Source organism: Stutzerimonas stutzeri (assembly GCF_000952685.1).
GTDB classification, from domain to species: Bacteria; Pseudomonadota; Gammaproteobacteria; order Pseudomonadales; family Pseudomonadaceae; genus Stutzerimonas; species Stutzerimonas stutzeri_E.
The window spans coordinates 56,320-111,098 of record NZ_JYHV01000004.1; the positions used below are offsets into that span (position 1 = coordinate 56,320).

61 protein-coding genes and 2 pseudogenes (2 of these 63 only partly in view) are annotated in these 54,779 nt (G+C 62.5%); 17 read left to right on the forward strand and 46 right to left on the reverse strand.

Annotated features, from left to right (window positions below):
* Positions 1-303, forward strand: the 3' portion of a protein-coding gene (locus UF78_RS01085; protein ID WP_045160173.1) for a putative bifunctional diguanylate cyclase/phosphodiesterase. Its footprint begins 2,538 nt before the window's first position; 303 of the gene's 2,841 nt are visible here — the last part of the coding sequence; the start codon falls outside the window, past its left edge; it ends in the stop codon at positions 301-303.
* A 152-nt stretch (positions 304-455) separates the two neighbouring features.
* Here the strand turns inward: UF78_RS01085 and yegQ are convergent, their stop codons facing one another.
* The gene (gene yegQ, locus UF78_RS01090; RefSeq protein WP_045160174.1) at positions 456-1,820 is read right to left on the reverse strand and encodes a tRNA 5-hydroxyuridine modification protein YegQ; all 1,365 of its coding nucleotides are present in this window, start codon (positions 1,818-1,820) and stop codon (positions 456-458) included.
* Positions 1,821-2,003: 183 nt separating this feature from the next.
* On the opposite strand from yegQ, the gene UF78_RS01095 reads away from it, so the two are divergent.
* On the forward strand, positions 2,004-2,471 hold the full coding sequence (locus UF78_RS01095) for a DUF2243 domain-containing protein (protein ID WP_045160337.1): 468 nt from the start codon (positions 2,004-2,006) through the stop codon (positions 2,469-2,471).
* 3 nt (positions 2,472-2,474) lie between these two features.
* Positions 2,475-3,281 (forward strand): cytochrome c oxidase assembly protein, encoded by an 807-nt coding sequence (locus tag UF78_RS01100; RefSeq protein WP_052679262.1) that lies wholly within the window; start codon positions 2,475-2,477, stop codon positions 3,279-3,281.
* A 42-nt stretch (positions 3,282-3,323) separates the two neighbouring features.
* Here the strand turns inward: UF78_RS01100 and UF78_RS01105 are convergent, their stop codons facing one another.
* From UF78_RS01105 to zwf, 7 genes and pseudogenes are all read right to left on the reverse strand, one after another.
* A complete protein-coding gene (locus tag UF78_RS01105) occupies positions 3,324-4,754 on the reverse strand; it encodes an aspartate kinase (RefSeq protein ID WP_045160175.1) in 1,431 nt (476 codons plus the stop codon).
* A gap of 264 nt (positions 4,755-5,018) precedes the next feature.
* Positions 5,019-5,936, reverse strand: a complete 918-nt coding sequence (gene thpD, locus UF78_RS01110; RefSeq protein WP_045160176.1) for an ectoine hydroxylase — start codon at positions 5,934-5,936, stop codon at positions 5,019-5,021.
* A gap of 64 nt (positions 5,937-6,000) precedes the next feature.
* Entirely contained in the window at positions 6,001-6,396 is a 396-nt protein-coding gene (locus tag UF78_RS01115) for an ectoine synthase (protein WP_045160177.1), read from the reverse strand.
* Positions 6,397-6,408: 12 nt separating this feature from the next.
* Positions 6,409-7,686, reverse strand: coding sequence for a diaminobutyrate--2-oxoglutarate transaminase (gene ectB, locus UF78_RS01120; protein WP_045160339.1), 1,278 nt, complete (start codon positions 7,684-7,686; stop codon positions 6,409-6,411).
* A gap of 99 nt (positions 7,687-7,785) precedes the next feature.
* Positions 7,786-8,265, reverse strand: a pseudogene (gene ectA, locus UF78_RS23070) (diaminobutyrate acetyltransferase); the annotation flags it as partial.
* A gap of 254 nt (positions 8,266-8,519) precedes the next feature.
* Positions 8,520-8,810: a hypothetical protein gene (locus UF78_RS22810; protein WP_155397581.1), complete on the reverse strand. Its 291-nt coding sequence runs from the start codon at positions 8,808-8,810 to the stop codon at positions 8,520-8,522.
* 64 nt (positions 8,811-8,874) lie between these two features.
* Positions 8,875-10,317: a glucose-6-phosphate dehydrogenase gene (gene zwf / locus UF78_RS01125; RefSeq protein ID WP_045160178.1), complete on the reverse strand. Its 1,443-nt coding sequence runs from the start codon at positions 10,315-10,317 to the stop codon at positions 8,875-8,877.
* A 160-nt stretch (positions 10,318-10,477) separates the two neighbouring features.
* Here zwf and hexR point away from each other — a divergent pair, with 160 nt between their 5' ends.
* Complete coding sequence (hexR, locus tag UF78_RS01130) at positions 10,478-11,344, forward strand: transcriptional regulator HexR (RefSeq protein ID WP_045160179.1); 867 nt, start codon at positions 10,478-10,480, stop codon at positions 11,342-11,344.
* 107 nt (positions 11,345-11,451) lie between these two features.
* On the forward strand, positions 11,452-11,646 hold the full coding sequence (locus UF78_RS01135; protein WP_045160180.1) for a PA3496 family putative envelope integrity protein: 195 nt from the start codon (positions 11,452-11,454) through the stop codon (positions 11,644-11,646).
* Positions 11,647-11,689: 43 nt separating this feature from the next.
* Here UF78_RS01135 and UF78_RS01140 read toward each other — a convergent pair whose 3' ends face one another.
* The 18 genes and pseudogenes from UF78_RS01140 to UF78_RS01225 all read right to left on the reverse strand — a co-directional run bounded on the left by UF78_RS01140 (position 11,690) and on the right by UF78_RS01225 (position 29,040).
* Complete coding sequence (locus UF78_RS01140) at positions 11,690-12,703, reverse strand: Ldh family oxidoreductase (RefSeq protein ID WP_045160182.1); 1,014 nt, start codon at positions 12,701-12,703, stop codon at positions 11,690-11,692.
* Between the two features lie 37 nt (positions 12,704-12,740).
* Positions 12,741-14,051, reverse strand: a complete 1,311-nt coding sequence (locus UF78_RS01145) for a TRAP transporter large permease (protein ID WP_045160183.1) — start codon at positions 14,049-14,051, stop codon at positions 12,741-12,743.
* Complete coding sequence (locus UF78_RS01150; protein WP_045160184.1) at positions 14,048-14,557, reverse strand: TRAP transporter small permease subunit; 510 nt, start codon at positions 14,555-14,557, stop codon at positions 14,048-14,050. The genes UF78_RS01145 and UF78_RS01150 overlap by 4 nt, the downstream gene beginning before the upstream one ends.
* Before the next feature lie 43 nt (positions 14,558-14,600).
* Positions 14,601-15,650, reverse strand: coding sequence for a TRAP transporter substrate-binding protein DctP (gene dctP / locus UF78_RS01155; protein WP_045160185.1), 1,050 nt, complete (start codon positions 15,648-15,650; stop codon positions 14,601-14,603).
* A 76-nt stretch (positions 15,651-15,726) separates the two neighbouring features.
* Positions 15,727-16,644, reverse strand: coding sequence for a dihydrodipicolinate synthase family protein (locus UF78_RS01160; protein ID WP_045160186.1), 918 nt, complete (start codon positions 16,642-16,644; stop codon positions 15,727-15,729).
* A gap of 93 nt (positions 16,645-16,737) precedes the next feature.
* Positions 16,738-17,775, reverse strand: a complete 1,038-nt coding sequence (locus UF78_RS01165; protein WP_045160187.1) for a trans-3-hydroxy-L-proline dehydratase — start codon at positions 17,773-17,775, stop codon at positions 16,738-16,740.
* Positions 17,776-17,785: 10 nt separating this feature from the next.
* Positions 17,786-18,508 carry an amino acid ABC transporter ATP-binding protein gene (locus UF78_RS01170; protein WP_045160188.1) on the reverse strand — a complete coding sequence of 241 codons (723 nt, stop codon included), beginning with the start codon at positions 18,506-18,508 and terminating at the stop codon, positions 17,786-17,788.
* A complete protein-coding gene (locus UF78_RS01175) occupies positions 18,505-19,149 on the reverse strand; it encodes an amino acid ABC transporter permease (protein WP_045160189.1) in 645 nt (214 codons plus the stop codon). The genes UF78_RS01170 and UF78_RS01175 overlap by 4 nt, the downstream gene beginning before the upstream one ends.
* 10 nt (positions 19,150-19,159) lie before the next feature.
* Entirely contained in the window at positions 19,160-19,825 is a 666-nt protein-coding gene (locus UF78_RS01180) for an amino acid ABC transporter permease (RefSeq protein WP_045160190.1), read from the reverse strand.
* A 3-nt stretch (positions 19,826-19,828) separates the two neighbouring features.
* Complete coding sequence (locus UF78_RS01185; protein ID WP_045160191.1) at positions 19,829-21,616, reverse strand: aconitase X; 1,788 nt, start codon at positions 21,614-21,616, stop codon at positions 19,829-19,831.
* A gap of 13 nt (positions 21,617-21,629) precedes the next feature.
* The gene (locus UF78_RS01190; protein ID WP_045160192.1) at positions 21,630-22,439 is read right to left on the reverse strand and encodes a transporter substrate-binding domain-containing protein; all 810 of its coding nucleotides are present in this window, start codon (positions 22,437-22,439) and stop codon (positions 21,630-21,632) included.
* A gap of 268 nt (positions 22,440-22,707) precedes the next feature.
* Entirely contained in the window at positions 22,708-23,475 is a 768-nt protein-coding gene (locus UF78_RS01195; protein WP_045160193.1) for an AraC family transcriptional regulator, read from the reverse strand.
* Between the two features lie 65 nt (positions 23,476-23,540).
* Complete coding sequence (locus tag UF78_RS01200; RefSeq protein WP_045160194.1) at positions 23,541-24,818, reverse strand: NAD(P)/FAD-dependent oxidoreductase; 1,278 nt, start codon at positions 24,816-24,818, stop codon at positions 23,541-23,543.
* Positions 24,815-25,051: a (2Fe-2S)-binding protein gene (locus UF78_RS01205; RefSeq protein WP_045160195.1), complete on the reverse strand. Its 237-nt coding sequence runs from the start codon at positions 25,049-25,051 to the stop codon at positions 24,815-24,817. Before UF78_RS01205 ends, UF78_RS01200 begins: the two co-directional genes overlap by 4 nt.
* Positions 25,048-26,193 (reverse strand): NAD(P)/FAD-dependent oxidoreductase, encoded by a 1,146-nt coding sequence (locus tag UF78_RS01210; RefSeq protein WP_045160196.1) that lies wholly within the window; start codon positions 26,191-26,193, stop codon positions 25,048-25,050. The genes UF78_RS01205 and UF78_RS01210 overlap by 4 nt, the downstream gene beginning before the upstream one ends.
* Positions 26,190-27,188 (reverse strand): proline racemase family protein, encoded by a 999-nt coding sequence (locus tag UF78_RS01215; RefSeq protein ID WP_045160197.1) that lies wholly within the window; start codon positions 27,186-27,188, stop codon positions 26,190-26,192. Before UF78_RS01215 ends, UF78_RS01210 begins: the two co-directional genes overlap by 4 nt.
* Before the next feature lie 136 nt (positions 27,189-27,324).
* Positions 27,325-27,987 (reverse strand): annotated as a pseudogene (locus tag UF78_RS01220) (GntR family transcriptional regulator); the annotation flags it as partial.
* A 108-nt stretch (positions 27,988-28,095) separates the two neighbouring features.
* Positions 28,096-29,040: a LysR family transcriptional regulator gene (locus UF78_RS01225; protein WP_045160198.1), complete on the reverse strand. Its 945-nt coding sequence runs from the start codon at positions 29,038-29,040 to the stop codon at positions 28,096-28,098.
* Positions 29,041-29,248: 208 nt separating this feature from the next.
* On the opposite strand from UF78_RS01225, the gene UF78_RS01230 reads away from it, so the two are divergent.
* A complete protein-coding gene (locus tag UF78_RS01230) occupies positions 29,249-30,664 on the forward strand; it encodes an acetyl-CoA carboxylase biotin carboxylase subunit (RefSeq protein ID WP_045160200.1) in 1,416 nt (471 codons plus the stop codon).
* Between the two features lie 10 nt (positions 30,665-30,674).
* Positions 30,675-32,489, forward strand: coding sequence for a sodium-extruding oxaloacetate decarboxylase subunit alpha (gene oadA, locus UF78_RS01235; protein ID WP_045160201.1), 1,815 nt, complete (start codon positions 30,675-30,677; stop codon positions 32,487-32,489).
* A 136-nt stretch (positions 32,490-32,625) separates the two neighbouring features.
* Here oadA and UF78_RS01240 read toward each other — a convergent pair whose 3' ends face one another.
* Together UF78_RS01240 and UF78_RS01245 are read right to left on the reverse strand one after the other, a co-directional pair.
* On the reverse strand, positions 32,626-33,021 hold the full coding sequence (locus UF78_RS01240) for a hypothetical protein (RefSeq protein ID WP_045160202.1): 396 nt from the start codon (positions 33,019-33,021) through the stop codon (positions 32,626-32,628).
* Between the two features lie 235 nt (positions 33,022-33,256).
* The gene (locus tag UF78_RS01245; RefSeq protein ID WP_045160203.1) at positions 33,257-33,703 is read right to left on the reverse strand and encodes a GNAT family N-acetyltransferase; all 447 of its coding nucleotides are present in this window, start codon (positions 33,701-33,703) and stop codon (positions 33,257-33,259) included.
* Between UF78_RS01245 and UF78_RS22955 the strand changes: the two genes are divergently transcribed.
* The 3 genes from UF78_RS22955 (at position 33,702) to UF78_RS01255 (ending at position 35,603) form a co-directional block, all read left to right on the forward strand.
* On the forward strand, positions 33,702-33,860 hold the full coding sequence (locus UF78_RS22955) for a hypothetical protein (protein ID WP_196298625.1): 159 nt from the start codon (positions 33,702-33,704) through the stop codon (positions 33,858-33,860). The two genes, UF78_RS01245 and UF78_RS22955, sit on opposite strands and share 2 nt — an antisense overlap.
* 7 nt (positions 33,861-33,867) lie before the next feature.
* Positions 33,868-34,776 carry a glutaminase B gene (gene glsB, locus UF78_RS01250; protein ID WP_045160205.1) on the forward strand — a complete coding sequence of 303 codons (909 nt, stop codon included), beginning with the start codon at positions 33,868-33,870 and terminating at the stop codon, positions 34,774-34,776.
* A gap of 131 nt (positions 34,777-34,907) precedes the next feature.
* Positions 34,908-35,603, forward strand: a complete 696-nt coding sequence (locus UF78_RS01255) for a carbonic anhydrase (protein WP_045160206.1) — start codon at positions 34,908-34,910, stop codon at positions 35,601-35,603.
* A gap of 21 nt (positions 35,604-35,624) precedes the next feature.
* Here UF78_RS01255 and UF78_RS01260 read toward each other — a convergent pair whose 3' ends face one another.
* The 3 genes from UF78_RS01260 to UF78_RS01270 form a co-directional block, all read right to left on the reverse strand.
* The gene (locus UF78_RS01260; RefSeq protein ID WP_045160207.1) at positions 35,625-36,413 is read right to left on the reverse strand and encodes a substrate-binding periplasmic protein; all 789 of its coding nucleotides are present in this window, start codon (positions 36,411-36,413) and stop codon (positions 35,625-35,627) included.
* 276 nt (positions 36,414-36,689) lie between these two features.
* Positions 36,690-37,142, reverse strand: coding sequence for a thioesterase domain-containing protein (locus tag UF78_RS01265; protein WP_045160208.1), 453 nt, complete (start codon positions 37,140-37,142; stop codon positions 36,690-36,692).
* A 145-nt stretch (positions 37,143-37,287) separates the two neighbouring features.
* Complete coding sequence (locus tag UF78_RS01270; protein WP_045160211.1) at positions 37,288-37,692, reverse strand: YkgJ family cysteine cluster protein; 405 nt, start codon at positions 37,690-37,692, stop codon at positions 37,288-37,290.
* Between the two features lie 201 nt (positions 37,693-37,893).
* Here UF78_RS01270 and UF78_RS01275 point away from each other — a divergent pair, with 201 nt between their 5' ends.
* The 5 genes from UF78_RS01275 (at position 37,894) to UF78_RS01295 (ending at position 43,089) form a co-directional block, all read left to right on the forward strand.
* Positions 37,894-40,353 carry a glycogen/starch/alpha-glucan phosphorylase gene (locus UF78_RS01275; protein WP_045160212.1) on the forward strand — a complete coding sequence of 820 codons (2,460 nt, stop codon included), beginning with the start codon at positions 37,894-37,896 and terminating at the stop codon, positions 40,351-40,353.
* A 217-nt stretch (positions 40,354-40,570) separates the two neighbouring features.
* A complete protein-coding gene (locus tag UF78_RS01280; RefSeq protein WP_045160213.1) occupies positions 40,571-41,581 on the forward strand; it encodes a class 1 fructose-bisphosphatase in 1,011 nt (336 codons plus the stop codon).
* Between the two features lie 12 nt (positions 41,582-41,593).
* Positions 41,594-42,190, forward strand: a complete 597-nt coding sequence (locus UF78_RS01285) for a DUF924 family protein (protein ID WP_080890531.1) — start codon at positions 41,594-41,596, stop codon at positions 42,188-42,190.
* Between the two features lie 96 nt (positions 42,191-42,286).
* A complete protein-coding gene (locus UF78_RS01290) occupies positions 42,287-42,541 on the forward strand; it encodes a lipoprotein (protein ID WP_045160215.1) in 255 nt (84 codons plus the stop codon).
* Positions 42,542-42,549: 8 nt separating this feature from the next.
* Positions 42,550-43,089 carry a lipocalin family protein gene (locus UF78_RS01295; RefSeq protein WP_045160216.1) on the forward strand — a complete coding sequence of 180 codons (540 nt, stop codon included), beginning with the start codon at positions 42,550-42,552 and terminating at the stop codon, positions 43,087-43,089.
* Positions 43,090-43,148: 59 nt separating this feature from the next.
* Here UF78_RS01295 and UF78_RS01300 read toward each other — a convergent pair whose 3' ends face one another.
* The gene (locus UF78_RS01300) at positions 43,149-43,577 is read right to left on the reverse strand and encodes a hypothetical protein (protein WP_045160217.1); all 429 of its coding nucleotides are present in this window, start codon (positions 43,575-43,577) and stop codon (positions 43,149-43,151) included.
* Positions 43,578-43,657: 80 nt separating this feature from the next.
* On the opposite strand from UF78_RS01300, the gene pip reads away from it, so the two are divergent.
* Both pip and dtd read left to right on the forward strand, forming a co-directional pair.
* Complete coding sequence (pip, locus tag UF78_RS01305; RefSeq protein ID WP_045160218.1) at positions 43,658-44,629, forward strand: prolyl aminopeptidase; 972 nt, start codon at positions 43,658-43,660, stop codon at positions 44,627-44,629.
* Positions 44,629-45,066 (forward strand): D-aminoacyl-tRNA deacylase, encoded by a 438-nt coding sequence (gene dtd / locus UF78_RS01310; RefSeq protein WP_045160219.1) that lies wholly within the window; start codon positions 44,629-44,631, stop codon positions 45,064-45,066. The genes pip and dtd overlap by 1 nt, the downstream gene beginning before the upstream one ends.
* Before the next feature lie 19 nt (positions 45,067-45,085).
* Here dtd and UF78_RS01315 read toward each other — a convergent pair whose 3' ends face one another.
* From UF78_RS01315 to hslV, 14 genes are all read right to left on the reverse strand, one after another.
* Positions 45,086-45,505 (reverse strand): UPF0158 family protein, encoded by a 420-nt coding sequence (locus tag UF78_RS01315; RefSeq protein ID WP_045160220.1) that lies wholly within the window; start codon positions 45,503-45,505, stop codon positions 45,086-45,088.
* A 110-nt stretch (positions 45,506-45,615) separates the two neighbouring features.
* Positions 45,616-46,323: a 16S rRNA (uracil(1498)-N(3))-methyltransferase gene (locus UF78_RS01320; RefSeq protein ID WP_045160221.1), complete on the reverse strand. Its 708-nt coding sequence runs from the start codon at positions 46,321-46,323 to the stop codon at positions 45,616-45,618.
* A complete protein-coding gene (tatC, locus tag UF78_RS01325; protein ID WP_045160222.1) occupies positions 46,320-47,123 on the reverse strand; it encodes a twin-arginine translocase subunit TatC in 804 nt (267 codons plus the stop codon). The genes UF78_RS01320 and tatC overlap by 4 nt, the downstream gene beginning before the upstream one ends.
* Positions 47,120-47,509, reverse strand: coding sequence for a Sec-independent protein translocase protein TatB (gene tatB, locus UF78_RS01330; RefSeq protein WP_045160223.1), 390 nt, complete (start codon positions 47,507-47,509; stop codon positions 47,120-47,122). The genes tatC and tatB overlap by 4 nt, the downstream gene beginning before the upstream one ends.
* A 6-nt stretch (positions 47,510-47,515) precedes the next feature.
* Positions 47,516-47,746, reverse strand: a complete 231-nt coding sequence (gene tatA / locus UF78_RS01335; protein WP_045160224.1) for a twin-arginine translocase TatA/TatE family subunit — start codon at positions 47,744-47,746, stop codon at positions 47,516-47,518.
* A 22-nt stretch (positions 47,747-47,768) separates the two neighbouring features.
* Positions 47,769-48,101, reverse strand: a complete 333-nt coding sequence (locus UF78_RS01340; protein WP_045160225.1) for a phosphoribosyl-ATP diphosphatase — start codon at positions 48,099-48,101, stop codon at positions 47,769-47,771.
* The gene (gene hisI, locus UF78_RS01345; protein WP_045160226.1) at positions 48,094-48,489 is read right to left on the reverse strand and encodes a phosphoribosyl-AMP cyclohydrolase; all 396 of its coding nucleotides are present in this window, start codon (positions 48,487-48,489) and stop codon (positions 48,094-48,096) included. Before hisI ends, UF78_RS01340 begins: the two co-directional genes overlap by 8 nt.
* Before the next feature lie 49 nt (positions 48,490-48,538).
* Positions 48,539-50,149: a ubiquinone biosynthesis regulatory protein kinase UbiB gene (gene ubiB / locus UF78_RS01350; protein WP_045160227.1), complete on the reverse strand. Its 1,611-nt coding sequence runs from the start codon at positions 50,147-50,149 to the stop codon at positions 48,539-48,541.
* The gene (locus UF78_RS01355) at positions 50,146-50,769 is read right to left on the reverse strand and encodes a ubiquinone biosynthesis accessory factor UbiJ (protein WP_045160228.1); all 624 of its coding nucleotides are present in this window, start codon (positions 50,767-50,769) and stop codon (positions 50,146-50,148) included. Before UF78_RS01355 ends, ubiB begins: the two co-directional genes overlap by 4 nt.
* Positions 50,769-51,539, reverse strand: coding sequence for a bifunctional demethylmenaquinone methyltransferase/2-methoxy-6-polyprenyl-1,4-benzoquinol methylase UbiE (ubiE, locus tag UF78_RS01360; protein ID WP_045160229.1), 771 nt, complete (start codon positions 51,537-51,539; stop codon positions 50,769-50,771). The genes UF78_RS01355 and ubiE overlap by 1 nt, the downstream gene beginning before the upstream one ends.
* Before the next feature lie 244 nt (positions 51,540-51,783).
* Positions 51,784-52,659: an alpha/beta fold hydrolase gene (locus UF78_RS01365; RefSeq protein ID WP_045160341.1), complete on the reverse strand. Its 876-nt coding sequence runs from the start codon at positions 52,657-52,659 to the stop codon at positions 51,784-51,786.
* A 149-nt stretch (positions 52,660-52,808) separates the two neighbouring features.
* The gene (locus UF78_RS01370) at positions 52,809-53,183 is read right to left on the reverse strand and encodes a gamma-butyrobetaine hydroxylase-like domain-containing protein (protein ID WP_045160230.1); all 375 of its coding nucleotides are present in this window, start codon (positions 53,181-53,183) and stop codon (positions 52,809-52,811) included.
* A gap of 62 nt (positions 53,184-53,245) precedes the next feature.
* Positions 53,246-54,589 (reverse strand): ATP-dependent protease ATPase subunit HslU, encoded by a 1,344-nt coding sequence (gene hslU, locus UF78_RS01375; protein WP_045160231.1) that lies wholly within the window; start codon positions 54,587-54,589, stop codon positions 53,246-53,248.
* A gap of 175 nt (positions 54,590-54,764) precedes the next feature.
* Positions 54,765-54,779, reverse strand: partial view of an ATP-dependent protease subunit HslV gene (hslV, locus tag UF78_RS01380; protein ID WP_045160342.1) — the final stretch only. The gene runs 522 nt beyond the window's last position; the window shows 15 of its 537 coding nt (coding positions 523-537); its start codon lies beyond the right edge, outside the window; the stop codon is at positions 54,765-54,767.

Genomic DNA, 54,779 nt, shown 5'->3' on the forward strand with positions numbered 1-54,779 from the left:
AAACTGGCGATCGACGATTTCGGTACTGGCTACTCCTCGCTCAGCTACCTGAAGCGCTTCCCGGTGGACTTCGTCAAGATCGACCGGTCGTTCATCTCGGAGCTCGATCAGTTTGGCGAAGACTCCGCTATCGTCCGCGCCATCATCGCCATGGTTCATAGCCTGGAACTGAAGGTGGTGGCCGAGGGTGTGGAAACCCAGGAGCAGATGGACTTTCTCAAGGCGCATCAGTGCGACGAAGTCCAGGGCTACCTGATCAGTCGGCCGGTTCCGGCTGGCGAGTTCGTCAAACTGCTGGCTTGAAAAAAAAAGCTGGAAGCGAGACCGCTCTCAGTCTGGTCGGGCGGCCGGGCGGCGTTCCGCTTCGATCTCACAGCGATTGGGCTACTCAACGAAAAGCGTGGGTGAACGCCCATCCTGCGGCAGCCAACGGTCCATAAACCGCGTCTTCCCGATTAGCCGCGAGTCGTGTCGCCGTCCAGCTCACGCATCAGCAGCGCATGCTGCAGGTCGACGCTTTCCGGTACGGGTAGATAGAGCACATGGCCGTCTCCAGGTGCCACCTCGGCGCGCTCACCCCGCTTGTTTTCCAGCGCTTCCAGGCGGAGGTTCAGATTGCCCTGCGGAGTCATCAACTCCAGGCGGTCGCCGACGGCGAAGCGGTTCTTGACGATGACCTCGGCGAGCCCGTTGCGCCGTTCGCCGGTCAACTCGCCAACGAACTGCTGGCGATCGGAAAGCGAGAAGCCACGTTCGTAGTTCTGGTATTCATCATGCACGTGACGGCGCAGAAAGCCCTCGGTGTAGCCGCGGTGGGCCAGGGACTCCAGGGTGTCCATCAGCGACTTGTCGAATGGCCGTCCGGCCACCGCGTCGTCGATGGCCTTGCGGTAGACCTGCGCGGTGCGCGCGACGTAGTAGTGGGACTTGGTGCGACCTTCGATCTTCAGCGAATGCACGCCCATCTGCACCAGTCGCTCGACGTGCTGCACGGCGCGCAGATCCTTGGAGTTCATGATGTAGGTGCCGTGCTCGTCTTCGAAGGCCTCCATCAACTCGCCGGGGCGGCTGCTGTCTTCGAGCAGGAACACCTGATCGGTCGGCGCGCCAGCGCCCAAGGTCGGCTGGATGCCGCCTGCGCCGAGCTGCTGCACCGGGATCGGCTGGTACTGCTGGACGATGTTGCCCAGCTCGTCTTCCTTGCCCTCGTGTGCCTTGTACTGCCAGCGGCAGGCGTTGGTGCAGGAGCCTTGGTTGGGATCGCGTTTGTTGATGTAGCCCGAGAGGAGGCAGCGTCCAGAATAGGCCATGCACAGCGCGCCGTGGACGAAGACCTCCAGCTCCATGCCCGGCACCTTTTCGCGAATCTTGCCGATCTCTTCCAGCGACAACTCGCGCGAGAGGATGGCGCGGGTCAGGCCCTGCTGGCGCCAGAACTCGACGCTCGCCCAGTTCACCGCGTTAGCCTGCACCGAGAGGTGAATGGTCATCTCCGGAAAGTTCTGGCGGACCAGCATGATCAGGCCGGGGTCGGACATGATCAGCGCATCCGGGCCCATGGCGATCACCGGCTCCAAATCCTTGATGAACGTTTTCAGCTTGGCGTTGTGCGGAGCGATGTTGACCACCACGTAGAACTGCTTGCCTTGGGAATGGGCCTCCTCGATGCCCAGGCGCAGATTGGCGTGGTCGAACTCGTTGTTGCGCACGCGCAGGCTGTAGCGCGGTTGGCCGGCATAGACGGCATCGGCACCGTAGGCGAAGGCGTAACGCATGGATTTGAGGGTGCCGGCAGGCGACAGCAGTTCGGGCTGGGTCATGGTGCGGTGGCTCGGTATATCAACAAGAAAAGTAGGTGGATTCTACTGAACCGGCAGCTGCGTTTCGCCCGGTTGGATCAAGTGAGTGGCGAACTCCTGTAGCCGCCCCCAGTCACTCACTAAAGGGCTTGATCGAGCGTACCGAGTTGCATGCAAACCAACCGTCAACTCCCGGAGGCCATCGTGAGCGACACCCCCGTCGATGCCAGAGGTAGCCTGATCTCGACGATCTTCTGCGGGATCGGTTTGATGGCGGCGGTCGACGAGATCGTCTTTCATCAACTTCTTGCCTGGCACCATTTCTTCGACCGATCCACGCTCGCCATCGCGCTGCTATCCGATGGGCTGCTTCACGCCGCCGAGTTGCTCATGCTGGCGGCAGGCGCCTATCTGTTCATGCGCCTGAGCCGTCAGCGATCCGTGTCGCAGCGGGCCGCATGGGCCGGGCTGTTGTTCGGTGCCGGCGGGTTTCAGCTGTTCGACGGCATCGTCAACCACAAGCTGTTGCGCCTGCATCAGGTGCGTTATGTCGATGAGCTCTGGCTCTATGACCTGGCCTGGAACGGCTTCGGTGTCGTGCTTCTGGTGATTGGCTTCATCATCTCGCGACAGCTCGGGCCCGGCCGAGCCGTGCCACTGCGGGGCGGATAGGCGATGTCTCACCAGGCCCATCTGCTGACGCTGGCCGGAACCTTCCTGCTGGTCTTACTCACCCTGAGCCTGTGGTTCGCCTATGTGCTCGGTGTGCGTGCGCAGCGCAGACGTCGCAAGGCCTGGCACTGCTGGCGGCTGGTAAGTTTTTCGTTTGGCTGTGGTTTGCTGGTGCTGGCATTGTCGCCACCCATGGTCGAATGGGGCCATGCCGACCTACGCGGGCACATGGCTCAACACCTGTTGCTGGGCATGTTCGCACCCCTCGCGTTGATGCTCGGTGCGCCCGGTACGCTATTGTTGCGTAGCGTGCCGGTGGTCACCGCACGGCGCCTCACCGATATCGCGGGTAGCCCGTTGGTGCGCTGCATGAGCCATCCGGTTACGGCGCTGCTATTGGATATCGGCGGGCTCTATGTGCTGTATCTGACGCCGCTGTATCAGCTGAGCTTCAATCAGCCACTGCTGCATGTCTGGCTGCAGCTGCATTTCGTCCTGGCCGGCTACCTGTTCAGCTGGTCGATTGCCGGGCCGGATCCCGCGCCCCATCGGCCTGGTATGTGGCTGCGGTTAGGGGTGCTGTTCGTTGCCATCGCCGCTCATGCCGTGCTCGGCAAGTTGATGTACGCCTACGGCTTTCCACGTGACTCGGCACACGATCTGGCGCAGATCGAGGCCGCTGCCCAGCTGATGTATTACGGCGGCGACCTGGCCGAGTTGCTGTTGGCACTGGTGTTCTTCGCCGCTTGGTATCGGCGCCGCGCAATGTCCGACGCGCTCGACTGGCAGACAGCAAACCGCCGGACCTAGCAGAGCCGGGTCCGGCGGTTCGTGGCGTGCTGTCGCGGTGCGCTATGCAGCGGCGATCACGTCGCCGTGGTTTTCCGGCTCGATCAGTGCGCGGTGCAGCGCAGCGACCGCGTCGTCGTAGTCTTCCTCGTTGACCACGCACTGCATCTCCACCTGACGAATCGACTGGTGCACCGCCTGGATGCTGATGCCGGCACCGGCCAGGGCCGCGACGGTTTTGGCGAGGATGCCCTTGACCTTGAGGTCGGAACCGATCGCCGAGACGATGGCAACGTTGTGTACCGTAACCTCAGCAGCCGGGTACTTTTCCTCGATCAGCCGTGCGGCGCGGTTGATCAGCTTGCGCGAGCCCGATGCGTAGTAGGTGATGCTGTTGGCATCCGAGTCCTTGTTGACCACGTAGAGACGCAGCTGCTTGAGCAGCTTGCTGATCTCGATGTCGTAGCCGATGTCACCGAGCATGTCCTGGTCGAACACCTCGATGCCGAAGACATCCTTGCGCCCGGCGATGATCTCGACGCAGGGCCGCTCGCTCTTGTAGTCCTGGCTGATGAGGGTGCCGGCGTGTTCCGGCTCGAAGGCATTCTTGATGCGCAGTTCGATCCCAGCACGGCGCAGCGTCTTGGCCGCACGCGGATGGATCGCCTCCATGCCCAGGTTCGACAACTGGTCGGCCACGTCGTAGTTGGTGCGGCCGATGGTGACCACCTTGTCGGCACCGACCAGATTCGGGTCAGCACTGGAGAGGTGGAATTCCTTGTGGATGATCGCCTCGCGGGCTCCGGTAGCGGCGGCTATCTGCGCAAAGGTGATCTCGCTGTAGCCGCGATCGAAGGTGTTCATCAGCCCTTCGCTGCAGTGCGTATAGCCGGTGGCGACTACCAGTTCGCGAGACAGGTCCACCTCGGCGAAGCTGTGGCGCACCATCTCTTCGAACGGCAGCGGTGCATCGCGATGCCAGCCGGTCAGATCGACCATCTTGGCGTTGACGCCGCGGTGCTTGAGCGCCAATACAGAATTGAAGGCTGAGTGCGCTTCGCCGAGGGAGGCGAGCATCTCGCGGACCTTCATCAGATGCTCGTCGAGCTGGAAATGACCATAGGCGCACAGGCGCTGCAGGCTGCTCATGCATTCGCGGGCATCGTCGATGCGCGAGTTGATGAACTGGTTGGCGGCACGCAGCTCGAATTCGCTGGCGAACAGTTCGGCGTTCTTGCCGACCATGCGCTCGCGGATGGTTTCCAGCGCGTCGAGCCAGGCCCCTTCGCTGCGAGCATCGGCGAAGCGTTGGTAGACACCCGGCTCGCCGGTTTTCTTGTGTTCCAGCAGCAGATTGGTCATGCCGCTGTAGGCCGAGACGACGAAGACGCGCTGATAGAGCGCATCGCCTTCGCGCCCGCCGATGAAGATATTGTTCAGCAGCTCGTCGAAGCGGCTCATGGATGTGCCGCCGATTTTTTCTACGGTATGCATCGATTCAACTTCCCGTCTTGGGGGTGAATTTTCATCCCTGGGCCGCCATCTGGCCGCCAACAAAGATCAGACCCATAGTCGGGCCTGATGAGATCCAGCCGTTAAAAACTACCTGCGTTGCCTAGCCGGCCGCGCCAATACGGCGTTAGGAATCGCTTCGAAATGTCCATTTACAGCTCTAAACCCGAGCGCGAGCCCGGTCCTTTTCTCAGCGATTCCTGCCTTGTCTTGGCTGCCTCGCTGACGTTTCTAACCGCCTGGATGTCAGAGATACTTCTGTTTCTGGATGTGCAACGGCTCGAAACGCTCGCGTTCGGCGACAAACTCCGGACGGGGCGAAAGCCCACAGAACGGGGCCTGCGCGGCATTATCCACGTGGTTGTAGACGTAGAACAGATTGCTGCGCGCACTGGGTGTGATGTTGCTGTTCGAGCCGTGCATGGTGTTGCAGTCGAAGAACACTACGCTGCCTGCCGGGCCGGTGGCGGTGTCGATGCCATAACGGTCCGCGAGACGGGTCAGGCTGTCGTGGTCCGGTACACCGAACTCCTGCTTGCGCAGCGACTTCTCGTAGTGGTTCTCCGGCGTCGCGCCAACACAGCGGATGTAGTGCTTGTGCGATCCCGGTACCAGCATCAGCGGACCGTTGTGCGGCTCGTTGTCGGTCAGCAGGATCGAGCAGCTCAGCGTGCGCATGCGCGGCAGGCCGTCTTCGATGTGCCAGGTCTCGAAATCCGAATGCCAGTAGAACTCCTTACCGGTGAAGCCCGGCTTGAAGTTCATCCGCGACTGGTGGACATAAAGGTCACCGCCAAGAATGAAACTGGCGATGCCGGCCGTGCGCTCGTCTGCGGCGATCCGGGCGAACAGCGGGTTGTCCTTGTGGATGGCGAACACCGAGCGAATCGCGCCGCTGTCGGGTTCCTTGATGGTCTTGCCGGACTCGGCGACCGCCGGGTCCAGACGCATGCGTTCGAGTTCTTCGCGAAAGACTGCGACTTCTTCAGCGCTGAACAGATTGGGGACGACCAGATAGCCGTCACGCTCGTAGCGCTCGATCTGCTCCGGCGAGAGGGGCGCATTGGCCAGGTCGTTGCGGTAGACAACCGGATCCAGACGCTCCTGCCAGCTGGGCTCGTCTTGCTGGCGTGAAGGGTACAGGTCGGCTTGTGCGGGGTTCACGTTAGCTCTCCTTTCGATGCCTTCGGGAGGCAGCGGGGCGGGCTCAGCCCGCCCCGCTGCCCGCTCAAACGGTTTCGGCCTCAAGCGGATAGACACCGCTCTCGTCGTGTACTTCCTTGCCATTGAGTGGCGGGTTGAACACGCAGGCCATCTTCATGTCCTCGCTGCCGCCGCGCAGTAGGTGCTCGTCGTGCTTGTCGAGGATGTACAGGGTGCCGGGCTCGATCTTGTAGATCTTGCCGTCGGCGATGGTTTCGACCTCACCGTTACCGCTGATGCAATACACCGACTCCAGATGGTTCTGGTAGTGGATATGCGTTTCGGTGTTGGCATAGATGGTGGTGATGTGGAACGAGAAGCCCATCTTGTCATCCTTGAGCAACATGCGGGTGCTGTCCCAAGTCTCGGTCTTGATCTTGCGGTTGGACTGCTCGCAGTCAGCCAGGGTACGTACGATCATATTTTCGATTCCTTAAGAGGCAGCCTGATTGTTGTCCTGTTCGGACATCACGGCGGCAAACGCCTTGTCCAGAATGCTCATGGCCTTGTCGATCTGCTCTTCGCTGATGATCAGCGGGCAGAGGCACTTGACCACTTCGCTGTGGGCGCCGCTGGTTTCGATCACCAGGCCGTTTTCGAAAGCGTGGCGGCAGATGGCGGCGGCGGTTTCGCCGTCCGGGCAGCTGATGCCGATCATCATGCCGCGGCCTTTGACGAACAGCGAATCAGGGCCGTAACGGCGGACGATCTTGTGCATGCCATCGGCGATGCGCTTGCCCTTGGCCTGAACGCTCTTGGCGAACTGGTCATCGCTCCAGAAGTGCTCGATGGCCGCAGCAGCGGTAACGAAGGCGTGGTTGTTGCCGCGGAAGGTGCCGTTGTGCTCGCCCGGCTTCCACTGGTCCAGCTCCTTGCGCAGCAGCACCATGGCGAACGGCAGACCGAAGCCCGAAAGGGACTTGGACAGCGTGATCATGTCCGGCTTGATGCCCATCTCTTCGAAGCTGAAGAAGCTACCGGTACGCCCGCAGCCGGCCTGGATGTCGTCGATGATCAGCAGCATCTCGTGCTTGCGGCAGAGTTTTTCCAGCTTGCGGATCCACTCGGCCGACGCGGCGTTGAGGCCGCCTTCGCCCTGGACCACTTCGACGATCACCGCGGCGGGTTTGTCGATGCCGCTGGAAGGGTCTGTAAGCAGCTTGTCCATCATGCCGATGGTGTTGACCTTCTCGCCGAAGTAATTGGCGTACGGCATGCGGCTGACGTCGGTCAGCGGAACGCCGGCAGCGCCACGGTGATGCTTGTTGCCGGTCGCCGCGAGGGCGCCGATGCTGCAACCGTGGAAGCCGTTGGTGAAGCTGATCACGTTGTTGCGGCCGGTCACCTTGCGCGCCAGCTTCAGCGCGGCCTCGACCGCGTTGGTGCCGGTCGGGCCGGTGAACTGCATGACGTAGTCCATGTTGCGCGGCTTGAGGATCAGCCGATCGAAGGTCGACAGGAAGCGCTCCTTCGCATCGGAATACATGTCCAGGCCGTGGGTGATGCCATCGGCGGCGATGTAATCGAGCAGCGCCTGCTTCAGTACCGGATGGTTATGGCCGTAGTTGAGCGTGCCGGCTCCGGCGAGGAAGTCGATGTAGTGCTTGCCTTCACGGGTGATCAGTTCTGCGCCGCGGGCCTGCTTGAAGACCACGGGGAAGGAGCGGCAATAACTACGGACACCGGATTCGTGCAGTTCGAACGTTTGCATAGGGTTTCCTTTGATTCGTTGTCTGGAGTCGGTGGCGTCGAACGGACCCGCCCGATAAAGCTCTTCGTCTTCGTGTTGCCCGGCGAAGTGCTTGGCCCGAGAGAACAGCGTGCGAGTGCTGTAGTCGGTCTCCAGTTGAGCGAAAGCCTTCTTGAACAACGCCTGCGAGGCGCCGTTGTCAGGCGAGATGGTCGTTTCCAGGTGACGGACGCCCTGTTCTCTGGCGACCCGAGTGACCAGGGCCATCAGCATGCGCAGTGCCAGACCCTGGCCCCGCATCGAAGCGTCTACCGCGACTTGCCAGACGAACAGCGTGTCGGGGCGAGCGGGAGGGCGATAACCGGAAATGAAACCTACCAACTGGCCGTTTGCGTTTTCGGCCGCGATGGAGGTGTCGGCGAAGTCGGAACACTGCAGCAGGTTGCAGTACACCGAGTTGGTATCCAGAGGCTGGCAGCGTGCTACCAGATCATGGAGGGCAGAACCGTCGCCGTCGGTTGGGCGACGGAGCGTTACGGTAGGAACACTCAAAACAAATCCTTTGGGGTTGTTGATTGAATCCTTTATTAGAATAAACACATCAAAAATTTAATCTCAACCCGAGCTGCCTTTCATTGGCCTGGATTCGTCGTTGATATGGCGGAAGTTCGCCGCTTATCGAGCAATCTGAACTTTTTGACGAGGCCGAGGAGTGCGAGCCGAATTCGGCTAAATATCACGGCAGATATCTTCTGTGAGTTGAGCTGAAGAATCAACGTGCATTTCGGGCCCCGCTGGCCTGCTTTCAGTGGGTATCCTGCGGCCGCCGAGAGTTTCCGTGTAAGCCAGCGAAATCAAGGGCTGTAGCGAAAATCCATGCCGCCGCTGGTGCCGCCGTCTGGCACCGATGCAGGCCGGAAGAGATGTAACGGAAGTTGCGCTGCGAAACGCTCGAGATTCGGCCGCTGCACTATCGTGTTCGCCCAGAGATATTCAGCGCGAATATCGGCGATATGTTCCGGGAAGATTGACGACTTCGTCGCGTTCAATGAAATTTTTGTGGCGAATTGAATTGAGCGGGTTCGATCAAGTTGTTCTGGTAGTTGATGGGCGGCGGCTGAGTTAGTTATCTCGATAAGCCGCAAGCCGCTCTGTGCCGCGTGCTGCAACTGTTCCGGGCGCCGCTGATGGCGCGCCCGGAAAGGTGCCTCAACGCCACCACTGCCGGCCTTGGTGCTCGATCAACTGGTGCGCCTGGTCCGGGCCGTCGGTGCCGGCCGGATAGGGCCTCGGTTTGCGGTAGTGGCTGTGCCAGCCACGCAGGATCGGATCGACCCAATTCCAGGCGGCTTCCACTTCGTCGCGGCGCATGAACAGCGTCGAGTCGCCTTCGATGACATCCAGCAGCAGCCGCTCGTAAGCCTCCCAGCGGCGGGTCTTGCTGAAGGCATTGGCGAGGTTGAGGTCCAGCTCGACGGGCTCCAGTTGCATGCCCTTGCCTGGTGCCTTGGCCATCACCTGCAGGCTGATGCTTTCTTCGGGTTGCAGGCTGATCACCAGGCGGTTCACCTCGCCCTTGGTAAAGAGCATGTGCGGAACCTGCTTGAAGGTGATGATGATCTCCGAGCGCTTGCGCGCCATGCGTTTGCCGGTGCGTAGATAGAAGGGCACGCCGGCCCAGCGCCAGTTGTCGATCTCGGCCTTCACCGCGACGAAGGTCTCGGTGTCGCTGTCGTTGTCGACATCGTTTTCGAAGTAATAGGCCTGCACATCGTGGCCGCCGATGCGTCCGGCGCCGTATTGCCCGCGCACGGTCTTGTCCTGCACGTCGTCGCTGGTGATCGGCTTGAGGGCTTCGAGAATCTTTACCTTCTCGCCACGTATCGACTTGGCATCGAACCGCACCGGCGCCTCCATCGCAACCAGGCAGAGCAGCTGTAGCAGATGATTCTGCAGCATGTCGCGCATGGCGCCGGCGTGGTCGTAGTAGCTGCCGCGGTTCTCGACGCCGAGAGTTTCGGCCACGGTGATCTGCACATGGTCGATATGGCCGCTGCGCCAGATCGGCTCGAACAACGCGTTGGCGAAGCGCAGCGCCATAAGGTTCTGTACGGTTTCCTTGCCCAGATAATGATCGATCCGGTAGATCCGCGATTCGGGAAACACCGCGCCGATCGCCTCGTTGATTTCCAGCGCGGAATCCAGCGAATGACCGATTGGCTTTTCCAACACGATGCGCGCGTCTTCCCCGGCAAGACCTGCGCTTTCCAGATTGGAGGCAATGGGCTCGAACAGCCTTGGTGCGGTGGCCAGGTAATGCACCCGCACGCGTCCCTCGGCTTGACCGAGGTGATGCGCGAGGCCGATGAATTCGCCTCGCTGGGACGCGTCCATGGCGAAGTAGTCGAGCCGTCGGCTGAACGCTTGCCAGACGTCGGCCTCGAAATCGGTGCGTGCGATTTCCGCGCGGCAATGACGCTCGGCCAGGCTCAGATAGGTGTTGCGGTCGATGTCCTGACGGGAGATCGCGAGGATGCGCACGTCGTCGTGCAATCGCTTTTCACGGTGCAGGTGGTAGAGCGCAGGGATGAGTTTGTGTAGCGCCAGATCGCCGGTACCGCCAAATACCAGCATGTCGCAGGAAATAGACACAGCGTCACTCCTAGAAGGTGGACAGACTCAAAGGTGGGCGATGCTGCAAGGCTTGTAGTATAACTACAAGCCCACTACACCCAGCCGGCAAGAATGGATGCGAGCGCACCCGCAGCGTTCGGCCCCTCTTGCCAGGTATTGATCATAGCGAGTCCGGAACGTGAACCTGCTGCAACACATCGCTCAATCGAGAAGTTCGCTACGCAAGTCGGAGCTGAAGGTGGCCGACCATGTGCTCCTCGATCCAGCCGCCGTGATGCACAGCTCGATGGCCGACCTGGCCCATGTGGTGGGGGTCAGCGAGCCGACCATTGTGCGTTTCTGCCGCGCCATTGGTTGCCTGGGTTTCCAGGATCTGAAGCTGAAACTGGCGCAGAGCCTCGCTGCCGGCGCCAGCTTCGGCCAGTTCGCCATCAGTGAGAATGATTCGGTCACTGACTTCGCGCTGAAAATCTTCGACACCACCTTGCATACGCTGATGGAAGTGCGCGAAAAGCTCGACTCCGATGCGTTGGAGCGTGCGGTCGCCGCCATGGCCAAAGCGGAGCGGGTGGAGTTCTACGGTTTCGGCGCGTCCGGCGCGGTGGCCACCGATGCCCAGCACAAGTTCTTTCGCCTGCTGCTCAGCGCGGCGGCCTATTCCGATCCGCACATGCAGGCGATGTCGGCTGTCACCTTGAAGCCCACCGACGTGGCGATCTGCATTTCCCAGTCGGGGCGCTCCAAGGACCTGCTAATCACCGCCAATGTGGTGCGCGAGTCCGGCGCCACGCTGATCACGCTCTGTCCGAGCCAGACACCGCTGGCCGAACTCGCCACCATCAACCTGGCCATCGACGTCCAGGAAGACACCGAAATCTACACGCCGCTGACCTCACGCATCGCCCATCTGGTAGTCATCGACGTGCTGGCGATGGGCGTCGCCATGGCCCGTGGGCCGAGCTTGGTGAACCACCTGAAGAGCGTCAAGCGCAGCCTGCGCAGCCTGCGTCTGTCGCCCAAGTCGGTGAAACCTCACGAAGATTGAGTGGCTGGCGCCGCACCGGTCGTCATCGCAGTGTCATCAGCCTGACCTTATAGCGTCACCCATGGCGCCGATGCTGAGCCTCCCAGCACCTTTCTCGGGAGACCCGCATGGCCCAGCACCGCGAAACCTACGTCAACCTCGACGCCCGTGCCCGCCGCAAGCAGCAAGACGAGCGTCGCATGCATTTTCGCCGCGCCATCGAAAGCTATGACGAGCAACGCCAGCTGCAGGCGCAACTGATGGAGTTTCCCGACCTGATGATTGCCGGTCCGCAGCTGTCGTCCTCGGCAGAGTGCCGCTAGTGAGCGCCACACCGGCCTGAGCGCCGGTGTGGCCCGCGCCGGCTTATGCGGGTTGTTCCAGTAACGCCATGAGGTCGGCGTGCAGCGCGTCGGGTATGTCCACGCCATCGCGCAGCGTCCGCTCGCGGGCCTCATAGCGCCGCTGTGACGGCAGTCGGGCGCCCTGGCCTTGAATGGACTCGAACATCGTCTCGGCACGCGCCAGGTGCTCATCAGCGGCATCGCCGAGGATTCGCTTGGGGTCGATGACGATGATCAGCTCACCGCCATAGGGCGCCGATTTGGTGCCGGCATCGTAGGTCAGCGATTCCTGGCTGGTCATGTCGCCGATCAGCGGACCGGCGAGCAGCTCGACCATAGCCGCCAGGGCCGAGCCCTTGTGGCCACCGAAGGTCAGCATGGCGCCGTTGAGTGCCTGTGCGGCGTCGGTGGTGGGGTTGCCTTGGGCGTCTATTCCCCAACCCTCGGGGATCGGATTGTCAGCGCGGCGATGCAGCTCGATCTCGCCGCGCGCCACGGCGCTGGTGGCGAAGTCGAAGATGAACGGTAGCTTTCCGGCGCGTGGCCAACCGAAAGCGATCGGATTGGTGCCGAATACCGGTCGGCTGCCACCGGCAGGCGCGACCCAGGCGTGGCTCGGTGTACAGGCCAGGGCCACCAGCCCGGCTGCGGTCAGCGTCTCCATTTCCGACCAGAGCGCCGAGAAATGCACGCAGTGGTTGATGGCCAGCAAAGCGATGCCCTGTTGCCGCGCCTTGTCGAGCAGCAGGGGCAAGCCGGCTTGGAACGGCACCTGGGCGAAGCCGCCCCTGGCGTCCACACGCACCACGGACGGCGCGTGATCGACGACCTCGGGTACCGCATCGGGAACTACCTTGCCGGCTTTCAGCGTCGCGATGCAGCCCAGCAGGCGATAGATGCCATGGGATTTGCACTCGTCGCGTTCCGCCGCGACCATGCTTTCGGCGATGGCCTCGACATAGGCTTCGGCGAACCCGTGCTGGCGCAGGATGCGCTGCGCCAGATCGCGTACTTCATCCAGGGTTAAGCGGGCCATGCATTTCTCCTCTAAATGAATCCCAAGGGGTAGCGGTTCAGAACAGTTGCCTCGGCAGCCAGGTGGCGATGCCCGGTACGGCGAGGATGATCAGGAACAGCAGCAGCTGAATGGCGATGAACGGCAGAACGCCCTTGTACATGTGACCGTAGCTCATATCCGGCGGCGCGATCGAACGCAGGTAGAAGATCGACGGAGCCAGCGGCGGCGTCAGGTAGGCCGTTTGCACCACTACCATGAACATCACCGCGAACCAGATCGGATCGATCCCTGCCAGCTTCACCAACGGCATGAAGATCGGTACGAAAATCAGCACGATCGAAATCCAGTCCAGCACCATGCCGGCGATCAGCACGATGGCCATCAGCGCCAGGATCAGCCAATAAGGGCTCAGGTCCATCGCGCCCATGAAATCGGCGAGCATCCAGCCACCGCCGCTGGCGGCGAAGATCGCGGTGAACATGGTGCCGCCGGTAACGATCAGCATGATCATGGCTGTGATGGTGATGGTTGAGACCAACGCCTCGATCAGCCGGGCCACGCTCAATTCGCGAAAGCACAGCGCCAGCAAGGCCGCACCGAACGCACCGACCGCGGCGGATTCGGTGGGCGAGGCGATCCCGGCAAGCATCGAGCCGAGCACGGCGAAGATCAGCAGGAACGGCGGAATCAGCGCCTTGAGCGTGATCGCCAGCTTTTCCATCAGCGGCGTGGCCTGCATCGCCGGCACGGCGGGGGCCAGCGAAGGTGTGATCCAGCAGCGCACGCCGATGTAGAGCAGGAACAACGCCAGCATCAGCACACCAGGAATCAGTGTCGCGGCGAACAGCTGGCCGATCGATAGCTGCGCCATCGAGGCGTACACCACGACGATCACCGATGGCGGGATAATGGTGCCAAGCGAGCCGCCTGCGCAGATGGTGCCGGCGATCAGCGAGCGGTCGTAGTGGTATTTGCTCATGGCCGGGATGGCCATCATGCCGACGACGATTTCAACTGCGCCGACGATCCCCGAGCTGGCGGCGAAGATGCCGCACATCAACATGGTCGACATCGCCAGGCCACCGGAAAAGCCGCCGAGCCAGAGCTGCAGCGCCTCGTACAGCCGCCGGGCCAGGCCGCTGCGCTCGAGGATTGCACCCATCAGCACGAACAACGGGATCGCGGAGAGCGAAAAGTTGGTCGAGGCCTGCAGCAGCGAGCCGAACATCTGCTGGAAGATGTTTTCGCCGAACAGCAGCATGCCGAACAGAGCTGACACGGTGATCAGCGAAAACGAAACCGGAATGCCGAGAAAGATGAAGACGAACAGCATCGCGAACATCAACAGCGGGATGAAATCCATCATTCGGGCATTCCCCCGCTGGGCTGCTTCTGGTCGGTGAAGTAGCGGTAGGCGTCGACCAGCACCTGCAGGGTCAGTGCAGCCAGGCCGATGGCCAGAGCGCTGTAGAACGGCCAGATCAGCGGTGCCCAGGGGCTGACGTGTTCGACCTCGCCGGTGACGAAGGCGTGCCAGGTGCGTTTGCCGGCCGTCCAGGTCAGGGCGCCAAGAATGGGGGCGAACAACAGCAGGTAGAACAGGCCGTTGATCCAGCGCTGCACGGCCGGCTTGAGCCGCGAGGCGAGAAAGTCGATGCGCACGTGGGCGTCGATCTTCAGCGCATAGGCGCAGCCGAGAATGAACATGGCGCCATTGAGCATGTAGGAGATGTCGAAGGCCCAGAGCGTCGGCGCGTTCAGCACGTAACGCGAGAACACTTCGAAGATCATCGCCAGCACCAGTAACAGCGCCATGGCCGCCGCGACCCAGAGCAGGGCGGTGCCCGGCCAGTCGAAACAATTGCGCTTCATTGAACCTCCAGGCCGGCCGCCACTGGGCGGCCGGCGGCGTTGCTCAGTGACGGTACAGGTAGGACGAGTTGTCCGACCAGCGCTTCATGTAGTCCTGGTAGTCCTTGAGGATCGCCTTGGCGTCAGTCTTCCCTGCGGCGCGTGCCTCGATCTGTGAGGTGACCAGGTCATTGCCGCGCTTGGCCAGATCCTCAATCGCTGCCGGATCCAGCCGGAGGATCTCGATGCCGGCGTCCTTGTAGGTCTGCATGGCTTTCATGTCGGCGTCGAGGAAGTGAAAGTAGCTCTGCATCGTGGTCAGCTTGGCCGCCGCTTCGAGCTTGGCCTGGGTGTCCTTGTCCAGCGAGTCCCAGCTCTTGGTGGTCATGAAAAATTCCCAGACGAACGACGGCTGGTGCACGCCCGGCGTGAGAATGTAGGGCGCGACCTCGTGAAAGCCCTCGGTGAGGTTGGCGCCCGGCGTTGCCCACTCAATGGCGTCCACGCCCTTGCGTTGCAGCAGCGTGTAGATCTCGCCTGGCGGCACCACCGTTGGCGAGGCGCCGACCTGCTTGACCACTTCGGCCCAGGCGCCGGCAGTGCGGTACTTCACGCCCTTGAAATCTTCCAGGCTTTGAATCTTCTTGTTCGAGTGGGCAAGGATCTCGGTGCTGCCGACGCCGACCACCATCGAGTGCAGGCCCATCTCCTTCTCACGGTATTCCTGCAGGTATTTCAAGCCATTGCCCTCGTACAGCCAGGACAGCGTCTCTTCGCCGGACATGCCGCCCGGGTAGCTGGCGAACACGTTGTTCAACGGGTCCTGATTGACCAGGTAAGTGGAGGTGGAGTGCCCAGCCTTGAGTACGCCGTTCTGTACCGATTCGAAGACCTGCAGCGCCGGGACGATCACCCCGGCGCCGACCGGGCGGATCTTCACCTCGCCATCGGTCAGCAGGTCAGCGTTCTTGGCGAAGCGCACCAGGAAATTCTCGAAGAAGAAACTGCCTTCCGGCACCGAAGTTGGCACCGTGTAAGTCTCGGCGGCCTGGGTGCCGGCGCACGCCAGGGCCAGGCCGAAGACGGCGAACAGATGGGCTTTTTTCAGTTGCATGGCGAAACCTCTCATGGCGAGTCAGGGGCCTGGCCGCAGGCGCGGCACAGGCAGGTTGCGGCAGGGGCGGAACGGCTCACAGGCCTACGTCGGGCAGCGTCGGACGATTGGCCATGGCTTTGGCCATGATCTGTTCGACGTACTGACGGTCAGCATCGGGTAGGGCCAGGCGTGGTGGGCGAGTCAGGGCACTGCCGCGGCCGGCGATGGCTTCGCAGAGCTTGATGCATTGCACCAGGTCGGCACGGGCGTCGAGATGGAGGATCGGCATCAGCCATTCGTAGATCGGCATGGCCTCGGCGAAACGGCCGGCTTTGGCCAGTCGGAAAATGGTTTCGCCTTCCTTGGGGAACACGTTCGACATGCCCGACACCCAGCCCTCGGCGCCCACGGCGATGCTTTCCAGCACCACGTCATCGAGGCCGGCGAACAGCACGAAGCGGTCGCCGACTTCGTTGCGCACATCGATGAAGCGGCGGGTGTCGCCCGAGGAGTCCTTGAAGCAGACCACGTTGTCGCAGTCGGACAGCGAGATGAGGATGTCCGGCGTGACGTCGTTTTTGTAGATCGGCGGGTTGTTGTAGACCATCAGCGGCACATCGGCATTCTTCGCCACGTAGCGGTAGTGCTCGGCGGTCTCGAACGGCTTGGAGCCGTAGACCAGCGCCGGCATCAGCATCACGCCGTCGACGCCGACCCGCTTCACCGCATTGGCGACCTTCGCCGCTTGCACGCTGGTGAATTCGGCCACGCCGCAAATTACCGGCACGCGGCCTTTGGAGGCGTCCACGGCGACCTCGGTGACGGCGATCTTTTCTTCTGTGCTCAGCGAGGTGTTCTCGCCTACCGAGCCGCAGACCACCAGCCCTGACACGCCGTCACGGATGACGTTGGAGATGACCTTGTGGGTTTGTTCAAGGTTGATGGAAAAGTCATCGTTAAATTGCGTGGTAACGGCGGGGAAGACCCCGCTCCAGTTGACTCGTTTGCTCATGTTTGTCTCCCGTCTTATGGTATTTCGTATACGTTGTGCTTCGTGTAAAGAAGGCATCCCTGCTCCGTCGCGCCCGAAGGACGGGCGTCTGTTCTACTGCTGTTTGGCTCCCGGCCAGGTGTCGGAGAGCCGATAGCCTTCCGGCCAAGGGTCGTCCGGGTCGAGCATGTGTTGGTGCGTGCCGGTGATCCAGGCACGTCCCGAGATGCACGGATAGATCGCTGGCTGGCCGGCCAGCTCGGTCAGCGAATCGATGCGGCAATGGAACTCCGAACCGAGGATCGAGCGTCCGATGAAGGGCTCGCCCACGGCCAGCTGTTCCTTGGCATGCAGCACCGCCATGCGCGCCGAACAACCGGTGCCGGTCGGCGAGCGGTCGATCTTGCCCGGCTGGATGACCACGGCGTTTGCACCGGTGGCCACGCCTTGCTCGCGGACCACCGGGGCGGCCAGCTGGCAGAAAGAGATATGCGCCCAATCCGGGTTGCTCGGGTGGACGAAACCGAGCTGCTCGTTGGCCGCGCGGGTGATCTTCAACCCCGTGGCGACCAGATCGGCCGCCTCGTCGGGACGGATGCTGAAGCCCAGCGCCTGAGCGTCGGCGATCACGAAACTGTCACCGCCATAGGCTGTGTCGACCTTGAGCGTGCCGAGGCCTTCGACTTCGAGCATGGCGTCGAGCTTGTCGGCGAAGGAAGGCACGTTCCGCACCTCGACCCGCTCGACCTTGCCGTTACGGCACTGGGCGACCACGTCGATCAGCCCGCCCGGCGCTTCGAGCGTCAGCCGTGTTTCCGGCTCGGTCATCGGCAGGATGCCGCTGTCCAGCAGTACCGTGGCGACACACAGTGAGTTGGAGCCGGACATCGGAGGTGTGTCGGCCGGCTCCATGATGATCCAGCCCATCTGCGCGCGCGGGTTCTTTGGCGGGACCAGCAGATTGACGTGACGGAACACCCCGCCGCGCGGCTCGTTGAGCATGAAGTTGCGCAGGGTTTCGTCACGAGCGATCCAGCGGGACTGCTCCCACAGCGTGTCGCCCGGTGGCGGGGCGACGCCGCCGATGATGACGTCACCGACTTCACCCTCGGCGTGGCAACTGACGACGTGTATGACCTTGCTCGAACGCATGCGATCTCCCCTAAATCACCGACTTCAGGAAAGCCGCGGTTTCCGGCTTCTGCGGGTTGCTGATGACCTGATCGGGCGGGCCGATCTCGTGCACCAGGCCATCACGGAAGAACGCGACCCGATCGGACACCTCGCGAGCAAAGCCCATCTCATGGGTTACCAGCACCATGGTCATGCCGTCTTCAGCGAGCAGGCGCATAGTGTCGAGCACCTCGCCAACAAGCTGTGGATCCAGGGCCGAAGTGGCCTCGTCGAACAGCATGTAATCAGGCGACATGGCCAGTGCGCGGGCGATGGCCATGCGTTGCTGTTGGCCGCCGGACAGCTTGCTGGGGAATACCTTCAGCTTGTCCGCCAAGCCGACATGGGTGAGTTGCTTGACCGCCAGTTCTTCGGCTTCGGCGCGGCTTTTGCCGAGTACCTTGCGTGGCGCCAGCATCACGTTTTCCAGCACCGTCAGATGCGGGAAGGCGTTCCATTGCTGGAAAACGATGCCGATCTTCTGCCGCAGCTTGTTGATGTCGGTGCCCTTGGCGTGCACTTCGGTGCCATCGACACGGATCGAACCGCTCTTGATCGATTCCAGCCCGTTGATGCACATCAGCAGGGTCGACTTGCCCGAGCCCGAGCCACCAATGATCGAGACCACCTCACCCTTGTTGACGGTCAGGTCGACGCCCTTGATCACTTCGAGCTCGCCGAAGGACTTGTGCACCTTTTCGATCTCAATCATTGCTGCCACCTTTTTTCCAGCCGGGCGCCCAGGCGAGCGACCACCAGGCTCATGACGTAGTAGATGAGTCCCGCGATGCAGAGCACCAGCAGCGGCTCCTGAATGCGCGTGACAATGGTCTGCGAGGCGCGTAGCAGCTCGATGATGCCGATCCACATCACCAGCGCGGTGTCCTTCATTACCGACAGCACCAGATTGACCCAGCCTGGAAAGGCGACGCGGGTCGCGACCGGCAAGACGATATAGCGCAGGTCCTGCCAATAGGTCAGGCCCAGCGAGCGACTGGCCAGACGCAAGCTGCCCGGCACCGCCAGCACGCCGCCGCGCACCACTTCGGTGAAAAAAGCCGCGGCGTAGATTCCCAGCACCACGCAGCCGACGGTGAAGGCGCTCCAGTCCAGCCCGACGATGCTTTTCAGGGCGTTGAACAGGACGAACTGGATCAGAAGCGGCACGCTGCGAAAGATGTCCAGGAACCAGGCCAGCGGCAGACTTGCCCGGGGAAACAGCGCGCGAATCACGCCGAAGACGATGCCGGCAATGGTGCCCAGCAGCATCGCCCAGAAGGTCAGCATCAAGGTCACACCGGCGCCCTTGAGCAGGAACAGCAGATCGGTTGAGGTCAGGCTGGTATCAAACATGCTCGGATCCTCAGTAGCGGAACAGCCGCCAGGCCATCAGCCGGGCCACCCCTACGATCAGCTTGGCGATCAGGTAATAGATCACGGCGGCCAGGGCGAAATATTCGAAGGTGCGGAAGGTCTTGACGTTGTAGTCCTGGGTCACGCCGGTGAGGTCGTTGTTCAAGCCGACGATCACGCCCAGCGAGGTCATCAGCACGGCCCAGACCATCTGGTTGGAGAGCGGGTGGAAGACGATGCGCAGCAATTGAGGAATGACGATCAGCCGGTACGCCTGGAACGCACTCATGCCCAGCGATCGCGCGGCGCGCATCTGCGTATCCGGCACTGCTTTCAGGCCGCCGCGGAAGTTTTCCGCCAGGTAACCGGCGTTGTTGAAGGTGATGCCGGCAAGCAGCGCCGCCCAGGAGCTGATGTGCCAACCGAAGGCGCCGAGGCCGAAATACAGCGCGTAGATCTGGAACAGCGATGGCGTGTTGCGTGCCACCGAGACCCAGGCGCTGCCAACGCCTTTGAGCAGCGGGTTGCGGGTCTCGCGCATGGCGGTCAGCACCAGTGCGATGAGCACGCCGAAGATCATCGACAGCGCGGCGGTCTCGAAGGTGACCACCGCGCCGGCGAGCATATCCGGCAGGGCGCGGAAGGCGGGCCGCCAATGGAAGGTGTAGTCGAACATCGCTCAGTGCACTCCTTCGATGTCGGCAGCGGTAAGCCAGCGCGGCAGGCGACCACTGGTTTGGCCGCTGCAGGCGGTATCGACGCATTCGGCCAGGCTGCCGAAGCGCACCTGCCGGCCAACCAGACCGGGTGCGTAATGGGCGTATTTGCCAGAGTTGGTCATCAGGGTGCGCGCCGTCAGCGGCACGACCGGTTCTTCGAGCATGCACCAGCAGGTGTCGGTAATGATCTGCACACCGAAGCGCTCTAGCGTCTGCAGGTATCCGGCTTCGCTGGCTTGTCGCTGGATCTCACGACCGCAGGTGACCAGTACGGCCACATCGGTGTGTTTCACCCGGCCTTCGCACAGCTGTGCAAGGCGGGCGAATTCGCTCAACGAGAAATGCGGATTGCCCAGGCTAATCAACTCGATATCTGCAAATTCACCGCTGTCCAGTTCGCGCCAGCTGGCCAGCAGATCGGCACGTTGGACCGACAGGATGCGATCTGGCGCTTGGCCGCCCAGGGCAGCCTCGGCCGATGGCGCTTCCGGTGTAACGCCAACGATATGAAACATCGGCGCCGCCGAGGTGGTGGCGAAGGCAGCGCCAAAGGCCTTGAGGTCGTCGAGCGTCGGTTCGCGTTGTTCGAGCCCGCAGATCACAGGGATGTCGCTGCCGCAGAGCAGGCCGAGGTGATAGCCCAGCAGCGGGTAGAAGGCGTCATCCAGATCCTGCAGCGCAGGCAGGTCGATACGCAGTGTGGCGTGGCGCTGATCGGCCAGGTGGCAGCCCGTCAGCGGCGCGCGGCCGGTCAGGGCGATGCAGATATCCAGGAAGTCGGGGTACTTCAACGTGCGCGCACCCAGCACGCTATTGGCATACACCACGGCATTGGATTCCGCCCAGACGACCTGCTCACCGGCGCTTGGCGCGCTGTCGAGCAGATAGGGCGCGCAGGTGAAACTGGCGCTGGCGCCCATTTCGACATAGGCGTCGGCCAACTGGCTGGCCGGCTCGCCGAACGTGGCGGCGACGCCCATCTGTCGCCAGTGGCGCTGATCCACAGAGATCGAATTGAGGGTGGTCGGGACCTTCACCTGCCCGCCCCAGTCGGCCAGCTGCCGTGCGAACCTGAGACTCGCCGGCCCGGTATAGATGCAGCCGTCGATATGCGCCTGGGTGATATCCACCAGCTCCCGCGCGCCTTGGAGTTCGGCCATGCGCAACAGGATTTGCATGGCCGCCTGAGTGGCCTTGCCATGCTCACCGGCGAGCATGGCCTGGTCCTGCGCGTTCAAGGTAATGCTTGCCGGTAAGGGGTATTCGGGAGCCGTCGAAGCGGTCCATTCATCTTTTGGCAGCTCGGCGAAGCCCTCCACCCGGCCGTTTTCGATGCGCAGGTAGCGGGCGTCGCGCAGCGCCGCGAAGGCTTGCGAACCGATGCTCACCACCGGAAGCGAACGGTCGAACAGTTGCTGCGCCACCAGTACGCCGAGGGTGAGAATTTCCTCTGCTTCGGCGAAGACCAGCGCGGCCGGTGCATGACCGTTGAGGATGAGCTCCAGCAGGACACTGCTGCCGGTGCAGGACCCACGCCCGCTGGGAATCGCCAACACCTGGCCGGCGATGACCTGACCGTTGAGCGGGTGGTGACGGTCGATCACTTCGCCACTCAACGGATCAACGCCGCCCCAGAAACTCAGGCCCACCTCCGCATGCAGACAGGCTGCCTGGGCACTGCCCGACACCAGGCTGCGCCCCCGGAAATTGAGCGCAGGCTGTTGGATGAGCGCGTCGCGACGAAGCATCGTTATCCGCCGATCAGTAGTAGACGCCCGGCACGGTCAGATCCACCGGTTTGCCGCCGACCCACTTTTCGTATAGCTCGGCATAGCGCCCGGAGCGCACTTGCTGATTGACGAACAGATTCAGGTAATTGACCAGGCCATACTCGCTGCGCTTGGCGGCCAGCGATACGTAGTCGATGACGTAGGGGGCGTCACCGGCGATCTTCAGACCCTTGTATTTGCCCGATTTGATGGTGGAAGCGGCGACGGTATTGGTGACCACCGTGGCGTCCACATGGCCCTGCGCGACCGCGAGAATGGTGTCGTTCTGCGACTGGTAGGCGCGGAAGCTGCCTTCGCCCCAACTCTTCACATCCTTCTCCAGCGCGATGGCTTCGAAGGTGCCGCTGGTGTTACCGACCGGGCGACCCTTGAGGTCGTCGTAGTCGTTGATGCCCGTCTCTTCGCGGGTCAGCACCACCATGTTGAAGGCGAAGTACGGAATGCTCATGCCGACCGTCTTGGCGCGCTCCAGGGTGTCCGAGGTGGAGGCGACGATCACGTCCGCGCGGCCCGAGACCAGCGCCGGGATTCGATCGGGGAAGGGTGTTTCAACCACTTCCGCATCGACTCCGAGGACCTTAGCCAGGTCGTTGCAATAGTCGACGTCGAAGCCAGCGGGCTTGTTGCCTTCATCGCGAAAGCCCATGGGTGGGAAGTCGAGGGTAACGGCGCAGCGCAGTTTGCCCGAGCCGATGATGTCGTCGAGCTTGTCGGCCTGGGCAATGGAGGTTATGGAGGCGGCAAGCAGAGCGCTAACGGCCACAACTAGGGTTTTCTTCATACAGTCCTCGTCGATGCGGTTGATCGTCCAGTTGATTCAAGCAGCTGTTTCGAGATTTCGTATACGTTATCCGCAGAGCAATAGCCGTGCCGGTCGATCCAAGCGCGACCGGCGGGCTGACCAAGTAGCCAGTAGTCTTGCCGTAAGGCGCGATCTAGAGCCGAAAGCTCTGGGGTGCCTCGAGCCATGGGAGCGAAGCGACCGTTCGTCGGATTCTGCGCGGACACGATGCACGCTGGGCTCGTCTGCTACAAATGGGAGCAGCGCGTTACCAAGTTGCCCGATGGTTGGTCGGGAGTGCGTCTCGATAGGCGCTGGGGGACAGGCCGGTCAGCGCACGGAACTGGCGGCTGAAAGCGCTGTGATCGGTATAACCGCAACGCAGGGCTATCTCGGTGATGGGCAGCGCTCCGCTAAGCAGCTCGGTTGCGGCGTCCAGCCGGGCCTTGTGGATCATCTGCCGAGGGGTGAGGCGGAATATCCGTTTGCACATTCGCTCCAGCTGCGCGACCGATAGTCCGGCGATGGTGGTCAGCTCCGACAGCCTGATGGGGCGGAAATGGTTTGCACGGATATGGGCGTCCACTGCGGCGAGCTTGAGGTAGGCGGGGTTGTTGGCCTCAGGCGCCTGAAGGTCGATGGACACCCCGGCCATACCGATGATCGTGCCGTCGGGATCGCGTAGTGCCAGTTTGTGTGTCATGCACCAGCCCGGCTGCCGGCCCGGGTAAAGGTGCAGCTCCAGTTGATCCTGCAGGCGCAGCCCCTGGCTGAGCACACGGCGGTCCTGGTTGGTGTATTGAGCACCGAAGCCGGAGGGGAAAACCTGCTCGGCGGTCAGGCCCAGCAGCGCATTCGGCTCGCGATGCCCGCAGCGTTCGGCCAGCGTGCGGTTGGCCAGGCTGTAGCGAGCGTCGGTGTCCTTGATGAAAAACACCACCTCGGGCATGGCGTCAAGCAAGGGTGCGATCAGCTTCAGGCTGGCCAGCAATGTGGGCAGATCCGCGGGTGTGTCGGTCGAAAGCAGGGAGTGCATCGGGCGCGCTACGAGCAGGGGAAGCCCGAGGATACGATCGACAACCGGCGAATGGTAGGCATGGCTCAGGACTGTGTCTGGTGCGGGTCCGTCTGTTCGCCTTCGGCCAGGGCCATGAGCGTACCGATGCGCGCCGGACTGATCGGCTGGCGCGGTTTTGGCGGCTGCCAGCCGAACAGGAAGTCGCTGGCTGCACCGCAGATGCGCCCTTGGCAGGCGCCCATGCCGCACCGACTCTCCAGCTTGGCCTCGACCCAACTGCCGTGGCTGGCCATCGCCGAGTAGGGCACGTCCTCGCAGCGGCATACCAGCGTGTCGGGAGCGGCCAGCGTCTTCAGCCGCTCGTTCAGCCGGAAGGTTTGCCCCAGCAACTCGGCAAAGGCCTGCCAGCGTTGTCGCTCGGCGAATCTCGCCTTGGCCCGCCCGAGATCTCCGATAGCGGTGTAGCCGGCGATGCTGCCCTCGACCAGCGCCAGTTCGCTGCCGCCGAAGCCGGTGCATTCGCCGGCTGCGAAATGATCCGCCAGGCTCGTAGCCTGATAGGCGTCGACTCGAAGGGAGCGCTCGGCGAGGGCACAACCTAGTACCTGACCGAGCTCGGTGTTAGGGATCAGGCCGAAGCCACAGGCCAGACGGTCGCAGGCGATTTCCGAAACTTTGCCGTTTTGGCTCAGGCGTACCGCTTCCAGGCGCTCGGTGCCCAGTGCCGCCAGCACCTGCGTGCTACTGCGATAGTGCGCATCGCTCAACGTGATTGCCTGCAGGGCCTTACCTGGCCAGCGTGGTAAACGAGCGACGAAACCGGCGAGTGCCGTCAGTGGCGCCTGCTCGGCAATGCGCAGCAAGTGCGCGCCGGCACGTTTGGCGGTGGCCGCGCTGGCCAGCAGGAGCGGACCGCTGCCGGCGATCACCAGGCGTTGAGTGGTCACTGGCATGCCACCCTTGATCAGCGCCTGCAGCCCACCGGCGCCGGTCACGCCGGGCAACGTCCAGCCGGGAAAAGGCAGCAGCAGCTCGCGCGCGCCGGTGCAGAGGATCAATTTGTCGTAGCTGACGAGATGTCCCTGTTGCGCATCTTCGAGGAGCAATCGTTTGTCGCCGGGTGCCGCGATCACCCGTACGCCATTGCACAGCTCGATATTCGCGGCGTCCGCCAACGCCTGTCGCTGCTGCCGAGCCATGGCGGGCAACTGGGCCTGCGGCCCGTCACGCCAGATCTGTCCGCCCGGGACGGGATTGTCGTCGAGGATCGCGACACTCGCGCCGCTGGGCGCGGCGGCCAGGGCGGCGGACATTCCGGCAGGGCCGGCGCCGACAATGAGAATGTCGTAATGCGATTTCATGGACGGGTTTCCACATTCATGCCAGCGAGACAGGGCGTCTGGCAGGCCAGTCGGCGCTGGCCGTCGATACTGACCCGACATTCCTGACAGATGCCCATGCCGCACAGCGGCGCGCGGCGTTCGCCGGATACCGAGGTGCGGCTGCTACCGTCGCCGCCCAGATACAGCGCCGCGGCCACCGTGGTGCCGGGTGCGACCTGCAGCACGCGACCGTCGAGCGTGATTTCAATCATGACCCAGGCCTCCAGGCGGCAGTGGCAGATGTCGATGGCCTGTCTGATGACTGATGAAAGCGCGCTGGGCTGTAGGGCTCGATGGCCAGTGCGGGCTGTCTGCCCAGCAACTGTGCGACCAGCAATTCGGCCGTGCCGGGTGCCGTGGTCACACCCAGCCCCTCATGGCCGACAGCCAGCCACAGGCCCGGCTGCTGCGGATGCTCACCCACCAGCGGCAAGCCATCCGGGCTCGCCGCGCGAAAACCGGTCCAGCTGCGAATGGCGTTCAACCGGGCCAGGCCGGGCATGAAGTCGACGGCGCGCTTGAGCATTCGCGCCAGCATCCAGCTGTCGATCTCCGGATCGCGGGTGCCGAACTGCCGCGAAGAGCCGATGAACAATTGCCCGGTCGGGCGCGGCTGAATGTTGCAGGCCACTGATGGCCCTTGGGCGTTGTGGGCGCTGGTGACATAGCCCAGTTCGACCAGCGTGTGACTGACCTTGCCGGGGTAGCGGTCGGTGATCAGCAGGTGGCCTTTCTTCGGCTGGATCGGCAGCTCTGGGCAGAGTTCGGTCGCGTCAATCCCGTTGGCCAGCACCACTGCCTGTGCGTGCAGGAGGCTGCCGTCGCTCAGCTCGACCTGTTGGCCCTGTAGGCCCGTCACGCACGCCCGCCGCTGAACGATGCGCTTGCCGCCCTGCGCGATCAGCCAGCGCGCCGCGTTGGGCGCATAGAGAATGCCGTCGCCGCTGACTTTCAAGGCGCCATGCAGCCCACTGTGCAGTTCGGGTTCGGCTGCTCGGAGCGCTGCGCCGCCCAACAATTCGCAGCTCATGCCCTGTTCCGACAAGGTCTTGAGTTTGTGTTCGGCTACCGCCATTTCGTCATCGCTGGCGGCGAGCCAGAGGGTACCGTTGTTGCGATAGCCGCAGCTTTCGTCCATCACCCGGCCCAACTCCCGCCAACGCTGGATCGAAAAGTCACTCAGCGCCAACTCGGCCGGGTTGTCATCCAGCACCACCAGATGGCCCATGCCGGCCGCCGTCGCGCCGCTGCGCTGGGCGTCCAATAGCAGCACATCGAGGCCGTTGGCGGCCAGTTCGTGGGCGCAGGCGGCGCCGATGATGCCGGCGCCAATGATGATCACATCCGCATTCACGGATGAATGCCCCAGGCGAAGGGGTCGTCGTCCTCGATCAGCAAGGTGGCTTCGGCGCTCAGGTGCGCGCGGCCGCGGATGGTCGGCACGATACGCTCGCCGTCCGACTCGTAACTGGCCGTGAATTCGCTGCCGATGACGCTGGCCTGGCGCCAGGTTTCGCCGGGTTGCAGCTTGCCGTCCGCCGCGAGACACGCCAGCTTGGCGCTGGTGCCCGTACCGCAGGGCGAACGGTCATAGGCCTTGCCGGGGCACAGGACGAAGTTACGACTGTCGGCTTGCGGCGAAGCTGCCGCGCTCGAGCGGTCGTCGCTTGCCGGTGAAACGCCCGGCTGGCTACTCGCCTCGTCGGGCTCGGCAAACAGCTCGATATGGTCGATTTCGCCGCCGTCTTCGCCACGTACGCCCTGTGCTTCCAGGGCCTGGCGCACCGCCCAAGTATAGGCCGTGAGCGCCTCGATGTTGTCGCCGGCGATGCGTTGGTCGTGCTCGGCGATGAGGAAGAACCAGTTACCACCCCAGGCGATATCGCCGGTCACCGTGCCGAGGCCTGGCACCTCGACGCTTACGGCCTTGCGGTAGCGATAGGCGGGGACGTTGCGCACGCTCACCGATCGGTCTTCATGCAGGGTCGCCTGCACCGTACCCACCGGCGTCTCGATGCGGTGAACGCCGGGCTGGATGCGTCCTAGATGCGCCAGCGACACCACCAGGCCGATGGTGCCGTGGCCGCACATGCCCAGGTAGCCGCTGTTGTTGAAGAAGATCACGCCGGCGCAGGCCGTTGGGTCTACTGGCTCGCAAAGCAGTGCGCCGACCAACACGTCGTTGCCACGGGGTTCGAGCATGGTTGCCGCACGCCAGTGATCATGCTGTTCGGCAAGCACTCGACGACGCTCGGCCATGCTGCCAGCCCCGAGCTCAGGAAAACCATCGATGACCAGCCGAGTCGGTTCGCCACCGGTGTGGCTGTCGAGAACCTGAATGCGCTTCATAGCCGCCCTGCCTGTATGGGGAATGAGTGACAAGCATCCATCGGCGGCCTGCTTACGGCTTGAACGTTTTCGCCTGCGTGGATGACGAAATCGGCACAGGCCAGACGGGTGTTTCGATACCGGTCCAGCGGTGGCCATGAGGCAGATGCTCGAACAACGCCCGACACACACCGATGATGTGACGTTCGATCAGTTCCGCACACAGGTCTACATCACCGCTGCGACAGGCACGGAGGATTTCGCGATGTTCCAGGTCGGCGCCGTGTTTGCCTTCATGAATGCTCATCTGTACCCGCAGGTAGCGCTCGACCTTGTCATGGATGGAGCGGATCAACTGCATCATGAACGGGCGCTGCGCCGGCCCGTAGAGGCAGGCATGAAAGGCCCAATTCAATTCGGCCCAGCGCGCGGCGTTGTCTTCATGCACGAATTCGGCACAGATCGACTCGGCTTCGGCAAAGGTGGCGTCGTTCATGTTCGGCACGGCGAGGCGGATGATCTGGGTCTCCATCAGCACTCGCACTTCGAATATCTGCGCGAGTTCCGGCTCGGTGAGCACGGTCACGACCGCGCCCTTGTTGCGCTGGAACGACACCAACCCTTCGGCTTCCAGACGTTTGAGCGCTTCGCGCACCGGGATCTTGCTGACATTGAACAGGCGCGCCACATCATCCTGACGCACCGGCTCGCCCTCGGCGAACTGGCCGCTGATAATCGCCTCGCGCAGGTGCTTGGCAATCACTTCGGAAGCCGAGGGGACGATACCGAGGTTCGGTGCGTTGAAGGAATTGAGCGGCACAGCAATGAACTCTGGATGACGGGGGATGAGCGGAGAATATCGTATACGCAAATCCGCTTCACGTTTTCCGATAAAGGGCCGGGCGCCGCCAGCGGCCTCTCGAATGCATTATGGGTTGCCTGCGCTGAACTGACGTTCCAGTGCGTTGATCCGCTGCCGTTCGGTACGAGCGAAGGCGAAGAAGGTTTGCGCCACGGGTGACAGGTATTTTCCGCGCGGGTGCACCAGGCACCAGCTGCGCATCAACGGCAACTCTTCGACGGGTAGCTCGCAGAGCACGCCGGCCTTCAGTTCACGGAGTACCGCATGTCTTGGCAGCAGCGCCAAGCCGAGCCCGGCTAGTACGGCTTCACGCTGCGCCTCCAGTGAGCCGAGCTCCATGGTCTGGGCGAAATGAGCGCGTTTCTGGTCGCAATAACGCTCGGTGGCTCGGCGGGTGCCGGAGCCGGACTCACGGATCAGCAATGGCCAAACGGTAAGGTCCTGCAATGTCAGCGCCGCTTTGCTGCACAGCGGATGGCCTGCTGGCGCGACGGCAATGATGGCGTTGTCCAGGAAGGGCAGGAATTCGAGATCCATATCCGCCGGCACCTGGGAGATGAGCAGCAGGTCGTCGCGGTTGGCGCTCAATCGATGAATCGCCTCGGCGTGGTTGACCACCACCAACTGCAGGCTGACCTCAGGGTGCAATTGACGAAACGAGGCGAACAGGTGAGGTGCGAAGTACATGGCGCTCGATTCCACCGCCAGTTTCAGCTGGCCCTGCAATGAGCCCTGTAACGTCGACAGCTGCATGTCGAGGCTTTCCAACCTGCCGAATATATCTTCGCTGGTGCGCCTGAGCGCTTCGGCGGCCTCGGTCAGATAGAGCTTCTTGCCCGAATACTCGAAGAGCGGTTGGCCCAGCAGTTCTTCCAGCTGGCGAATCTGCAGGCTGACGGCTGGCTGGGTCAGGGCCATCTGCTCGGCTGCACGGCTGTAGGAGTGGTTGTCGCACACCGCTCGGAACACGCGTAGCTGGCGCAGGGTCATGCGCATCAGTGACTTTCTCATGGGGCCTCTAGCGGTTCTCGTCTGCGGATATCGGTTGCGAATGAAGGACGTTCGGCACAGTTGTATAAGTCAAAGCTTATGCCTGACCAAACAATTATTCATTTTCGGTAATTGCTGCGCAAAGGGTAGGGTAAAACACATCGCCTGAAGCGGCGTAATCACACGGTCCGACACGGGACCGCCTGCTCACTGATCCGAGGGACGAAGCGTGATCAAGAAGCTGCTGATCGCCAACCGCGGGGAAATTGCCGTCCGCATCGTGCGGGCTTGCGCAGAAATGGGAGTGCGCTCGGTGGCGGTGTTTGCCGAACCCGATCGCCACGCGTTGCACGTCAAACGTGCCGACGAGGCCTATTTCATTGGCGAAGATCCGCTGGCGGGTTACCTGAACCCGCGCAAGCTGGTCAACCTGGCTGTGGAAACCGGCTGCGACGCCTTGCATCCGGGCTATGGTTTTCTGTCGGAAAACGCTGAGCTGGCGGAAATCTGCGCCGAGCGCGGCATCCGCTTCGTCGGCCCCAGCGCCGAAGTGATTCGCCGTATGGGCGACAAGACCGAGGCGCGCCGAAGCATGATCAAGGCCGGCGTGCCGGTCACCCCGGGCACCGAAGGTAACGTGGCGGATGTCCGTGAGGCACTGAGCGAGGCCGAACGCATCGGCTATCCGGTCATGCTCAAAGCCACCTCCGGTGGCGGCGGTCGCGGTATCCGTCGCTGCAATTCGCGCGAGGAGCTTGAGCAGGCCTACCCACGGGTGATCTCCGAGGCGACCAAAGCGTTCGGTTCGGCGGACGTGTTCCTGGAAAAGTGCATCGTTGAGCCCAAACACATCGAGGCTCAGGTGCTGGCTGATTCGTTCGGCAATACCGTGCACCTGTTCGAGCGCGACTGCTCGATCCAGCGACGTAACCAGAAGCTTATCGAGATCGCACCGAGCCCACAGCTCACGCCCGAACAGCGTGCCTATATCGGCGACCTGGCGGTGCGCGCGGCCAAGGCGGTGGGCTATGAGAACGCCGGCACCGTGGAGTTCCTGCTCGCCGACGGCGAGGTGTATTTCATGGAGATGAACACCCGGGTGCAGGTGGAGCACACCATCACCGAGGAAATCACCGGCATCGACATCGTCCGTGAGCAGATCCGCATCGCCTCCGGTCTGCCGCTTTCGGTCAAGCAGGAAGACATCCAGTACCGCGGTTTCGCCCTGCAGTTCCGCATCAATGCGGAGGAGCCGCGCAACAACTTCCTGCCCTGCTTCGGCAAGATCACTCGCTACTACGCTCCCGGCGGGCCAGGCGTGCGCACCGACACGGCGATCTATACCGGTTACACCATTCCGCCGTATTACGACTCCATGTGTCTGAAGCTGATCGTCTGGGCGCTGACCTGGGAAGAGGCGCTGGCGCGCGGCTCGCGTGCGCTGGATGACATGCGTGTACAGGGCGTGAAGACCACCGCCAGCTACTACCAGAAAATTCTGGAAAACCCGGATTTCCGCAGCGGGCAGTTCAACACCAGCTTCGTCGATAACCATCCGGAATTGCTGAACTACTCGATCAAACGCAAGCCGGGCGAACTGGCCCTGGCCATCGCCGCCGCCATCGCCGCCCACGCAGGCCTGTGAGGAACGAACCATGACTGCTCAGAAGAAAATCACCGTTACCGACACCATCCTGCGTGACGCCCACCAGTCGCTGATCGCCACCCGCATGCGCACCGAAGACATGCTGCCGATCTGCGACAAGCTCGACCGCGTCGGCTACTGGTCGCTGGAAGTCTGGGGCGGCGCGACGTTCGACGCCTGTGTGCGCTTCCTCAAGGAGGACCCGTGGGAGCGCCTGCGTCAGCTCAAGGCGGCGCTGCCCAACACGCGTCTGCAAATGCTGCTGCGCGGGCAGAACCTGCTCGGTTACCGCCACTACGCCGACGATGTGGTTGAGGCCTTCTGTGCCAAGGCGGCGGAGAACGGCATCGATGTGTTCCGTATCTTCGATGCAATGAACGATGTACGGAACCTGGAAACCGCGATTCGTGCGGTAAAGAAGACTGGCAAGCACGCCCAGGGCACCATTGCCTACACCACCAGCCCCGTACACACCGTCGAGTTGTTCGTCGAGCAGGGTCGGGCGATGCGCGACATGGGCGTCGACTCCATCGCCATCAAGGACATGGCCGGCCTGCTGACGCCGTTCGCCACCGGAGATCTGGTGCGCGCGCTGAAGGCCGAGGTCGACCTGCCGGTGTTCATCCACTCCCATGACACCGCCGGTGTCGCCAGCATGTGCCAGCTCAAGGCCATCGAGAACGGCGCCGACCACATCGACACGGCGATTTCCAGCTTCGCCTGGGGCACCAGCCACCCGGGCACCGAGTCGATGGTCGCAGCCCTGCGCGGCACGCCCTATGACACCGGCCTTGACCTGGAACTGATCCAGGAGATCGGCCTGTACTTCTATGCGGTGCGCAAGAAGTACCACCAGTTCGAAAGCGATTTCACCGGTGTCGATACCCGGGTGCAGGTCAACCAGGTGCCCGGTGGGATGATTTCCAACCTGGCCAACCAGCTCAAGGAGCAGGGCGCGCTCAACCGCATGGACGAAGTGCTCGCCGAAATCCCCCGCGTGCGCAAGGACCTGGGCTACCCGCCGCTGGTGACCCCGACTTCGCAGATCGTCGGCACCCAGGCGTTCTTCAACGTGCTCGCCGGCGAGCGCTACAAGACCATCACCAACGAGGTGAAGCTCTACCTGCAAGGTCGCTACGGCAAGGCGCCGGGCACCATCGACGCCCAGCTGCAGCGCCAGGCCATCGGCGGTGAGGAGATCATCGAAGTACGTCCGGCCGACCTGATCAAGCCGGAGCTGGACAAGCTGCGCCAGGAGATCGGTGCGCTGGCCCACAGCGAAGAGGACGTGCTGACCTACGCCATGTTCCCCGACATCGGCCGCAAGTTCCTCGAGGAGCGCGAGGCCGGCACCCTGCAACCGGAAGTGTTGCTGCCGATTCCAGACGGTAGTGCCGTGAGTGCCGCCGGTGGCGAGGGTGTACCGACCGAGTTCGTCATCGACGTGCACGGCGAGACCTACCGGGTCGACATCACCGGTGTCGGCGTCAAAGGTGAAGGCAAGCGGCACTTCTTCCTGTCCATCGACGGCATGCCGGAGGAAGTGGTGTTCGAACCGCTGAACAACTTCGTCGGCGAAGGCGGCAGCAAACGCAAGCAAGCCAGCGCGCCTGGCGACGTGAGCACCAGCATGCCGGGCAATGTGGTCGATGTGCTGGTCAAGGAAGGCGACGTGGTCAGGGCCGGACAACCGGTGCTGATCAGCGAGGCGATGAAGATGGAAACCGAAATCCAGGCGCCCATCGCCGGCACGGTGAAGGCGGTACACGTGGCCAAGGGCGACCGGGTGACCCCCGGCGATCTGCTGATAGAGATCGAGGCCTGACAGATGTCCCTTAGGGAGCCGCAAGGCTCCCCTTTTTTGTTCGCGGTCTGCTGATCATCGAGCGATCCGAGAGCAACCGGCGATGCACCGGATCGTCGATGCTGTTCTGATCAAGCAGAGCGCGGTGTAGGGCAACTCAGCGCTTCAGGCGGGTTTGCTTGCGCAGTTCCATCAGATCGCCTTGGGTGCAGGTCAGCGGTTCGGCGCCGGTCAGGTCATAGCAGCGCTGACCGAAGCCCATCGGCCAATAGATGATGCCGCCGGGTGGCCAGAAGATCGACGCAACGCGAAAGCGCGCACGCAGTTTGCCTTGCTGCAGCAGTTCGCCTTGATCATTGCTGAGCTTGTAGGGAATGCCGCCAGCGGCGGTCCAGAAGAACGGACGGGTCTTGACCAGGCCCTGGGAGTATTGCTGCGGTCGCTCATAGACGGACACCTGGCTGTGTTCCGGCAGCTTGAAATAGGTCGCGGTGGAGCAACCGCTGAGGAAGATAGCAAGTGCCAACAGGCTCGCCGCTCGTTTCAACATCATATCGATTCGTTCCTTGTGGTGATGCCCAGGGCACATACCGCGCCCTGTAAAGCGGGCGGCACTATACCCCCGCGCACGGAAGATGGCGAAACTGTGGCGCTGAACGGCGCAGTCGCAAAACCGTGGTCGAGCGGTTGTCTCAACCGCCGAGGGGTCGATGTAGCGCTGCTGCGCTGGACCCCGGCCTTGCTATGGAGGTGTGTTTGGAAGGGCTAGGCTGGTTTGGCTTCCTTGGTCAAAGCGCATGACGGTACTGCAGGAAGCCGGAACGCTCGGCGATGCGCTCGTAAAGTTGCATCCCGGTGTGGTTGCTCTCATGAGTCAGCCAGTGCACTTTCGAGCTGCCAGCGGCGCGGGCCTCGGCGTAGACGTGCTCGATCAATCGACGTCCAACGCCGGTGCCGCGCAGTTCCGGGCTTACGAACAGATCTTGCAGATAACAGCTGTCTTCGACCGTCCAGTTGGAGCGGTGAAAGATCCACTGCACCAGACCGAGCGCTTTTCCATCCTGCCAGGCCAGTGCGGCGTGGGTGGGTTCGGTGGGGTCGAGGAAGCGTTGCCAGGTGTTGGCGCTGGTCTCAGCGGGCAGCTCGGTTTGGTAGAAGCTCAGGTAGCCCAGCCAGAGCGCCAGCCAGGCGTCGTGATCATCGGGCGTTACGGGGCGGATCTGGATAGACGACATGAGAGGGTTCCGTCTGGTGCTGATCGGGACACTGGAAGGCCTACGGCAGGGGCTGGGATGGACTGTGATGATCACCGTCTGCCTGGCGTCTGTAGCCTACGGCGCAATTGGCCGGCGCGGCAATGCACTGGCGTGCCGCGACTTTCTCCACCCATAGGGCCTATATGCAAAGCCTGTTGAGCGAAATCCTCGATGAAGTCCGTCCGCTGCTCGGTCAGGGCAAGGTAGCGGACTATATTCCCGCACTGGCGGACGTGCCGGCCAATCAATTGGGTATCGCCGTTTGCAGCGCGTCCGGCGAGCTCTTCCATGCCGGGGATGCCAAGACACCGTTTTCGATCCAGAGCATTTCCAAGGTATTCAGCCTGGTTCAGGCGATTCAGCATGGTGGCGAGTCGCTGTGGGAGCGGCTGGGCCACGAGCCGTCCGGCCAGCCGTTCAACTCGCTGGTGCAGCTGGAATTCGAGCGTGGCCGTCCCCGGAACCCCTTCATCAACGCCGGCGCGCTGGTGATCTGCGATATCAACCAGTCACGCTTCGCCGTGCCGGCGCTATCCATGCGTGATTTCGTTCGGCATCTGTCGGGAAACCCCTTGATCATCTCCGATACGAAAGTCGCCGATTCGGAATATCAACACCGAGCACGCAACGCGGCGATGGCCTACCTGATGCAGGCGTTCGGCAACTTCCACAACGATGTCGAGGCGGTGCTACGCAGCTATTTTCATCATTGCGCGTTGCGCATGAGCTGCGTCGACCTGGCGCGAGCGTTCGCCTTCCTCGCCCGCGATGGCGCTTGCCCAGAGGGCGGCGCCCCAGTGCTGAGCCCACGGCAGGTCAAACAGGTCAACGCCATCATGGCTACCAGCGGGCTTTACGACGAGGCTGGCAATTTCGCCTACCGCGTCGGCCTGCCTGGTAAAAGCGGTGTCGGTGGAGGAATTGTCGCGGTGGTGCCGGGCCGTTTCACCGTCTGCGTCTGGTCGCCGGAGCTGAACCAGGCCGGCAACTCGCTGATCGGAATGGCGGCACTGGAGAAACTATCGCAGCGCATCGGCTGGTCTATCTTTTGAGGCGCCTCGATATCTGTTCCATCGAGCCGGGAGATGGCTTCCCGGCTTTCGTTACGGTCTGTCACACCTTCGCGGTGTCTGGCCTTGAGCGTGCAACGTCGTATCCAACCAAACCATAAAGAGAGATTGCCATGAGTCTCGAAGACAAGACGACCGAAACGGCGCAGGAGGCGCTCGATAACCTGATCGCGGGGGTCATGCAGTTCCGCGAAGATATCTATCCGCAGCAGCGCGAGCTGTTCAGCAAGCTGGCCAACGAACAGACGCCGCGTGCGATGTTCATTACCTGCGCCGACTCGCGCGTCCTGCCGGAGCTGATCACTCAAAGCTCGCCAGGCGATCTGTTCGTTACACGCAACGTCGGTAATATCGTGCCGCCTTACGGAGTCATGAACGGGGGCGTATCGACCGCCATTGAGTTTGCCGTGATGGCCCTCGGGGTCCATCACATCATCGTCTGCGGTCACTCAGACTGTGGCGCAATGAAAGCGGTGCTGAACCCGTCCAGTCTGGACAAAATGCCCACCGTAAGAACCTGGCTGCGGCATGCCGAGGTGGCTCGCACGGTGGTGGAGGCCAACTGTGGTTGCGCTGACCACAATACCCTGGGGGTGCTGATCGAGGAGAACGTACTGGCTCAGCTCGATCACCTGCGCACTCATCCGTCGGTTGCGGCGCGGCTAGCCAGTGGTGAGTTGTTCATTCATGGCTGGGTGTACAACATCGGCACCAGCGAGATTCGTGCCTACGATGCGTCGCGCGGTGAGTTTCGCCTGATTGGCGATGGCCCGCTGCCGATGGCCACGCCCAAGTCACGCTACGTTTGACGACTTTCGACCCAAGGCGCCTTAGGGCGCCTTGCGGTCGCGGATCAGGTAGCAGAGGTCCGGCGTCTTGCTGCAGCCGGCATATCCTTCGCTGATGACCTCATTCAGCGCCTGTTGCAGACGACTTACCGCTTCGTCCGGGGTGTCCTTGTTCAGCGCCAGATAGAGATCGGTCGGTTGGAAACTCAGTACCTGCTGTAAGCCTTCCGCGCCGTGCTGTTTAGCTTGGTAGCGCCAGACCGGATCGGCTGTCGCCCAGAGGTCGATGCGTCCGCTGAGCAATTTGCGCAGGTTCTCTTCCTCGCTCAGGCTGTCGATTGGCTGAAAACCCTGGCTCGTCAGCAGCTGGCTGACGCCGCTGCTTTTCTCGGCGCCGATTTCGTAGTGCTTGGCCTGGCTCAGATCCGTCAACGATATCGCCGCACCCGGCGCGGCGAGCAGAACGCTCTCGTAGCGGGCGAGCGGTCCGACCCATTTGAATTGCGACTGGTTCTGCGGTGTGCGGGTAACCGAGAACAGCCCATGACCGGTGTCGCTCAGGGTCTGGGTGTAAATACGGTCCCAGGGCGAACGTAGCGTCAGGCTGTAGGCAATCCCGGCGCGCTTGAAGATTTCCCGCACGGTGTCCGTGCTGATGCCCTCGACTTCGTCGCCACGGGCAAAACTCTTGTGGTTCGGCCCCATGTTGAACGGCGGGAAGTTATCGGTCTGCAGGATGATTTTATAGTTGCTTGGCAGTTCAGCATGGGCAACGCCCGTTCCGGCGAGCAGAACAGCGAGCAATAGGATGAATTTATGAAGATGGCCCATAGTATCGGCTTCCTTGACGCTGTTTTTATTGTTGGCCCGCCAAGGGTAGTCGCGCGATGTCTGCGTTGCTAGCGCGGAGGCCTCTCGACGTGAACCAAATCGAAACGCTCCGCCATGCGCCTCTCGACGGCCGTCGAGGCGAGTTGAAACAGGCGAAGGATGCGGGACGCGGTACGTAAGGGCTGCGGAGTGGACGGTGCCGTCTGGCTCGACACGCTGGCGGTGCGCCGCACGGAAAGTCGGCGCACCGATTTGGAGCGGATCGCGGTGGGGGTGCTACTTGTGCAGGACGAACTGGCCGGTAAAACGCACGGCGTCGCGGCCGTCGGCGGCGAGGATCCGGCTGGTCAGCGTGAGACGAGAGCGGCCACGTCGACGATAGATGGTTTCGAAGCGATTCCAGGCCTCGTCGTCCGGTGCGGAGCAGATCGCGGTGGCGTCGTCTACAACCGGGAGCGGATAGTCGATCTGACCCTCATGAATGACGATGTGGCCGTCCTCGATCCCTGCCTCGCGCAGGCGCAGATGCAACCAGCCCCAGCCAGCCAGCACCGACGCACAATACAGGCTGCCGCCGAACATGCTGCTCTTGTGGTTGATGTTCGCTTGCAGCGGGACCTTCAGGCGCAGCTCGTGATTTTCCCATTGCTCGACACGCAGGCCCATCGCCCGGGTCAGTGGGATGTCGTGATGCAGAATGGCTTCCAGGTAGCGGCTATCGCGGCTCATGCCGGGTGGATTCCTAAACGTTTGCAGATACAGGCAGACGTCAAGCATGACTGCTGAGTCACGAGATTGCCAGTTTCCACATGCGCTTTTTTCCCGGTTTCCAGGCGCCACTCGACGGTCGGAGGAGGTGCGTAGGTAGCCTGCTTCAGCGAGCGGCGGTTTTCTGCTGGTAGGCGCAGTAGCCGGGGCGCGGGCACATCCTGGGATGGTTGCGGCAGGTGTCCGGGCGCTTGGCATAGACCGTGCATAAGCGTGTCTTGCGATCGAGGTAGAGACAATCACCGTTGGCCAGCCGCGTCAGGGTGAAAATGCCATGCTTCTGATTGAAGTGCTCGACGATGCCGGCTTTGCTCAGGCGCTTGGCGACGTTTTTCGGCGGCTCGTCACGCTCGAAGGCATCGACCAATTCCAGGCGGATCAGGTCATCGATGCGCACCTCGACCGGCAGCGTGCAGCACGTGGCCTGGCAATCGCGGCACAATCCGTTGCTGTAGCGGGCCCAGGTTTCCAGGCGGTCGGGGTCGGCGGAAGCGATCAGTCGGGTCTTCAATGCGGCGGTATCGGTAATGGCGGCGCGCGATGATAACGGCCCACGGTGGAATTTCCAGCGATTCCGACGAGTCGAACGCCGGACAGACGGTCGCGCAGGTTCAGTTGAAACCTGCAAACCTGTCTGTATTGCCCTTTGTAGCGGTGAGTCGGTGCCGCCAAGAACCCTCATCCCCTATTCCCAGCTTCACGAGGTCTGTCCATGTCGCAAGAATCGACTGCTCCCAATGCCGATGACGTAGCTACCTTTCGCAACGCGATCATCAGCAAGCTGACCTACTCGATCGGCAAGGATCCAGAACACGCCTCCAACCATGACTGGTTCGAGGCAGTCGCACTCGCCACTCGCGACCGTATGATCGATCAGTGGATGGATCGTACGCGCCAGGGATATCGCGAAGGCAAGAAGCGGGTGTATTACCTCTCGCTGGAATTTCTGATCGGCCGGCTGCTCACTGACAGCCTGAGCAACCTCGGGTTGCTGGACGTGGCTCGCGAGGCGCTGGCTGGCGTGGATGTGGATTTCGAGCGCATCCGCCTGGCTGAGCCGGATGCTGCGTTGGGCAATGGCGGTTTGGGAAGGCTGGCGGCCTGCTTCATGGAAAGCATGGCGACGCTGGGCATCGCGGCGCATGGTTATGGGATTCGTTACGATCATGGGCTGTTCCGCCAGGCCATCGTCGACGGCTGGCAGCACGAGCAGACCGAAACCTGGCTGAATTTCGGCAACCCCTGGGAATTCGAACGCCCCGAAGTGAGCTATCTGATCGGCTTTGGTGGCAGTGTCACGGCCATGCCGCACGACGCTACCGGGCCGGACCAGCCCAAGCATTTCTGGCACTGGGCCGAAGGCGTGCGCGCCATCGCCTATGACACGCCGGTAGTCGGCTGGCGCGGGGCGAGCGTCAATACGCTGCGATTGTGGCGGGCCCGCGCCGAGGCGGATTTCCATCTGGAGCGCTTCAACGCCGGTGACCATATCGGGGCTGTCGCCGAGGAAGCCCGTGCCGAAAGTATCTCGCGAGTGCTGTATCCCGCCGACAGCACCGAAGCCGGTCAGGAGCTGCGCCTGCGTCAGGAGTACTTCTTCGTCGCTGCCTCGTTGCAGGACCTGATACGGCGTCACCTGGACCAACGCGGTACGCTACTGAACCTGCCGGAATTCGCTGCCATCCAGCTCAACGACACGCATCCCGCTATCGCCGTGGCGGAGCTGATGCGGCTATTGGTCGACGTGCACGACATACCCTGGCGCAAGGCGTGGGAGCTGACCGTCGGTACGCTGTCCTATACCAACCACACCCTGCTGCCGGAGGCATTGGAAACCTGGCCGGTGGGGCTGATGGAGCGCCTGCTGCCGCGTCACATGCAGATCATCTACCTGATCAATGCGCAGCATCTCGATGCCTTGCGGGAGCGGGGCGTGCATGACCTCGACCTGCTGCGCTCGGTATCGCTGATCGAGGAAGGGCACGGTCGGCGGGTGCGCATGGGCAACCTGGCATTCCTCGGTTCGCATTGCATCAACGGCGTCTCGGCGCTGCACACCGGACTGATGCGCGAGACGGTATTCACCGATCTGCATTCGCTGTACCCGAAACGCATCAGCAACAAGACCAACGGGATCACCTTCCGTCGCTGGCTTTACCAGTCCAATCCGCAGCTGACCCGGTTGCTAGTCGACCACATCGGTGAGGAGCTGCTCGACGCGCCAGAAACAATGTTGCGGAAACTGGAGCCCTTCGCCGACCAACCGGACTTCCGGGCGCGGTTCGCTGCCCAGCGGCTTGGCAACAAGCAGCTGCTGGCGCGGATGATTCAGGAGCGGCTGGGTATCAGTGTCGATCCGAATGCGCTGTTCGATGTTCATGTCAAACGCATCCACGAATACAAGCGGCAGCTGCTCAATTTGCTGCATACCGTGGCGCTGTATCAGGCAATTCGCTCCGACCCGGGCGGCAGCTGGGTGCCACGTGTGAAGATCTTCGCCGGCAAGGCAGCCGCCAGTTACCACACGGCCAAGCTGATCATCAAACTGACCAACGACATTGCTCGGACCATCAATGATGACCCGACAGTGCGCGGCCTGCTCAAGGTGGTGTTCCTACCCAACTACAACGTCAGCCTGGCCGAGCGCATCATTCCCGCCGCCGACCTGTCCGAGCAGATTTCCACTGCGGGACTCGAGGCCTCGGGCACCAGCAACATGAAGTTCGCCCTCAATGGCGCGCTGACCATCGGCACGCTCGATGGAGCCAACGTCGAGATGTGCGAGCAGATCGGTGCCGAGCACATGTTCATCTTCGGCATGACCGCCGAGGAGGTCGAGGCACGCAAGCAAGCCAACGAATACAACGCCGAAGCCATCATCATCGACTCTCCGCGGCTCAATGAGGTACTGATGGCGATTCGCAACGGTGCCTTCTCAGCCGATGATCCGGCCCGTTACACAGCGCTGATCGATGGCCTCAAATGGCATGACACCTTCATGGTCTGTGCCGATTTCGAGGCTTACTGGAAGGCGCAGTTGGACGTCGAAACACGCTGGCGCGACGCTGATAGCTGGTGGCGTTCGGCTGTGCTGAATACGGCGCGCACGGGCTGGTTTTCGTCCGACCGGACCATCCGCGAATACGCCGAGGAAATCTGGAAGGTGCTCTGAGCGAAGCGGGGCGATCGTCTGCAGCAGTCCTACGCGCACTGCAGGCGCCCGGCTCGTCAGGGGAGCAAAGCGCCCGCCAGAGCGGCTGCTTGATGAACGCTGCAGGCACTTTGCCGCTGCGCTGAACTCTGCCGCCCCTGGGTGGGTCTGAGGGAGGGTTAGTTTCCCCCTGGCCTGCTAAACTGCGCGGGTTTTTCCATCCTCCGGAGTCATTTTCATGTCACGCGTAACCCTGAGTCGCTACCTGATCGAGCAGACCCGCAGCAACAATACTCCTGCCGATCTGCGTTTCCTTATCGAGGTAGTGGCCCGAGCGTGCAAGGAAATCAGCCACGCCGTTTCCAAGGGCGCATTGGGCGGCGTACTCGGTTCGACCGAAACCGAGAACATTCAGGGCGAAGTGCAGAAGAAGCTCGACGTGCTGTCCAACGAAATCTTGCTCGAAGCCAACGAGTGGGGTGGCCACCTGGCCGGCATGGCGTCGGAGGAAATGGACAACGCCTACCAGATTCCCGGCAAGTACCCGAAGGGTGCTTATCTGCTGGTCTTCGATCCACTGGACGGTTCCAGCAACATCGATGTCAACGTCTCGGTCGGCACCATTTTCTCGGTGCTGCGCTGCCCCGGTGAATGCTTCAGCCAGAACGATGCGCTGGGCGAAGAAGCCTTCCTTCAGCCGGGCACCAAGCAGGTCGCGGCGGGTTACGCCATCTATGGTCCGCAGACCATGCTGATGCTCACCTTGGGCAACGGCGTGATGGGCTTCACCCTGGACCGCGAGCTGGGCAGCTTCGTGCTCACCCATGAAAACATCCGTGTACCGGAAAGCACCGCCGAGTTCGCGATCAACATGTCCAACCAACGCCACTGGGAAGCACCGGTGCAGCGCTACGTCAGCGAACTTCTGGCTGGTGCCGAAGGCCCGTTGAACAAGAATTACAACATGCGCTGGATCGCTTCGATGGTGGCTGACGTGCATCGCATCCTGACCCGCGGTGGCATGTTCATGTATCCCAAGGATGCACGCGAGCCAGGCAAGGCCGGCAAGCTGCGATTGATGTACGAAGCCAACCCGATGTCCTTCATCATCGAGCAGGCCGGCGGCGCGGCAACGACAGGCACTCAGCGTATCCTCGATGTCCAGCCCGAATCGTTGCATCAGCGCGTGCCGGTCTTCCTGGGTTCTAAGGAAGAAGTCGAACGCATCACCGGCTACCATCAGGGCTAACCGATGCAGCGGATGCCCTGGCTGGAATTGCTGAACTGGTGGTTCGGCGAGGGCGTCACCGTCAGTGAAATTTCTGAACAAAAAAATGGCTTGTGGTTCGGCTACAAGCCCGAGCAGGACGCCGAAGCCCGAGCCCGCTTCGGTGAGTTGGTCGACCGGGCGCTGGCTGGCGAGCTGACCGACTGGGCTGAGTCGCCCCATGGCTGGTTGGCGCTGGTGCTGTTGCTCGACCAACTGCCCCGCATGATCTATCGCGGGACACCGCAGGCATTCGCCGGGGATGAGCGCGCCCTGCAGCTGGTGCGCGACGGCATGGCCCATGGCGGCGATGTGCTGCTCGCCCCGATTCAGCGCGTGTTCATTTATTTGGTGCTCGAGCATGCGGAGGATCTTCGGGTACAGGATCAGGCCGTCGCGCAGTTCCAGATGCTCCACGGCCTCGTCGGGACCGAAGACCAGGCGCTGTTTGCCGATTTCCTCGACTATGCAGTGCGCCATCGCGATGTGATTTCCAGATTCGGCCGCTTTCCCCATCGCAATGAAGTGCTCGGCCGGGAAACCACCGAGGCCGAGCAGGTATTCCTGACCAAGCCTGGATCCCGCTTCTAGGCGATGCACGCGCCGCCTTACGACCCGCTCCGAATCGTTAATTTGACCGGCGTGGCCAAGCAGGGCCAGCCACCGACCGACCCAAGGAAATCTGCCATGTCGTTGCGTTATCTATCATTAATCGTCGCCGTTGTGCTGGTGGCTGCCTGTAGCCCGATCACTCAAGAGAACTTCGCCAAGCTGAAAGCCGGCATGCCCCGCTCGGAGGTCGAAGAGTTGTTGGGTAAGCCGGGCGAATGCGCTGGTGCGCTGGGCATGTCCAGTTGCACCTGGGGCCAGAAGAACAGTTTCATCAGTATTCAGTTCGCCGGCGACAAGGTGATGATGTTCTCCGGCCAAGGCCTGAAATAGGACCCTCTATGCGTCTCGTCGTGACCCTGTGCTGTGTCTTGTCGATCATAGGCTGCGTACGTCAGGATGCGCGTGAAACGCCCGAAACGACCGGGCAAGTCGACCTCCAGCGCTATCAGGGGACCTGGTATGAACTGGCGCGTCTGCCGATGTTCTTCCAGCGTAACTGCGTGCGGTCCGAGGCCCATTACGAGCTACGGGACGATGGCCGCGTGGCGGTGACCAACCGCTGTGAAACCGCTGATGGCGAATGGCAACAGGCTCAGGGCGAGGCGGCACCTCAGCAACCAGGACACACCGATAAGCTCTGGGTTCGTTTCGACAACTGGTTCAGCAATCTCTTCCCGGGGCTAACCAAGGGCGATTACTGGATTCTTTACCTCGACGATGACTATCGCGTGGCGCTGGTGGGGAGTCCGGATCGCGACTACCTCTGGCTGCTGTCACGGGAGCCGGAAGTCGACTCGGCGATGCGCGACAGGCTGCTCGATGAAGCCCGTAGGCGCGGCTACGACGTCAGTGGGCTGATCTGGCGCGGCAAGTCTTGACCCCCTGGGCGTCGGGCCCGCTGAGCGGCGCCGCTCTCGCTCTGGCAAGCGAGTTGCCATTATTCCCAGTGCAGCCGTGCCAACAGCCACTCGCCGTCCTCCCGCCACCACTCGAGTCTGACTTGATAGTGACCGACGCGTTGGGGAAGCCAGCGCTCGGCACCGGTTAGCGCCACCTGTGCCTCGCTGTAGCCCTTGTTCGAATAGTTTGGGTCGATCCAGCTATGGCGGTTGAGCGCAATTACCCGCACATTTTCATGACGTAGGAACATCAAGCCGGCCGTGCGCCGCACCCAGTCTCGATCGAGGTGCTGATTGGCGCTGAACTCAGGATGAATCCGCGCGATCAGTTCGCCGGCGTCCTTGTTCTCGATACTGTCCTGCAGTGACTGCGCGGCGATATTCAGCGCGGCTTGCGGATCATCGCGACCACAACCGGCCAGCAGCACCAGTGCCACGGCAGTTGCGGCTAATTTCCATAGGGGCATGCCGAACCTCTCGAACCTCGTTATGATGCCGGAAACGTCAGGCGGGCCGTTGAGCCCGCGCCACGACTATGGAGTGTGCCATGCAGACCTTGTACCCGGAGATCAAACCCTACGCCCGGCACGAGCTGGCGGTCGAATCACCGCATGTGCTTTACGTCGACGAGAGTGGATCACCGGAGGGGCTGCCCGTGCTGTTCGTGCATGGTGGCCCAGGCGGCGGTTGTGATGCGCTAAGCCGGCGCTTTTTCGATCCCAACCTGTACCGCATCATTACCTTCGACCAGCGTGGTTGTGGTCGCTCCACCCCCCACGCCAGCTTGGAAAACAACACCACCGCTCACCTTATCGCCGATATGGAGCGCATTCGTGAATCCCTCGGTGTCGATAAATGGGTACTGTTTGGCGGTTCCTGGGGGTCGACACTGTCCCTGGCCTACGCTCAGGCCTATCCCGAGCATGTACATGCGTTGATTCTGCGCGGGATATTTCTCTGTCGTCCGAAGGAGTTTTCCTGGTTCTATCAGGAGGGCGCCAGCCGCCTGTTCCCCGATTACTGGCAGGATTTCCTCGCTCCGATTCCGCCGGAAGAGCGTGGGGATCTGATGCAGGCCTATTACAAGCGCCTGACGGGCACCGATCAGATCGCCCAAATGCACGCGGCCAAGGCCTGGTCCTGCTGGGAGGGCCGCACCGCCACACTGCGCCCCAACACCCAGGTGGTCGATCGCTTCTCCGACACTCATCGGGCGCTGGCGATGGCGCGCATCGAATGCCACTACTTCGTCAACAACGCCTTTCTCGAGCCCGACCAACTGCTGCGTGATATGCACAAGATCGCTCACCTGCCAGGCATCATCGTACATGGGCGCTATGATGTCATTTGCCCGCTGGAAAACGCGTGGGAACTGCACGAGGCGTGGCCCAACAGCGAGCTGCAAATCATCCGAGAGGCGGGCCACTCGGCGTCGGAATCAGGCACCTGTGATGCATTGGTCCGAGCCGCCACTGACATCGCCCAGCGATTGCTCCACCTTCCCCCCGAGGAGGCCTGATGAAGGGACTGATCCAGCGCGTGCGGCATGCGCGGGTCGAGGTGGCGGGCGAGGTGGTCGGCAGCATCGATCAGGGGTTGCTGGCGCTGGTCGGTGTTGAGCGTGAAGACGACCGTGCCCGGGCCGACAAGTTGTTGCACAAACTGCTGCGTTACCGGGTATTCAGCGATGAGCAAGGCAAGATGAATCGCTCCTTGAGCGACATCGGTGGCGGCCTGCTGCTGGTTTCACAGTTCACCCTGGCGGCCGATACGCGCAGCGGTCTGCGGCCCAGCTTTTCCAGCGCAGCGCCGCCCTCCCTCGGCGAAGAGCTCTACGAATACCTGCTCGCCCAGGCGCGCCGGCAGCATTCGCAGGTCGCCGGCGGCCGTTTCGGCGCCGAGATGCAGGTCCACCTGCAGAACGATGGGCCGGTGACTTTTCTGCTGGAAAGCTGAGACGCCCCGCCGCGGTGGCTCAGCGCTTCGACGGCTCCAGGCCGTTCTCATGCAGCCAGGTCATCGCATACTCGCGCAGCTGTACGGTCTGGTAATCCAGCCAGGCCTGGCGAACCTCGGGGAAGTCTTCCAGCTTGAAATCGAAGGTTCGCAACGGCTTGCGACCCTGCAAGGCATGGCTCAGCACGGCATGGGCGTTGGGATCGTGCTGGGTGAACAGGAACGCTTCACGCATGGCGATCGATTGCGCGAGCCCGAGCGGCTCGATATGCAGAAACCGATCTTCCTGTACGTCGTATTTCTCGTCCGCGCCCGGCACGGTTTCGCCCGGAAACACTGCGAGGATTTGGCCGGACTCCAGATCGAGGTAATGCTCGCTGGCGTCGCGGCTGTCCAGCGCGTATTCCAGGCGGTGAAGATCAATGGTCAAAGGTCGCATGGCAGTTGCCGCTGTCTTGGGGTTCAGTAGCTCTGACCTGCATGTTCCAGATGGGTGCATTACGTTCATCGGTCGCATGGTGGCAGCCGGTCTGAAGTGCCGGGCCGCGATCAGAACAGACGCGCCAGCAACGCGCTGACGGCGGTTTCCACGCGCAGGATTCGCTCGCCCAGTTGGACCGGCTGTAGCCCTGCCTCGGTGAGTTTGTCGACTTCGTAAGGAATCCAGCCACCTTCCGGTCCGATCGCCAGCGTCACCGAGTCGGAGATGGCGCGCGGACAGTCCGGATAGTCGCCTGGATGACCGACCAGCCCGCGAGTGCCAGCGGCCAGCTGCGGCAGACGATCTTCGACGAAGGGTTTGAAGCGCTTCTCGATGCTTACCTCGGGCAGCACTGTGTCACGTGCCTGTTCCAGACCGAGCAGCAGTTGTTCGCGAATCGCCGCCGGTTCGAGGAACGGAGTCTGCCAGAAGCTCTTTTCCACCCGGTAACTGTTGAGCAGCACCAGTCGTGGCACGCCCATGCAAGCGACGGTCTGCAGCACTCGGCGGAGCATCTTCGGCCGGGGCAGCGCCAGCAGCAGGGTGACCGGCAGCTTGGCCGGAGGTGGTTGGTTCAGCTCGACGTCCAGCTCGGCTTCGTCGGTGCTCAGTCGCAGCAGCCGACCCTGGCCCATCTCACCGCCTAGCAGGCCGACACGCAGGCTTTCGCCCGCCACGGCACGGTGCACGTCCTGGATGTGTTTGAGGCGGCGATCACGCAGGACCACGCGGTTGGCGGCCACAAAATCGGCCGCCTCCAGCAGCAACAGATTCACGGGCGGGGCGCGGGTGGCTGGTCACCGCTATGCACCTGGCTGTCGTCAGCATCCCCGCGGAATTCCTCTTCGCGCTTCTTGACCATGCTGCCGCAGATCAGTCCGGCTTCGAACAGCAGCCACATCGGCACGGCCAACAGTGCCTGGGAAAACACGTCTGGCGGGGTAAGGACCATGCCAACCACGAAACAACCAACCACCACATAGGGCCGACTCTTGCGCAGCGTGGCGACGTCGACGATGCCCACCCAGATCAACAGGAAGGTCGCCACCGGGATCTCGAAGGCCACACCGAAGGCGAAAAACAGCGTCAGGACGAAATCGAGGTACTGGCCGATGTCGGTCATCATCGCCACGCCTTCGGGCGTCACGCTGGCAAAGAAACCGAACATGATCGGGAACACCACGAAGTAGGCGAAGGCCATGCCGCCGTAGAACAGGAAGATGCTGGAGATCAGCAGCGGCACCGCCACCCGCTTTTCATGCTTGTACAACCCCGGTGCGATGAAGCTCCAGATCTGATGCAGGATCACCGGCATCGACAGGAACAGCGCCACCATCATGGTCAGCTTGAACGGCGTCAGGAATGGCGAGGCCACTCCAGTGGCGATCATCGTGGCACCTTCCGGCAGATAGGCGCGCAGCGGGGCTGCCACCAGCGCATAGATCTGCTGGGAGAAATAGAACAGCCCGCCGAACAGCAACAGGATCGCCACCACGCAGCGCAGCAGGCGCTTGCGCAGTTCCGTCAGGTGGGCAACCAGCGGCATTTCCTGATCATCGATGGAGTTATTGCTCATGGCTCAGCGGGTCTGTCCGGGCGGGGTACGGGGGCCGTTTCGGCGGGTTTGGCTTCGCTGGGCGCCGGCACATCGAGCGTGCCCGCCTCCGGTGCAGGCGTGGCGGACTGCGGAGAGGCGCTGCCGCTGGCGGTCGGTGAGCTGGGCATGATGCTCTGCTTCATTTCCCGCTCGAGGTCGAGGATGCGCTCGTTATGCAGCTGACGGCGAATCTCGTCGGCGCCAATTTCGCGCTCGACCTCGGACTTGATGTTGGCAAAGCTGCGCTTGGCCCGGCCGATCCAAAGCCCGGCAGTGCGTACGGCACCCGGCAAGCGTTCCGGGCCGAGCACGAACAGCGCGACCAGGCCGATCAGCAGCAGTTCAGTGAAGCCGATATCGAACATGGCGCCTCAGTTCTTCTTCGTTGGATCTTCGACCTTGCGGGCCTCGGCATCGATGGTGTGATTCTGCTTCTCTTCGACGCTGGGCTTTTCCTCATCGGTGCCCATGGACTTGCGGAAGCCCTTGATCGCATCGCCAAGGTCAGAGCCCAGGCCCTTGAGGCGCTTGGTACCGAAGAGCATGACCACGATGAGCAGAATGATCAGGAGTTGCCAGACGCTGATTCCACCAAAACCCATGCTGCGTTACTCCAGTTGAATGTCAGGATTGTGGGCGCGCGGCTTTTTCCGCGTGCCCGGAGAGGCCGAAACGTCGGTCCAGTTCGTCCAGTACCGCCTGCGGGTGCTGGTCAAGTGCGGCCAGCATCACCAGACTATGAAACCACAGGTCGGCGGTTTCGTAGATCAGATCGCTGGCGTCGCCACTGACGGCGGCGTCCTTGGCGGCCAGGATGGTTTCCACCGACTCCTCGCCGACTTTCTCGAGGATCTTGTTCAGGCCCTTGTGATACAGGCTGGCCACATAGGAGCTGTCCGCAGCGGCGCCCTTGCGGGCTTCCAGCACCTCGGCCAGACGGGCGAAGGTGTCACTCATGTGTGTGCTCCGCATAGATCGCGCCCGGGTCCTTGAGGACCGGCTCGACGGTTTTCCATTCGTCGTTCTCGAAGACCCGGTAGAAGCAGCTTTCGCGGCCGGTATGGCAGGCGATGCCGCCCACCTGCTCGACCATCAGCACGATCACGTCGGCGTCACAGTCCAGGCGCAACTCATGCAGCTTCTGCACATGGCCGGACTCCTCGCCCTTGCGCCACAGCTTGCCACGCGAACGTGACCAGTAGATGGCGCGGTGTTCCGCTGCGGTCAGGGCCAGTGCTTCGCGATTCATCCAGGCCATCATCAGGATGCGCCCGGTCCGATGGTCCTGGGCGATGGCCGGTACCAGGCCGTCTTCGTTCCAGTGTATGTCGTCCAGCCAGTTCATCGAATTCTCCGCTCAATGCGCCAAGTGTGCCAGCCTCACCGACTGCTGGCTATCGGCGCACCACGATGTAGATGCCGGCGCTCAGCATCACCCAGGCCGGCCAGGTGGTGACGGCGGTAATACTGTCGGCCGTGGCGGCCAGGGTGGCACCGCCACCCAGCAGCACGGCACCGACGAGGCGCAACGGCCAGTTCCGATGATGCTCGTGCCACGGCGGCGGCGGGTTGTTCGCGTGGGGGTTGGACATGCGTTCGAGCAGCTCGCGGGTCATGCCGGCCAGGTGCGGCAGCTGCTCGATCTGCGCCTGAGCGTTCTTCAGCAACTGCTTGGGGCTCATGCGCTCGCGCATCCAGCGCTCCAAGTAAGGCTGTCCGGTGGCCCAGAGATCGAGCTCGGGATACAGTTCTCGGCCGAGCCCCTCGATGTTGAGCAGCGTCTTCTGCAGCAGCACCAATTGAGGCTGGACCTCCATGTTGAAGCGCCGCGCGACCTGGAACAGGCGCACCAGCAACTGGCCGAAGGAAATGTCCTTCAGTGGCTTCTCGAAGATCGGCTCGCAGACGGTGCGAATCGCCGCCTCGAACTCGTTCACCTTGGTTTCCGCCGGCACCCAGCCCGAGTCGATGTGCAGTTGCGCAACCTTGCGGTAGTCGCGCCTGAAAAAGGCCATCAGGTTGCGCGCCAAGTAGTCCTGGTCTTCGGGCGTCAGGCTGCCGACGATGCCGAAATCTACGGCGATGTACTGCGGATTCCAGGGTTGATGGGTACTGACGAAAATGTTGCCGGGGTGCATGTCGGCATGGAAGAAGCTGTCGCGAAAGACCTGGGTGAAGAAAATCTCCACGCCACGCTCGGCCAGCTGTTTCATGTCGGTGCGCTGTTCGGCCAGCCGCGCCATGTCGGTCACCGGCACGCCGTAGATGCGTTCCATCACTAGCACCTGGGGCCGGCAGTAATCCCAATGGACCTGGGGCACGTAGAGCAGCGGCGAATCTTGGAAGTTGCGCTTGAGCTGGCTGGCGTTGGCGGCTTCGCGCAGCAGGTCGAGCTCGTCATAGATGGTCTTGGCGTAGTCCTCGACTACTTCCACCAGGTGCAGCCGGCGGGCTTCGGTGGACGCGCGCTGGGCGGTCTTGGCCAGCAGGAACAGCCAGGCGATGTCCTGGCTGATCACCGGGCGCAGGTTGGGTCGCACCACCTTGACCACCACCTCTTCGCCGCTGCGCAGCCTGGCGGCGTGGACCTGGGCCACCGAGGCGGACGCCAGCGGCTTGCTGTCAAAGCGGGCGAAGATCTGCCCCACCGGTGCACCCAGCTGGCGCTCGATCAAGGCCGTGGCGACGGCCGAGTCGAAGGGCGGTACGCGGTCCTGGAGCATCGCCAGTTCCTCGGCGATATCTGGCGGCAGCAGGTCGCGTCGCGTCGAGAGGATCTGGCCGAACTTGATGAAGATCGGGCCGAGGCCTTCCAGGGCCAGGCGCAGGCGCGCGCCACGGGACAGCACGGTACGCCGGCGTGGCAGCCAGCGCCAGGGCAGCAGGTAGCTGGTCGCACGCAGCCACCAGGGCATCGGCAGATCGAGGATGATGTCATCCAGGCGGTAGCGGATCACCACCAGCAAGATGCGAAACAGGCGGCGGGCGGCGGCGAACAGCTTCATTCGGGTTGGTCTGGTTTCAAAGATTGGTTGAGCCGTTCGACTCGGGCTTCGAGTCGGTCGAGGTCGAGCTTGAGACGATCGAGTTCGACGAAGCGTGTTTCGGCCTCGGCGATGCCGACCAGGGCCCGTGATTCTTCGCTGAGGTAGTCCGCCAGGTCCTGGCGCAGGCTGTGCGCGCTCTGCCGTGCCCAGGCGGCCTGGCCACGGACACCGCTGCCGAGCAGCTGAGCAGCGACCGGTCCAAGCCAGCGCGAGACTTCGTACTCCCAGTCCAGCTCCAGGTCCTGCAATACGTCGGCGAGATTCATCAACGGCGCGCTGTCACCTTCGATCTCGACGTCCGGCCCGTGCAGGATGGCGGTCTTGTTGCGGCTGGTGGCCAGGCGCATCAGGCTCGCGGCCGAGGCACGCAAGCGGCAGTCCGGCTCGATGCCCCAGTCTTCGGCGAGTCTCAGCCCTTCGGCATCGGCGAGGATGAACAGCCGCCAGTCAGGCGCGATACAGTCGACTTCGATGATCTGCCCGCTGAGTTTGGCCAAGCGTGGCAACGCCGTCGGATCCAGGCGCAGCACGCGGTTTATCCCGCGCTCGGCGCCGGCCAGGAGGGCTGCGCGCAGCATCAGGGCTTGATGCCGCGATGCAGGGCGACGATGCCGCCGGTCATGTTGTGGTAGGTGACGCGCTCGAAACCGGCGTCGGCCATCATGCCCTTCAGGGTTTCCTGGTCCGGATGCATACGGATCGACTCGGCGAGGTAACGGTAGCTCTCGGAATCGTTGGTGATCAGCTTGCCCATCATTGGCAGCAGGCTGAACGAATAAGCATCGTAGGCCTTGGAGAGCATCGGGTTGGTCGGCTTGGAAAACTCCAGCACCAGCAACCGGCCGCCGGGCTTGAGCACGCGCAGCATGGAGGCGATGGCGTCTTCCTTGTGCGTCACGTTGCGCAGGCCGAAGGCGATGGTCACCACGTCGAAATGGTTATCCGGGAAGGGCAGCTTCTCGGCATCGGCCTGGACGAACTTCACGTTGCCCGCCACGCCCTTGTCGAGCAGCCGGTCACGGCCGACCTTGAGCATCGAGGCATTGATGTCGGCCAGCACCACTTCGCCGGTCGGCCCGACGATGCGCGAGAACTGACGCGTCAGGTCGCCGGTACCGCCGGCGATGTCCAGCACGCGGTTGCCGTGGCGTACGCCGGACAGCTCGATGGTGAAACGCTTCCAGAGGCGATGCACGCCGGCGGACATCAGGTCGTTCATCAGGTCGTACTTGGCGGCCACAGAATGAAACACCTCGGCCACCTTCTGCGCTTTTTCGCTCTCCGGCACGTTCTTGTAGCCGAAGTGGGTGGTGGGCTCTGCGTCACGCTCTTTGCGGGGATCGGTCATGTCACTGTCACCGGAAGAATGTGCCGGCATTCTAAACCTAAAAGGCCGAAAGCCGACAAAAGCCGAAGCGCGACAAAAGCGCTGGTCGGCAAGAATCCGCGCCGTAGGATCTCGCGGAGATTGCTTCCGTCGACACCATCCGGCGCGTTGCGGGGGGCGGATGGGGCAGGCGCCGTGATTGACCCGGGTGTATCGCCATCCGCTAGCCGCCAAGGAAGGTGCATCGACATCACTGCCAACAAGGTCACGGCTGGCTATGCACCCGCCCCAGGAAGTCTCTGGACAGCTGGGCGACCTGCTCCAGATGGGTTTCCAGGAGCCAGTGGCCGCCGTCGTCGAACAGATGCAGCTCGGCGTCCGGCAGGTCACGCAGGTAGGCTTTCGCCGAGCCCTGCGGCATATAACCGTCGCGAGGACCCCAGACGATCAGGGTGGGCGGCTGATGCTCGCGCAGATAGGCCTGGTAGCGGGGAAACCAGGCAAGGTTGTCCTTGAGCCCCGCGATCACTTGCGTTGCGATTTCGTGGCGACGAGGCGTCATCAGCGCCCAGTGCAGGTGCCAGAGGTCGGGCGGGATGCGCAATGCCGTCGCGGGATCCACCTCGTTGAGGAATTCTTCCTCGAACCCTTTCAGGCTGACGGCCTCCGCCAGCCCTGCGCGGGCCTGCGGCGTCGGATTGGCGAAGAACTGCTGCAGCGCGGCATATTTCGGGCCTAGCTGATCTTCGTAGATATCACCATTCTGCAGGATCAACGCGGCGATGCGCTGCGGCTCGGCAATCGCCAGGCGCAGGCCGATCTGCGAGCCGAAGTCGTGCAGGTAAAGCGCGAAACGCTCGATGCCCAGGCGCTGGATAAAGCGTGCGAGGAAGTCGGCGTAACCGTCGAAGTCGTAGGAGAATCCTTCCGGGGTCGCGCTGTAGCCGCAGCCCGGGAAGTCCGGCGCGACCAGCCGCCAGCGGTCGGCAAGCAGCGGCATGTAAGCCCTGAACTCATAGGACGAGCAAGGATAGCCGTGGGGCAGCAGCACCACGGGCGCGCCTTGCGGCCCGGCGGCCCGGTAGAACACCTCGATACCGTCGAGGTCCAGGCGGTGATGGATGACACTGCTGGCGTGCATGGCGATCGCGCTCCCGGCAGCTCGTGGTGGATGATCCGTCGATACGCAATCTTCGACCGTACCGCCACCCGCGTGCTCCGCCATGGGACTGCCGTTGGGCGGAAAGCCGATGCCGCCTCGCCCGGGGCCCGCTCGTCGAGGCGGCGCTGCTAGAGCATCAGCTTGACGGGGGAAATGTCAGGATCGCGCGACTTGCCGGCTTTGGCCAGCGCCTCGAGATACTCATCCCACAGCTGTTGCTGGTTGCTGGCCAGGTAATGCAGGTAATCCCAGGTATAGAGTCCGCTGTCGTGGCCGTCGCTGAAGGTCAGTTTCAATGCGTACTGCCCGGCCGGCTCGATACCCTCGAGCGCGACATTGATCTTGCCCGTCTGTAGGATCGGATTGCCATGGCCCTGCACCTCGGCGGACGGCGAGTGCACCCGTAGAAATTCGGCGGGCAGGACGTAGCGCTGTTCGGCGCCATACTCCAGCTCCAGCGTTTTCGACATCTTGTGCAGCTTGATCGCGGTAGGGATGCGCATCGGGTACTCCGGGTGCCGACGCCGGGCGCTCATGGTGCCCAGTGTCGGCCGCGTGCTTGCGTTTAGAGAATGTAGCGCGACAGGTCTTCGTCTTCGGCCAGTTCGCCGAGATGGCTGTTGACGTAGGCGGTGTCGATGCGGATCGGCTCGCCGTTCTGCTGGCCGGCCAGGTCGCCGGCGCTGAACGAAACCTCTTCAAGCAGCCGCTCGAGCAAGGTGTGCAACCGGCGTGCACCGATGTTCTCGGTCTTCTCGTTGACCTGCCAGGCGATCTCGGCCAGACGCTTGATGCCGTCCTCTGCGAATTCGATGCCCAGCCCTTCGGTCTTCAGCAGCTCGCGGTACTGCTCAGTGAGCGAGGCGTGCGGCTCGGTCAGAATCCGCTCGAAGTCCTGCGGCGACAGGGCCTTGAGCTCGACGCGGATCGGCAGGCGGCCCTGCAGTTCGGGCACCAGGTCGCTGGGCTTGGACAGATGGAAAGCACCACTGGCGATGAACAGGATGTGGTCGGTCTTGACCATGCCCAGCTTGGTGTTGACCGTGCTGCCTTCGATCAGCGGCAGCAAGTCGCGTTGAACGCCTTCGCGGGACACGTCGGCGCCGCCGGTATTGCCGCGCTTGGCGACCTTGTCGATCTCGTCGATGAAGACGATGCCGTTCTGCTCCACCGCTTCGAGGGCGCGGGCCTTGAGCTCTTCCTCATTGACCAGCCGTGCCGCTTCCTCGTCACGGACCAGCTTGAGCGCGTCCTTGATCTTCAGTTTGCGGCTCTTCTTCTTGCCCTTGCCCATGTTGGAGAACAGGTTCTGCAGCTGGCTGGTCATCTCTTCCATGCCGGGCGGTGCCATGATTTCCACGCCGCCCGGGTTATCCGCGACCTCGATGTCAATCTCCTTGTCGTCCAACTGGCCTTCGCGCAGACGCTTGCGGAACAGCTGGCGCGTGTTGGAATCGTTGCTGTGCACCGGCTCTTCGCTGAAGCCGGTGGGGCGCGCCTGCGGTAGCAGGGCGTCGAGGATGCGCTCCTCGGCGGCATCCTCGGCGCGATGACGCATCTTGCCGACTTCCTGCTCGCGCATCATCTTCAGCGCAGCATCGGCCAGGTCGCGGATGATCGATTCGACGTCACGGCCGACATAGCCGACTTCGGTGAACTTGGTCGCTTCCACCTTGATAAACGGCGCATTGGCCAGTTTGGCCAGGCGACGGGCGATTTCGGTCTTGCCGACGCCAGTCGGGCCGATCATCAGGATGTTCTTGGGGGTGACTTCCGGGCGCAGCTCGGCGGACAGCTGCATGCGCCGCCAGCGGTTGCGCAGGGCGATGGCAACGGCACGCTTGGCGTCGTCCTGGCCGATGATATGGCGATTGAGTTCGTGGACGATCTCGCGGGGCGTCATGGACATTTTTTCGTTACTCCCGAAGCTGGGCAGGATACAAACAGGCCGTTTGAAAAACGTAGGCGAGGCCGGCAAGTCGAGGCAAAAACAGGCGAGGAAGTGGAGTTTAGTGGTTTAAATGAGCATTCCGAGCCTGTTTTTAACGAAGGATTGCCAACGCAGGTAGTTTTTCATCGACCTGTCAGATCGCGCTGTC

Bases quoted from the DNA above. Each gene is read 5' to 3' on its own strand.
- UF78_RS01275 (WP_045160212.1), top strand. From the start codon at position 37,894: ATGTCGCAAGAATCGACTGCTCCCAATGCCGATGACGTAGCTACCTTT.
- dtd (WP_045160219.1), top strand. From the start codon at position 44,629: ATGAAGGGACTGATCCAGCGCGTGCGGCATGCGCGGGTCGAGGTGGCG.
- UF78_RS01315 (WP_045160220.1), bottom strand. From the start codon at position 45,505: ATGCGACCTTTGACCATTGATCTTCACCGCCTGGAATACGCGCTGGAC.
- UF78_RS01180 (WP_045160190.1), bottom strand. From the start codon at position 19,825: ATGTTCGACTACACCTTCCATTGGCGGCCCGCCTTCCGCGCCCTGCCG.
- yegQ (WP_045160174.1), bottom strand. From the start codon at position 1,820: ATGACCCAGCCCGAACTGCTGTCGCCTGCCGGCACCCTCAAATCCATG.
- UF78_RS01140 (WP_045160182.1), bottom strand. From the start codon at position 12,703: ATGGCCCGCTTAACCCTGGATGAAGTACGCGATCTGGCGCAGCGCATC.
- hisI (WP_045160226.1), bottom strand. From the start codon at position 48,489: ATGAACTGGCTGGACGACATACACTGGAACGAAGACGGCCTGGTACCG.
- UF78_RS01355 (WP_045160228.1), bottom strand. From the start codon at position 50,769: ATGCTGCGCGCAGCCCTCCTGGCCGGCGCCGAGCGCGGGATAAACCGC.
- UF78_RS01285 (WP_080890531.1), top strand. From the start codon at position 41,594: ATGCCCTGGCTGGAATTGCTGAACTGGTGGTTCGGCGAGGGCGTCACC.
- UF78_RS01255 (WP_045160206.1), top strand. From the start codon at position 34,908: ATGAGTCTCGAAGACAAGACGACCGAAACGGCGCAGGAGGCGCTCGAT.
- tatC (WP_045160222.1), bottom strand. From the start codon at position 47,123: ATGAGCAATAACTCCATCGATGATCAGGAAATGCCGCTGGTTGCCCAC.
- UF78_RS01370 (WP_045160230.1), bottom strand. From the start codon at position 53,183: ATGCGCATCCCTACCGCGATCAAGCTGCACAAGATGTCGAAAACGCTG.
- UF78_RS01165 (WP_045160187.1), bottom strand. From the start codon at position 17,775: ATGCGTTCGAGCAAGGTCATACACGTCGTCAGTTGCCACGCCGAGGGT.
- UF78_RS01200 (WP_045160194.1), bottom strand. From the start codon at position 24,818: ATGAAATCGCATTACGACATTCTCATTGTCGGCGCCGGCCCTGCCGGA.
- UF78_RS01260 (WP_045160207.1), bottom strand. From the start codon at position 36,413: ATGGGCCATCTTCATAAATTCATCCTATTGCTCGCTGTTCTGCTCGCC.
- dctP (WP_045160185.1), bottom strand. From the start codon at position 15,650: ATGCAACTGAAAAAAGCCCATCTGTTCGCCGTCTTCGGCCTGGCCCTG.
- UF78_RS01135 (WP_045160180.1), top strand. From the start codon at position 11,452: ATGGCCCAGCACCGCGAAACCTACGTCAACCTCGACGCCCGTGCCCGC.
- UF78_RS01105 (WP_045160175.1), bottom strand. From the start codon at position 4,754: ATGCATACCGTAGAAAAAATCGGCGGCACATCCATGAGCCGCTTCGAC.
- UF78_RS01280 (WP_045160213.1), top strand. From the start codon at position 40,571: ATGTCACGCGTAACCCTGAGTCGCTACCTGATCGAGCAGACCCGCAGC.
- UF78_RS01340 (WP_045160225.1), bottom strand. From the start codon at position 48,101: ATGAGTGACACCTTCGCCCGTCTGGCCGAGGTGCTGGAAGCCCGCAAG.
- UF78_RS01100 (WP_052679262.1), top strand. From the start codon at position 2,475: ATGTCTCACCAGGCCCATCTGCTGACGCTGGCCGGAACCTTCCTGCTG.
- tatB (WP_045160223.1), bottom strand. From the start codon at position 47,509: ATGTTCGATATCGGCTTCACTGAACTGCTGCTGATCGGCCTGGTCGCG.
- ubiB (WP_045160227.1), bottom strand. From the start codon at position 50,149: ATGAAGCTGTTCGCCGCCGCCCGCCGCCTGTTTCGCATCTTGCTGGTG.
- glsB (WP_045160205.1), top strand. From the start codon at position 33,868: ATGCAAAGCCTGTTGAGCGAAATCCTCGATGAAGTCCGTCCGCTGCTC.
- UF78_RS01185 (WP_045160191.1), bottom strand. From the start codon at position 21,616: ATGCTTCGTCGCGACGCGCTCATCCAACAGCCTGCGCTCAATTTCCGG.
- UF78_RS01150 (WP_045160184.1), bottom strand. From the start codon at position 14,557: ATGAAGCGCAATTGTTTCGACTGGCCGGGCACCGCCCTGCTCTGGGTC.
- UF78_RS01240 (WP_045160202.1), bottom strand. From the start codon at position 33,021: ATGATGTTGAAACGAGCGGCGAGCCTGTTGGCACTTGCTATCTTCCTC.
- UF78_RS22955 (WP_196298625.1), top strand. From the start codon at position 33,702: ATGAGAGGGTTCCGTCTGGTGCTGATCGGGACACTGGAAGGCCTACGG.
- UF78_RS01170 (WP_045160188.1), bottom strand. From the start codon at position 18,508: ATGATTGAGATCGAAAAGGTGCACAAGTCCTTCGGCGAGCTCGAAGTG.
- UF78_RS01190 (WP_045160192.1), bottom strand. From the start codon at position 22,439: ATGAAGAAAACCCTAGTTGTGGCCGTTAGCGCTCTGCTTGCCGCCTCC.
- UF78_RS01145 (WP_045160183.1), bottom strand. From the start codon at position 14,051: ATGATGGATTTCATCCCGCTGTTGATGTTCGCGATGCTGTTCGTCTTC.
- UF78_RS01175 (WP_045160189.1), bottom strand. From the start codon at position 19,149: ATGTTTGATACCAGCCTGACCTCAACCGATCTGCTGTTCCTGCTCAAG.
- UF78_RS01215 (WP_045160197.1), bottom strand. From the start codon at position 27,188: ATGAAGCGCATTCAGGTTCTCGACAGCCACACCGGTGGCGAACCGACT.
- UF78_RS01245 (WP_045160203.1), bottom strand. From the start codon at position 33,703: ATGTCGTCTATCCAGATCCGCCCCGTAACGCCCGATGATCACGACGCC.
- hslU (WP_045160231.1), bottom strand. From the start codon at position 54,589: ATGTCCATGACGCCCCGCGAGATCGTCCACGAACTCAATCGCCATATC.
- tatA (WP_045160224.1), bottom strand. From the start codon at position 47,746: ATGGGTTTTGGTGGAATCAGCGTCTGGCAACTCCTGATCATTCTGCTC.
- UF78_RS01115 (WP_045160177.1), bottom strand. From the start codon at position 6,396: ATGATCGTACGTACCCTGGCTGACTGCGAGCAGTCCAACCGCAAGATC.
- UF78_RS01195 (WP_045160193.1), bottom strand. From the start codon at position 23,475: ATGCACTCCCTGCTTTCGACCGACACACCCGCGGATCTGCCCACATTG.
- UF78_RS01265 (WP_045160208.1), bottom strand. From the start codon at position 37,142: ATGAGCCGCGATAGCCGCTACCTGGAAGCCATTCTGCATCACGACATC.
- UF78_RS01225 (WP_045160198.1), bottom strand. From the start codon at position 29,040: ATGAGAAAGTCACTGATGCGCATGACCCTGCGCCAGCTACGCGTGTTC.
- UF78_RS01205 (WP_045160195.1), bottom strand. From the start codon at position 25,051: ATGATTGAAATCACGCTCGACGGTCGCGTGCTGCAGGTCGCACCCGGC.
- UF78_RS01160 (WP_045160186.1), bottom strand. From the start codon at position 16,644: ATGAGCAAACGAGTCAACTGGAGCGGGGTCTTCCCCGCCGTTACCACG.
- UF78_RS01290 (WP_045160215.1), top strand. From the start codon at position 42,287: ATGTCGTTGCGTTATCTATCATTAATCGTCGCCGTTGTGCTGGTGGCT.
- pip (WP_045160218.1), top strand. From the start codon at position 43,658: ATGCAGACCTTGTACCCGGAGATCAAACCCTACGCCCGGCACGAGCTG.
- UF78_RS01300 (WP_045160217.1), bottom strand. From the start codon at position 43,577: ATGCCCCTATGGAAATTAGCCGCAACTGCCGTGGCACTGGTGCTGCTG.
- oadA (WP_045160201.1), top strand. From the start codon at position 30,675: ATGACTGCTCAGAAGAAAATCACCGTTACCGACACCATCCTGCGTGAC.
- UF78_RS01365 (WP_045160341.1), bottom strand. From the start codon at position 52,659: ATGCACGCCAGCAGTGTCATCCATCACCGCCTGGACCTCGACGGTATC.
- UF78_RS01295 (WP_045160216.1), top strand. From the start codon at position 42,550: ATGCGTCTCGTCGTGACCCTGTGCTGTGTCTTGTCGATCATAGGCTGC.
- ectB (WP_045160339.1), bottom strand. From the start codon at position 7,686: ATGCAAACGTTCGAACTGCACGAATCCGGTGTCCGTAGTTATTGCCGC.
- ubiE (WP_045160229.1), bottom strand. From the start codon at position 51,539: ATGACCGATCCCCGCAAAGAGCGTGACGCAGAGCCCACCACCCACTTC.